This is a genomic window from Agromyces fucosus, from assembly GCF_004134865.1.
In the GTDB taxonomy this organism is placed as follows: domain Bacteria; phylum Actinomycetota; class Actinomycetes; order Actinomycetales; family Microbacteriaceae; genus Agromyces; species Agromyces fucosus.
This window is the reverse complement of record NZ_SDPO01000001.1, coordinates 339,546-395,990: the sequence shown is the minus strand read 5'-3', so window position 1 is coordinate 395,990 and position 56,445 is coordinate 339,546. Positions and strand designations below refer to the sequence as shown.

Below are 56,445 nucleotides of genomic sequence, written 5' to 3'. Positions count from 1 at the left end.
AGTGACCGGGCGGCGCCTGGTGGCCTGGCCGTTCGAGGCGCTCGGCAGCGGGCAACGGGTGCGGTGGCGTGTGCGCGCCGCCGCGCCCGAGGCCGGCTGGTCGGAGTGGAGCGAGTTCGAGTCGGGCCTCTTGGACGCGGATTGGTCGGCGTCGTGGGTCTCGCCGGTGGAGCCGGCACTCGGCTCGGCTGAGGACGCCGGGTACGGGAAGCGCGCGGCGCACGTGCTCGCCGGTCGGTTCACGATCGACGCGGACCCCGTCTCGGCCCGCCTGTACAGCACCGCACTCGGCGTCTACACGGCGGCCCTCAACGGCGAACGCGTCGGCACGATCGAGCTCGCTCCGGGCTCGACGTCGTACGACCGGACCCTCTACGCGCAGGCATCCGATGCGACGGGAGCGCTGCGCGTGGGGGAGAACCGGATCGAGATCGTCCTCTCCGACGGCTGGTACCGCGGGCAGGTCGGCGCGTTCCGGTTGCCCGCCGGGTGGGGGATGGTGATCGGAGCCCGCGCGGAACTGCACCTCGAGTTCGCCGATGGCTCCCGCCGGGTCGTCTGCAGCGATGCGAGCTGGACGAGCGCTCGTTCGGTCATCACGAGCGCCGACCTGATGGGCGGGCAGACCCTCGACCTCTCGGCGCCCGTGGGCGACGCGGCGCCGGTCCTGGTCGATGTCGTGGCGGCGCCGGCCATCGACTGGTCGCCCTCGCCGCCGGTCCGGGTCATCGAGACGCTGACCCCGCGAGAACTCCGGCACCTTCCGAGCGGAGCATGGATCGCGGACTTCGGCCAGAACGCCTCCGGGTGGATCAGACTGAGCGATCTCGGTTCGCCGGGAACGCGCACCGTGATCGAATTCGGCGAGGCCCTCGACCGTGACGGCGACCTCTCGACCAGTCACCTGGATTCGGAGCGCCCAGGCGAGGCGCCGCTCGCCTTCGTCCAGCGCGATGAGGTCGTGGCCGGCGAGTCCGGTGGTGCGGATACTGCGTTCGAGCCCCGCCACACCGTGCACGGGTTCCGCTACGCCCGGATCACCCGATCGGACGACGGCCCGCTCGCCCCGGAGTCGATCGAGATGCGGATCGTCCACACCGATCTCGAGCGCACGGGCACCTTCGCGTGCAGCGACGACGAGCTCAACCGCCTGCACGAGATCGCCGACTGGAGCTTCCGCGGCAATGCCGTCGACGTGCCCACTGATTGCCCGACCCGTGAGCGGCTGGCCTGGACCGGCGACTATCAGGTCTTCGCCCCCACCGCGACGCGTCTCTACGACGTGCACGGCTTCAGTCGCAAGTGGCTGCGCTCGGTGCGCGACGATCAACTGGACGACGGCCGCATCGCGAACTTCTCGCCCGACGGGCGCCGCATCAAGCACCACCTCGACGACCAGTTCGCGATGATGACCGGTTCATCGGGGTGGGGCGACGCGATCGTCGCCGTGCCCTGGGAGCTGTACCTGTCGTACGGCGACGAGCAGGTGCTCGCCGAGAACGTCGACGCGATGGTCCGCTGGGTCGAGTGGGCCCTCGAGCAGGCGCGCTCGACCCGTCACCACGCCCGCGTGCAGGCGTCGCCAGAGCCTGAGCCGTTCGAGCAGTACCTCTGGGATGGCACGTTCCACTGGGGCGAATGGACCGAACCCCGGGAACGCGCGGCCGACGGCACCCGCATCGACCCGATCAAGCACAACCCGATGGCGTGGTTCATGGCCGACAAAGGCGAGGTCGGCACGGCCTACCTGTATCGCTCGACCGCGGCCCTCGCGCGGATCGCCGAGATCCTCGGCCGCACCGACGACGCCACTACCTACGCCGTCGCGGCCGATCGCGTCGCCGACGCGTGGCGTCGGGCGTACCTGCACCCCGACGGCACCACGTCGATCGACACCCAGGCGTCCTACGTCCGGGCCCTCGCCTTCGGACTCATCCCGGAAGACCGCCGCGAACGCGCGCTCGACCGGCTCGTCGAGCTGATCCGTGATGCCGGCACCCACCTCGGCACCGGCTTCCTCGCGACCGGCGACCTGCTCCCGGTGCTCGCCGACGGAGGCCGAGCGGATGTCGCGTACGAGCTTCTGCAGCAGCGCACCGCTCCGTCGTGGCGGTACATGCTCGACCGCGGCGCCACCACGGTCTGGGAGGATTGGGAGGGCATCGACGAGCACGGCGACGCCCATGAGTCCCTGAACCACTACAGCAAGGGCGCAGCGATTCGGTTCCTGCACACCCACACGCTCGGCCTCCGACAGGAGGAGGGCTCGATCGCGTGGGAGCAGCTCGTCATCGCTCCCGTTCCGGGCGGCGGTGTCACCTGGGCTCGCGGCACGCACGAGAGTCCGCAGGGGTCGATCGCCGTCGAGTGGCGCATCGAAGGCGAGCGGATGCATCTGAGCACCGAGATCCCGTCGGGAACGACCGCTCGCGTGGTCCTGCCCGACGGCACCGAGCACCGCATCGGCGCCGGGCGATTCGAGGCATCCGCTCTGCTGTCCATCACCCAGGCCGTGCCGATCGCCGGCTGAAGACGTGAACTTCCGACTTCCAATCTCAACGAACGAGAGGACCGATCCCATGACCGCCTTCCCCGATGGATTCCTCTGGGGTGCCGCGACCGCGGGCCACCAGATCGAGGGCAACAACGTGAACAGCGACTGGTGGGCGCGTGAGCAGATGATGCCCGGAATGGAGCTGTCCGGCGACGCCGTCGACAGCTACCACCGCTACCGCGAGGACATCCAGCTGCTCGCCGACGCCGGCCTCACGTCGTACCGGTTCAGCCTGGAGTGGTCGCGGATCGAACCGGTGCGCGGGCACTTCTCGAAGGCGGAGCTCGCGCACTACCGCCGGATGATCGAGTTCTGCCTCGAGCTCGGCGTGACACCGGTCGTGACGCTGCAGCACTTCACCACGCCGCAGTGGTTCGCAGCGCTCGGCGGATGGGACTCGCCGGAGGCGGAAGAGCTGTTCTGCGCATTCACGGAGCAGGCGTGCACGATCCTCGACGGCGTCGAGTGGGTCGTGACGATGAACGAGCCGAACATGCAGGCCGCGATCATGACGGCGATGCGGCACCTCGCGGCATCCGGCGGAAGCTGGACCAGCCCCACGGTCGAGGCCGAGGGCGACCAGGAGCAGAAGCAGTCGCACAGCGACTTCCTGACGTACGCCGACCCCGAGATCGGTCGCATGTTCACCCGCATCCACCACGCGGCACGGGAGATCGTCCGCGCACGCACCGGTGCCAAGGTCGGCTGGACGATCGCGGCCGGCGCACTCACCGCGGCGCCGGGCGGCGAGGAGAAGCTCCTGCAGATCCGGTACGGCAAGGAGGACGTCTACTGGGAGGGCAGCCGCGGCGACGACTTCGTCGGCGTGCAGGCGTACTCGAGCCAGCAGGTCGATGCGAACGGCCTTGTGCCGCACCCGCCGCACCCCGACAACACGCTCGTCGGCACCTCCTACCGTCCGGATTCGCTCGCCATGGCGGTGCGCCATGCATGGGAGGTCAGCGAGCACACCCCGATCGTGATCACCGAGAACGGCATCGCGACCGCCGATGACACCCAGCGCATCCGCTACACCGACGAGGCGTTGCGGGGACTCGCCGGCACCATCGCCGACGGCATCGACGTGCGCGGCTACCTGCACTGGTCGCTGCTCGACAACTTCGAGTGGGGTCACTGGGAGCCCACCTTCGGACTTATCGCGGTCGATCGCGACACCTTCGCACGTACGCCGAAGCCGAGCCTCGCCTGGCTCGGGCAGGTTGCTCAGCGCAATGCGCTCGAGGCGACGGAGGCAGCGGCATGACCGGGGCGTTCGCGGATGTCTCCGCCGTCGCACTCGCCGACCTCCTCTCGCTCCACGGCCGCCGCGCCGTCGTGACGGGCGGTGCGCAGGGCCTCGGCCTCGCGATCGCCGGACGACTGGCCGAGGCCGGCGCCCAGGTCGCGATCGCGGATCTCGACCTGGACCGCGCTGTCTCCGCGGCGACCGGCATCGCCGAAGCTCGCGGAGCGTCGACCATCGGCGTGCAGATGGATGTGTCCGACTCCGCGTCGGTCGAGGCGGCCACGTCGCGGATCATGGCCGAATTCGGCGGCGTCGACATCTGGGTCAACAACGCGGGGGTGTTCCCGAGCGCGTCGGTGCTCGACATGAGCGATGAGCAGTGGGACCACGTGTTCGCGGTCAATACCCGCGGCGTCAGGAACGGCGCCCGGGAGGCGGCCCGCCGCATGGTCGACGGCGGCGTCATCGTCAACGTCATCTCGACGGCCGGCTTCCGGGGGACCGCTCCGGGTCTCGCGGCGTACGTCGGCTCGAAGCACGCCGTGCGCGGCATGACGAAGCAGATGGCGCTCGAACTCGCGCCGCGCGGCATCCGCGTGCTCGGCGTCGCACCCACCTTCGTGCCGACCGAGGGCAACATGGCTGCCGCTGCGGCCGCTCTTGCGGCCATGGGCGACGCCGGCATCGACGCGTCGAACATGCCCTCGGCGATGTCGCAGAGCCTGATCGGGCGCGTCGGAACTCCCGACGACATCGCCCGCGTGGTGCTCTTCGCGGCGAGCGACCTGGCGACGATCATGACCGGCAGCACCCTCCTCGCCGACGCCGGCGAGACGATCTGATGATGGCGCAGGCCATCGCACCCGCCGCGCTCGTCGGCGTGCAGCTGTACTCCGTGCGCACTGAACTCGCAGATCTCGATGCCGCGGTTCGGCGGCTCGCGGCGGCCGGCGCCGACGCGATCGAGCCGTTCTCCGCCTACGACCGGCCGGCCGAGCTCTCGGCCGCAGCGGCGGCGAACGGGCTCGCGATCCCGACGGTGCACGCGCCACTGCTCTCCGACGAGATGCACTACGGCGGCCGGGCAGTGCCGGTGCCTCCTGCCACGGCGGCATTCGCCGCGGCAGGGGCACTCGGCGCATCGCTCGTGATCGATCCGATGGTGGCAGCCGAGCGCTGGCGCACCGCCGACGACATCGCCCGCACCGCCGATCGCATGAACGCGGTCGTCGAAGCGGCGGCCGCGGAGGGACTCCGCGTCGGCTACCACAACCACTCGTTCGAGTTCCATCACCGCATCGGCGACCTGACGGCGTACGAGTACTTCGTCTCGCTCCTCGACGAACGCGCCGCCCTCGAAGTCGACGTGTACTGGGCGGCGGCAGCGGGGGAGGATGTCCCGGCCCTCGTCGGGCGGCTCGGGTCGCGCGTGCATGCGCTGCACCTGAAGGACGCGGCGCGGGCAGTCGACGTCTTCGCCGGTGCCGGCGACTACGACCCCGCCGTGCTCGGCCAGTGCGCGCTCGGCAGCGGGAACCTCGAGATCGACGCGATACTCGCGGCCGCACCCGGCGACTGCCTCCCGGTGGTCGAGTTCGACCATGTGGACGGTGACGTCTTCGAGGCGATCGCCCAGTCGATCGTGCACCTGCGGGCGACCCTGTCGCAGGCCGACTGAAAGAAGCCCGATGACCCGCGTCGTCTGCAACCCGCTCGATCTCGCCTACCGCTATCAGGACGTGCGGACACCGTTCGCCGGCCGTAGCGTGCACCGTGAGGCGGCCGATCCCACGGTCGTCTTCTACCGCGACCGGTACTACCTGTTCGCCTCGATGACGCGCGGCTTCTGGTATTCCGACGACCTCGTCGAGTGGACGCTCCGGCCGAGCGAGAAGATCCCCGCGGTCGACTACGCGCCCGACGTCCGCGAGGTCGACGGCGCGCTGCTCTTCACGGCGTCCCGTCGTTCGAACGGCCGGTTCTTCCGCAGTGTCGACCCCATGGCCGATGACTTCGAGGAGATCGCGCCGAGCGACATCGCGTTCTGGGATCCCGACACGTTCCAAGACGACGACGGCCGCCTCTACCTCTACTGGGGATGCTCGCACAAGGAACCGATCCAGGGGGTGGAGCTCGATCGGCAGACCTACCAGCGGATCGGCGACCCGGTGCCGCTCATCGCCGCGGACACGTCGAACCGCGGCTGGGAGCGCACCGGCGACGATTACGTGCCCGTGGTTCGCCGCGGCCTCATGGGCAAGGTCATGGACGCCTACATCGGGGACGCCCCCTTCATCGAGGGCGCCTACGTGAACCGGGTCGATGACCGCTACTACCTGCAGTACGCCGGGCCGGGCACGCAGTTCAACACCTACGCCGACGGCACCTACGTCGGCGACGGCCCGCTCGGTCCCTTCGACTACGACCCGCACAGCCCGTTCTCGTCGAAGCCCGGGGGATTCATCACGGGTGCCGGTCATGGCAGCACCTTCCAGGACCGGCACGGCAACTGGTGGCACGTCGCCACCATGCGCGTCTCGGTCAATGCGGACTTCGAGCGGAGGATCGGGCTGTTCCCGGCCGGGTTCGACGACGACGGCGTGCTGTTCTGCAACCAGAACTTCGCCGACTTCCCGATGAACGTGCCCGATCGCGCGTTCGACCCGTGGACCGAGGCATCCGCCGGCTCGATGCTGCTGTCCTACCGGGCTGCGGCCACAGCTTCGTCATCGCTGGTGGGCCATGCGCCCGCCCTCGCGACGGACGAATCGGTGCGCACCTGGTGGGTCGCGGAGAGCGACCGGCCGGGGGAGTGGCTGCGGCTCGACCTGGGTGCCGAGGCAGACGTGCACGCCCTGCAGGTGAACCTCGCGGACCACGACGTCGCCGCGCGTGCCCCGAAGCGTCGGGACCTTGCGAAGGCCACGTTCGGCAGGCGCGCCGTGTTCCCGGACTCGCAAGCGACCGGGATCCGCGTGGAGCTCTCGCTCGACGGAGTCGAGTGGAGCGTCGTGCACGACACGATCGGCGCCGGCACGGATGCGCCGCACGCCTTCATCACCCTCCCGGAGGTGCAGCGAGCACGGTTCGTCCGCGTGACGGCCGGTGAGATGCCGTTCGGCGGGCCGTTCACGGTGAGCGGTCTGCGAGTCTTCGGCGTCGGTGACGTGCCGCTGCCCGGTGTCACCGACGTCCGGGGCGAACGGCGCGACGCGCGCACCGCCTCGCTGCGTTGGGACGCCGCATCCGGCGCCGTCGGCTACAACGTGCGTTACGGGATCTCGCCGGAGAAGCTCTATCACTCATGGCTCGTGTACGACCGCACCGACCTCGAGATCGGATCCCTGAACGCAGGTCACTCGTACTGGTTCGCCGTCGACGGCTTCAACGAAGCGGGCGTCACGCCCGGCATCGTCAATCGGCTCGACTGACCCGCGTCCGCGTTCGAACCGATGCTCCGCGATGACCCTCGTCGCGGAGCAGATCAGCGACCTTTGCCGTCGTCCTTGCCCGGCGTGCACCGCGTGCCGAATACCTGCTGGATCCGCTGTTCTCGTTCTACTGGCGGATCGCAGTGCTTGCCTAGTGTTGCCCTCGGCTCATGAGGTGGCCGACGGAACGACCGTCGGCCACCGGAGCGGAATCCGAAGGAGCAAACGCAATGGCGCGTAACCCGAAGCAGACGGCCAGCGAGGCAGACGGCGTGTCCTACCGCCGTGCCCGAACCTGGGAGATCGCGCTCTCCCAGATGAACAACGGCTCGGCGATGATCTTCTACACGCTGGTCGGCCTCATGAGCTACGTGCAGAACGCGGGCTACGGCATCGCGGTGGCGGCGGCGGGCATCGTCCTCACGGTCACGCGCGTCTTCGACGGCCTGATCGACCCGGTGCTCGCGCTCATCATCGAGCGGGTGACCTTCCCGTTCGGCAAGCTCCGCTTCTTCATGCTCGGCGGCTGGCTGATCCGATCGCTCGCGATCCTCATGCTGTTCGTCTGGGCCCCAGACACCGGGCTCGGCGCGGTGTTCTTCATCGCGATCTACCTCGTGTACATCGTCGGCTCATCGATGAACGACATCGCCGGCCAGATGACCGGACCGGTGCTCACGAACGACCCCCGACAGCGACCGACCGTGCAGGTCTGGTCCACGGTCTACGCGTACTTCGTCCCCGCGATCTTCTCCATCGTGTCGACGGTCGTGTTCCTCCCGAGGCACGGCAACCGGTTCACCGTGGAGATGCTCAGCGAGACCGCGATCACCTTCGTGGCGTGCTCGCTGGTGTTCCAGATCCTCGCCTGCATCGGCGTGACCCGGATCGACAAGCCCGAGAACTTCGCACACCTCACCGATGCGCGCGCGAAGGCCGACGTCTCGATGCGCGACATGTGGAACCTCCTGACGAAGAACGGGCCGTTCCAGCGCTACCTCATCAGCGGGGCATCCGACAAGCTCGCCCAGGTCGTGAAATCGCAGGCGGTGATCGCCACGCTCATGTGGGGCATCCTGCTCGGCAACATGCAGCTCGGCTCGGTTCTCGGCCTGATCGCGATCCTCCCGGGCATCGTGTTCGCGATCTTCGGCGCCCGGTACACCGGGAAGTACGGCTCGAAAGCCGCGACCGTGACCTGGACCTGGATCTGCCTCGTGCTGGCCGTCGTCCTGACCGTGTTCTGCCTGTCAGTCGACATGGGGTCGATCCTCGCCAGCCTCCCGCTCACGATCGCCTTCTTCCTCGTCTACCTGCTGCTGAACGGGGCATCGATGGTGGTCACCGTCGCGTCGGGCACGATGCGTGCGGACGTCATCGACTACGAACTGGACCGCACCGGCAAGTACCTGCCGGCAACGGTGACCGCCACGTACAACATCGTCGACCAGATCATCTCGTCGCTCGGAGCGACGCTCGCGCTTGGAGCCGTTGCGCTGATCGGATTCACCACGGCCATGCCCCAGCCGACGGACAGCCCGACCACTCCCATCCTGGTGATGAGCCTGGTGCTGTTCTTCGGCCTTCCGATCCTCGGCTGGGCGTGCACCCTGGTCGCGATGCGCGGCTACAAGCTCACCCGTACCGAGATGATCGACGTGCAGAAGCGCGTTGCGGAGCGCAAGGGATCGCTCGCGTCCACGGAACTCGCGGACGTCGCCGTCTGACCTCGCCGCTCACCGGGGTCGCGGGAGCGAGAACCGCGGCCCCGGGGATCACGCGCCGCAGTCTCGGCCCGCGCGTCATTCGGCGTGAGCGCCGCGATAGGCCGACGGGGTCATGCCGTGCGCGGCACGGAACACCTTGACGAAGTAGTTCGGGTCGTCGTAGCCCACGAAGAGCGCGATCTCGCGAACGCTCTGCGAGGTCGTGGCGAGCAGCCTTGCTGCACGCTCGGCTCGAGCGTGGGCGGTGTAGGCGGCGACGGTGAGCCCCGTCTCGGTCTTGAATCGCCGTGCGAGAGTGGATGCCGATACCCCGAGACGCTCCGCGAGATCCGTCGTCGAGACATGATGGCTGAGATGCAGGTCGATCTCGTCGGTCACCTGCCGAACCAGCTGGGAATAGCTGCGCTGCCGGTGGCGGCGCACATGCCGGCAGAAATCGGTGACCATCTGCGCGGTGAAGCCGACGGTGCGTCGCGCATCGACGGAATGGCCGATCCGGTGCAGGCGCTGCGCGTACTCCTGGGAGATCGCGTCGATGGTGGCCGGTGGCAGGCCGCCGCGCTGAGCCGCGACCCGTGCCATGATCCGCAGGATCGTCGTGCCGAGGAACGGGGTGTTCAGGTAACTGATCGTCTGCGGCATGCCGGCGAGTCGTTGCAGGGCGGCGAGCGCCTGTTCTGCGTCGCCGACGGCGACCGCGTCCATGAAATCGCGCTCCAGCCGGTACCGTTCCTCGATCACCGTGAACGACGCGGACTGCGGTGCCTCCCCGTGCCCCGGGGCGATCGTCCCACCCTCCGCCTCGACCTGATGGAGGCCGCCCAGCAGATCTTCGCTCCCGGCTGCGTGCAGCAACGCTGCGGCTGCTCGGTGCGCGTGCTCAGCGTCCACGATCGCGTACCGGGTGCGGTAGAGCTTGTACACGGGCAGGTGTGCACTGGGGATGCCGAGCCGGCTCATCGCCTCCTCCGCCACTCCGGGATGCATCGGTTCGTGCGTGTACGGGCCGATGAGCAGCAACCGGTCATCCCAGCGCACCATGACCATGGCCATCCCGAGCGGTTCGAGGATCTCATGGACGATCTGCGGAGCCATGTCCCGCACGAACCCCCGGAGCGTCGTGGCGGTGAAGGCCGGCTGGATGCCGGGGTCGAGGCAGTGCGCGGCCTCGAAGGCTTCGAGGGTGGCTGCGATATCGGTCGTGACGACCACGGGGCAACTGAGCACTTCGGCGAGCACGCCGCTGATCGCCTCGAGCGACCTCTCGGCCTCGGTCTCCGACGTCGTCGTCATGTGTTGGACCCTTCGTCGAGCCGTGCAACCGGCGCCGAATCGGTGCTGAACATGCGTGATCGATTCTATCTCTCCCCGCGGGGGTATTCGTACCGTAGTGGTGCCCCCGGCGCGCGCCGGTGCCATCTCGCCGAAGGAGATCCCCATGACGTCGACTGCCGCTCCCGCCTCCCGACGGGTGGAGCCGCTCCTCACCGGATGGGCGTTCGCGCCTGTCGAGCTCCCGTCGACCGCGGGGTGGGAGGACGTCGCCGCGGCGGGGGAGCAGGTCGCCCTGCCCCACACCTGGAACGCGGTCGACGGGCAGGCCGGCGGCGAGTATCGTCGCGGGCGGTCGACGTACGCGCGACTCGTCAGCGCCGAAACGGGCGACGTCGAGACTTGGGTGGAGTTCGCGGGCGTGAACTCGTCCGCCGAGATCTACCTGGGCGGGCTACTGCTCGCCCGACACGACGGCGGCTACTCGACCTTCCGGGTGAATCTGACCGAGGGGCTCGCCGACGGCGCGGCGACCCTGCTCGTGATCGTGGACAACGCCGCGAACGACCGGGTGTATCCGCAGCAGGCGGACTTCACGTTCTACGGCGGCATCTACCGCGACGTTCACCTCATCACCGTCGGTCGCGAGCACTTCACGCTCTCCGAGCACGGCGGCCCTGGCCTGACCATCACCCCGAAGCTCGACGGCGACCGGGCTGAGGTGGCGCTCCGCGCCGGTGTGGCGGGCCCGGCCACCGGTGTCGCCACGGGTGTGCGCTTCACCGTCGACGGGGAGGCCGACCTCATCGTCCCCGTCGTCGACGGCGAGGCGAACGCCAGCGTCTCCATCGAGCATGTGCGCCGCTGGCACGGTCTTCGGGACCCGCACCTCTACACCGCTCGTGCCGAGCTGCTCGCGGGCGGCACGGTGCTCGACGCGGTCGAACTGCGTTTCGGCTGCCGGGAGTTCGCGGTGGACCCGCAGCGGGGCTTCCTCCTGAATGGCGAGGAGTACCCGCTGCGCGGCGTCTCGCGTCACCAGGATCGCGAGGGCGTCGGCAATGTGATCACCGAGGAGATGAAACAGGAGGACCTGGGGCTGCTGAAGGAGCTCGGTGCGACGACCGTGCGGCTCGCGCACTACCAGCACGATCAGCGGTTCTACGACCTGTGCGACGAGGCAGGGCTGGTGGTCTGGGCTGAGATCCCGCAGATCACCGTCTTCCTCCCCGGCGCGACCGAGAACGCCCGTGACCAGCTCACCGAGCTGATCGTGCAGAACCGCCACCACGCGAGCATCATCAGCTGGGGCCTCTCGAACGAGATCACCCTCGCCGGATCGGGCGAGGACGTGCTCGCCGCGCACCGTGAGCTCAACGACCTCGCCCACGAGCTCGACCCCACCCGGTTGACCGCGATGGCGAACCTCTTCCTGCTCGAGACCGATCACCCGCTGGTCGGGCTCCCCGACGTCATGTCGTACAACCTCTACTTCGGCTGGTACGTGGGTGAGGTCGGCGACAACGACACCTGGCTCGACGATTTCCATGCGGCCTTCCCAGAGATCGCGATCGGCCTCGCCGAGTACGGAGCGGACGCGAACGTGCAGTTCCAGTCGGCCGCGCCAGAGAAGGGCGACTACACCGAGGGATACCAGGCGCTGTATCACGAGCACATGCTCGCGATGATCGACGAGCGGCCGTGGCTGTGGGCCACCCACGTCTGGAACCTCGCGGACTTCGGATCCGCCGGCCGTGATGAGGGAGGGCAGGCCGGACGGAACCAGAAGGGGCTGGTGTCCTTCGACCGCACGGTGAGGAAGGACGCCTTCTACCTCTACAAGGCTGCTTGGTCGAGCGAGCCCTTCGTGCACATCGCCGGTCGACGGCGGGCCGAACGAGCTGAGGACGCGACCGAGGTGATCGTGTACTCCAACCAGGGCGAGGTCGCACTGTCGGTGGACGGCGTCGAAGTCGGCACCGTCTCGGGCATCCGGGCGTTCCGCTTCAACGTGCCCTTGTCGGGCGAGCACGAGATCACCGCGAGGTCGGGCGGGCTCTCCGACACCATCGCGCTGCGCAAGGTGGACGAGGTCTCCGCGGCGAGCGTCATGCCCACCACGACCATCGCCAACTGGTTCGACGAGGCCGAACTGCCGAGCCCTGCCGGCTACTTCTCCGTCCGCGATTCGCTCGCCGACATCAAGCAGTCCGAGGACGGTGCCCGCGTCATCGCCTCGGTACTCGAGGCGGTGTCGACCAGCCGCGGCGAGGTCGGCCAGGGCGTCGAGATCCCGCCGGCGATGCAGGCGATCGTCGACCGGATGAGCGTGGAGAACCTCATCCGCCAGGCAGGCGGCGTGCCCATCGAGGCGGTGGCGGCGTTGAACTCCCGGCTGAACCTCATCGCCAAGTGATCCAGGTGCACCGGGACTCCGCACGCCTGCTGCCGGTCGAGCCGTCGACGCGGGCGATCGCGCTCGACCTGTACGAACGCGTCGCTGATGCACCGATCATCTCCCCGCACGGGCACGTGCCGCCGTCGCTGCTGCTCCGCGACGAGCCGTACATCGACCCGGTGGCGCTGCTCGTCACCGGCGACCACTACGTGACCCGCCTGCTGCACGCCGCGGGCGTCGATCTGGCCGATCTCGTCGTCGAAGCGTCGGCCGGGCGTGACGCACGCACGGTCTGGCGCACGCTCGCCGCGCACTGGCACCGCTTCGCGGGCACCGCATCGGGGTACTGGATCGAGGAGGAGCTCGACGGCGTCTTCGGCATCACCACACCGCTCGGCCCCGACTCGGCCGATGCGATCTTCGATGAGATCGCGGCCGCGTTGTCACGCCCCGGGTTCCGCCCGCGGGCGCTGTTCGAGCGGTTCGCGATCGAATTCCTCGCGACGACGGATGACCCGCTGGATGAACTCCAGGCGCATGCCGCCCTTGCGGCTTCGACCCTGAAGGGCCGGGTGGCCCCGACGTTCCGGCCCGATCGATATCTCGATCCTGACGTGATCGGGTTCGCGGGCAATGTCGAGCGGCTCCTCTCCTCGACCGGTCGACCAGGCGATTTCGCCGGCTACCTCGGCGCACTCGAGGAGCGGCGCGCGCACTTCATCCGGCACGGCGCAGTCTCGGCCGATCACGGCGTCGAGGAACTGTTCACGCTCGACCTCGACCTGGGGGAGGCGGAGCGACTGTTCCAAGCCGTCATCGCGGGCACCGCGGACGCTGCTGAACGGCGTGCGTTCCGCGGCCACATGCTCGTGCAGATGGCGCGGATGAGCGTCGACGACGGCCTCGTCATGACGATTCATCCAGGCGTCGCCCGAAACCATTCGTCGGCGACCCTCGACCGGTTCGGACCGGACACCGGACATGACATCCCGGTCGCGACGGAGTTCACCCGCGGCATCCGACCGCTGCTGGAGAAGTACGGCCTGGAACGGGACTTCCACCTCGTGCTGTTCGCCGTCGACGAGACCGCGTATTCGCGCGAACTCGCCCCGCTGGCCGGGTTCTACCCCTCGGTCTACCTCGGGGCGCCGTGGTGGTTCCTCGACGCGCCGGACGCGATCGCGCGCCACCGGTCGGCAGTGACCGAGACGGCAGGGTTCTATCGCGGCAGCGGGTTCATCGACGACACCCGCGCGCTGCTCTCGATCCCCGCGCGTCACGACACCGCCAGACGTGTCGACGCCGGCTTCTTGGCCGGGCTCGTCGCGGATGGCCGGGTGCGACTCGACGCCGCGCAGCGCATCATGGACGACCTCGTCGGCGCGATCCCACGTGAGGTCTTCAAACTGTGAGCGGCGCAGCCAACGAGCTCAGCCCGGCCGGAACCGAACGGACCGCAGTCCGGCTGTCCCGGGCAGCGGCGCACCTGCCGACACCTCCGGAGCGGATCGTGCACCTCGGCCTCGGCGCGTTCCACCGCGCGCACGAGGCCTGGTACACCGCGCGTGCCTCCGACGCAGATCGGTGGGGCATCGTCGCATTCACCGGGCGCAGCCGCGACCTGGCCGAGCGGCTCGACCCGCAGGACGGTCTGTACACACTCGTGGAGCGCGGCGCCGATGCCGACCGGTTCGAGGTCGTGCCGAGCATCGTCCGGGTTGAGGCGGGCGACGACGTCGCCGCGTTCGTCGCGGCGGTCGCCGACCCGCAGATCGCCATCCTCACGCTCACGATCACCGAGGCCGGATACCGGCTCGCCGCGGACGGCACCCCGGACCTGGCCGATCCAGACGTGGCATCCGACCTCGAGCTCCTTCGGGTCGCGCTCGCGGCGGGCCCTTCGGACGGCTCGGATGCGGTCACCGCGAACGCAGCGCCGGTGACCGCGCTCGGCCGAATCCTGCTCGCCCTCGATGCACGCCGCAGAGCCGGTGCAGGCCCGATCGCGCTCGTCTCGTGCGACAACCTCCCCGACAACGGCGGACTCCTGCAGCGCGCCGTGGCCGATCTCGCGGGGCGGGCCTCACCCGACCTGGCGGCCTGGCTCGCCCAGTCGGTGTCCGTCGTGTCGACCTCGGTCGATCGGATCACCCCTGCGATCGACGTCGACGCCGAATCCGCCAACGTGCGTGAGGCGACCGGATGGCGCGACGCCGCGCCGGTCGTCACCGAGCCGTTCGCCGACTGGGTGCTCTCCGGGCGGTTCCCGGCGGGCCGCCCCGACTGGGAGTCGGCCGGGGCGCGCTTCGTGGACGACCTCGAGCCGTGGGAGAACCGCAAGCTCTGGATGCTGAACGGTGCACATACCGTGCTCGCCGCAGTTGGGCAGACGCGAGGGCATGCGCTCGTCAGCAGCGCGATCGACGATCCGGTCTGCATTCGGATCGTGGAGGCACTCTGGGACGACGACGCTCGGCAGTTGCCCGGCCTCGATCTCGCCCCCTACCGGGCCTCGCTGCTCGAGCGGTTCCGCAATCCGCGGATTGAGCATCGCCTGGCGCAGATCGCGCAGGACTCGACGACGAAGGTACGACTCCGCATCGTTCCCGTCGCGCTCGATGAGCGGGATGCCGGCCGCACCGCCGATGGTTGCGCGACTGCTCTCGCAGCATGGATGCTCGGCGTCGGTCGCGGCGTCGTCCCGGCCCCGGTCGGCATCGACCCGACGGCAGTGGGATCGCTCGACGCATCCGCTCGCCGTGCCCTGCTCTGCGCTCTCGACGAACGGCTGGCCGCCGACGAGCTGTTCGCGACACGTGTCGCGGCCGCAATCAGCGCGCTCGGTGCATCCGGCACTCCCGCATCCCTTCCCCTGCTGAACCACGAAACCCACGGAACGAGCCCAACATGATCATCGACAAGGCCGAGGTCGTCGTCACCAGTCCCGACCGCAACTTCGTCACCCTCAAGCTCACGACCGACGACGGGCTGACCGGCCTCGGCGATGCCACGCTGAACGGCCGCGAACTCGCCGTGGTCGCCTACCTGACCGAGCACGTCGTGCCGCTGCTCATCGGATCGGATGCGTCGAGGATCGAGGACACCTGGCAGTTCCTCTACCGGTCGGCGTACTGGCGGCGCGGACCCGTCACCATGGCCGCGATCGCGGCGGTCGACATGGCGCTCTGGGACATCAAGGGCAAGGCCGCCGGAATGCCGGTGTACCAGTTGCTCGGCGGTGCGTCGCGCAACGGACTCATGGCGTACGGGCACGCCTCCGGCAAGGAACTCCCCGAACTGTTCGACTCCATCCGCTCGCACCAGGAGCAGGGCTATCGCGCGATCCGGGTGCAGACCGGCGTGCCGACGCTGAAGGCGATCTACGGCATCGCCGCGCAGGGCGCCGATGTCGGCGACGCGACCGTGCGCTACGACCACGAACCAGCGCGCCGCGGAGCCAAGCCGGTCGAGGAGGACTGGGACACCCGTGCCTACCTGAACCACCTGCCCGGCGTGTTCGAGGCGGTCCGGAACGAGTTCGGTCCGGACATCCCGCTGCTGCACGACGGTCATCACCGCATGACGCCGATCCAGGCCGCCCGACTCGGCAAGGACCTCGAACCGTACGACCTGTTCTGGCTCGAGGACTGCACCCCGGCGGAGAACCAGGAGGCGCTTCGACTCGTGCGCCAGCACACCACGACGCCCCTCGCGATCGGCGAGATCTTCAACACGGTGTGGGACTTCAAGGACATCATCCGCGACCAGCTCATCGACTACGTGCGCGGTGCCGTCACCCACATGGGCGGCATCTCGCCGCTCAAGAAGACGCTCGACTATGCGGCGATGTACCAGATCAAGTCGGGCATGCACGGCCCGACCGACATCTCCCCGGTCGGCATGGCGGCGGCGATGCACCTCGGCCTGTCGATCCACAACTTCGGCATCCAGGAGTACATGCGGCACGGCTCGAAGACCGACCAGGTCTTCGAGCAGTCCTTCACGTGGAACGACGGCTACCTGCATCCCGGCGACAAGCCGGGCCTCGGCGTCGAACTCGACGTGGACGAAGCGGGGAAGTACCCGTACGCGCAGGCCTACCTGCCGTACAACCGCCTCCTCGACGGCACCGTCCACGACTGGTGACCATGGCGACGCTGCACGGCGAACAGGTCGCCATCGTGGTGATGGGAGTGGCCGGTTCGGGGAAGTCGACCCTCGCCGCCGCTCTCGCCGAACGACTCGGTGCGGTCTTCATCGAAGCCGACCACCTGCACTCGCCCGATGCCAAGGCGCGGATGGCTTCCGGCGTCCCGCTCACCGACGACGACCGTCGGCCGTGGCTCGCCCGGGTCGCGGCGAGCATCAGAGAACAGGATGCTGCGGGCCACGCGGTCGTCGTCGCGTGCTCGGCGCTACGACGCTCCTACCGCGATGCACTGCGCCGGGACAGCGGCACGGACCTCGCGTTCGTGCACCTGCACGGCAGCGAGGCACGGCTCGCCGAACGGATCGGGCAACGGGCCGGGCACTTCATGCCGGCCACGATGCTCGCTTCGCAACTTGCCACGCTCGAGTGTCTCGAGGCTGACGAGGGAGGCCACGTCGTGTCGATCGAGCTCCCGATCGGCGAGGCCGCCGACCTCGCGGTGACCCTCATCAGCCGCCCCTGGACGAACGAGTGAGCGACGAATCGGCGTCGGATCAGTCCGTTCGCGGGGTCAGCTGGAGGACCGGGATCCGGCGATCGGTCTTCTCGAGGTAGTCGCCGAACTGCGATTCCTCGGCCACGATCGCGTTGTATGCCTCGTGCCACTGGTCGGCCGGGATCTCTGTCGCGGTGACCGGCACCGTCACGACCTCGCCGTCGACGAGGGCCTCGATGTCGAACGAGGGATTCGCCCGAAGGTTGTGGTACCAGGCGGGGTTCTCCGGCGTGCCGCCCTTCGACGCCACCACGCGCCATCCGTTCGCGTTGCGGAAGCCGACGACGGGATTCAGGTGCGTCTCGCCCGACTTCGCTCCGATCGAATGCAGAATGATCAGCTTCGGACCCCAGTAGTTCTCGGTGCCCTTGCTGCTGCGGAACTTCTCGATGACATCGTCATTCCAACCCATGTCACCGACAACATGCCTGCCGTCCGGAATCTTCCCGCGAACCGGGAACTGGTCCGCTCCGAGGACGCGGGTCGTGGCCGGCGGAACCTGGGAGTGCGGCAGTGAACCGGAAAGCACCAACAGACCGGGCGGCCGTGTCCGGTACTGCCACATCCTGCTGAGGGTAGGCTTGCCTCATTCCCACCCCCTGGCTGTCCGGAGGCGTCTGCCGTGCCCACGACTCTCGCCGTACCCCGGCTCATGCTCCGCGGCGGTGCCGATGACGACACCGCACTGGTCGCCGATGGAGCCGCCCTCAGCTACGGCGAGCTCGAACGTCTCGTCGCGGAGCGCCGGCGGATGCTCGGCGACACACGTCGCCTGATCATGCTGCAGGCTTCCAACGACGTCGACTCGGTGGTGACCTACCTGGCCGCGCTCGAGGGCGGGCATCCGATCCTTCTGGTCGCTCCGGGTGACGACGAGGCATCCGTTCGCCATCGTGCGTCGCTGGCGGAGCGGTTCGATCCCGACGTGATCGCTGCCGGGCGGGGGAACGGCGCCGTGCTGCACGAGATCCGCATCGGCACCGCGCACGAGTTCAGCCCCGACCTCGCGCTTCTCGTCAGCACCTCGGGATCGACCGGATCCCCGAAGCTGGTGCGGCTCTCCCACGAGAACCTCGAGAGCAACGCGCGCGCCATCGCGGAGTACCTGCACCTCAGTCCGGCCGACCGGGCCGCCACGACCCTCCCCATGCACTACTGCTACGGCCTCTCGGTCATCAACAGCCACCTCGTGGCGGGTGCGAGCATCGTCCTCACCAGTCGGTCGGTGACCGAGCCGGCGTTCTGGGACGAGGCGCACTCGAGCCGGATCACGTCGTTCGCCGGGGTCCCGTACACGTTCGAACTGCTCGAGACGACGGGGGCCGTCCACCGGATGCCGCCCAGCATCCGGTACCTGACGCAGGCCGGAGGCCGTCTCGCACCCGAGGCCGTGCGTCGCTTCGCGAGGCTCGGCGAGCGCCGTGGCTACGAGTTCTTCGCCATGTACGGGCAGACCGAGGCGACCGCCCGCATGTCCTATGTGCCCGCCGAGTTGGCGGAGCAGGCGGCGGGGACCATCGGCCGGCCGATCCCCTCGGGACGGCTCCGCATCGATGCGGAGCCGGGGGCCGAGATCGGCGAACTCGTCTACGAGGGGCCGAACGTCATGCTCGGCTACGCCGAGCGCCCGGAGGACTTCGCCCTCGGACGGACGGTGCACGAGCTGCGCACGGGCGACCTGGCGCGGCAACGAGCTGACGGGCTCTTCGAGATCGTCGGCCGGATGAATCGCTTCGTGAAGGTGTACGGCCTGCGGGTCGATCTCGATGCGGTTCAGCGGTTACTGGCCGAAGCGGGCATCGAGACCCGGACGGCGAGTGCCGGGGAGCGACTGCTCGTCTTCGTCCGCGCGGAACGCGAGGTCGCAGCCGCGCGCGATCGTGCCGCTGCCCTGCTCGGCATCCCCGTGCACGCCGTGCGCGTCCACCCGATCGCCGAGTTCCCGTGCACCTCGAGCGGCAAGCCGGACTTCAGGGCGCTCGTGCGATACGCGGCCCAGATCGACGAGCCGCTCGCCTCCCCGCGCCATGACGACGGTGCGGTGACCGCCGAGACCGTTCGCGACGTGTTCGTCGAACTGCTGGGATGCCCCGCGGCCACGATCGACGACAGCTTCGCGGGTCTCGGCGGCGATTCGCTGAGCTACGTCGAGGTCTCGCTGCGACTCGAGGGCCTGCTCGGCCGGCTCCCCGCGGACTGGCCGTCGCGACCTGCGCGCGACCTCGCCGCGGCCGTGGTCCCCGCGACCGGAGCCGTCGCCGTTCCGCACGGGAGCGATCCCGCCGTAGGGGGAACCCGGCACCGGAGCATCCGTCGGCCGAACTTCCCCCGTATCGAGACGCCCGCCGTGCTGCGCGCCCTGGCGATCGTGCTCATCGTCGCCACTCACGCCGACCTGATCAACCTGAAGGGCGGCGCGCACCTCCTGCTCGCCGTGGCCGGGTACAACCTCGCGCGGTTCCAGCTGGCCGACGTGCCGGGCGCGACCAGGGTGCGACGACTGCTGCGGAGCGCCGGGCAGGTCGCGATCCCGGCCGTCCTCTGGATCGCAGCCGTGGCCGTGATCAGCGGCAAGTACACCTGGACGACCGCGCTCCTCGCGAACAATCTCGTTCCCGGCGACGGAACGTGGAACGAGCAGTGGCAGTTCTGGTTCCTCGAGGCGGCGGTCTGGGCGATGGCGGCGCTCGCGCTCCTGTTCGCGATCCGCCCGATCGACCGCTTCGAGCGTCGCCATCCGTGGTCGTTCGCCGTCGCACTGCTGGCCGTCACGCTCGCAGCCCGCCTCGCGGTCACTGGCATCGAGGCGGAGCGCATCGACCGCTATTCGGCGGTGCTCGTGCTGTGGTGCCTCGCGCTCGGCTGGGTCATCGCACGGGCGAACTCGACGTGGAAGCGTGCCGCGGTCTCAGCCGCGGTCGTCGTCGCGACGTTCGGCTTCTTCGGCGAACCGGTCCGCGAAGCGGTCATCGTGGTCGGACTGCTGGTGCTGATCTGGGCTCCGCAGCTTCGGCTGCCCCGTCCGATGGTGCCGGTCGTCCGCCTGCTCGCGGGCGCATCGCTGTTCATCTACCTGACCCACTGGGTGGTCTACCCGGCATGGGAGCAGACGGCACCCTGGCTCGGCACCGTGCTGTCACTGCTGGTCGGCATCGCCGCCTGGTACGGCTACCGCGTCATCGAGAGATCGATCGCCGCGTTCCGAGGCCGCCGTCAGCGCGTGCCCGCCCGATCGGATGTCGCGGCCGCCGCGTAGAGCACCACGCCGCCGTCCACCCGCACCGAGACCGCGCAGCCTGCGGGGAAGCGGTGCCCGTCGTACAGCGGCACCCGATGCGTGAGGGCGAATCCGTCGTGCAGCGAGAGGTCGAGCTCGACGGTGCTGCCATTCTGCCGCGCCGCCGTCACTCGGGCGTCGCCCTCGCCGGTCGGCCCGCCGACGTGCAGCTGCGACGGGCGGAGCATCGCTCGCACGGCCTGGCCGCCGTTGCTCAGATCATGGCGGACGTCCAGCTCGCCGAACGCGCAGACCGCCTGGCCGGAACCGGTCGTGCGTGCGGGCAGGAACAGTGCGGCACCGAGGAACTCGGCGACCTCGGCGCTGAGCGGTGCGTCGAAGACCTCCGACGGTGGGCCGGCCTGCACCAGGCGGCCGCCGGAGATCACGGCGAGCTGGTGCCCGAACGACAGCGCCTCCTCCTGGTCGTGCGTGACGAGGATGGTGGTCACGCCACTGCGCTCCAACGCCGCGACCATCGCCTCACGCGTGTGCGCGCGCAAGCCGGTGTCGAGCGCCGAGAACGGCTCGTCGAGGAGGATCACCGTCGGCGCAGGCGCGAGCGCCCGGGCGAGGGCGACTCGCTGCTGCTGTCCACCCGAGAGCTGGTGCGGGTACCGCTCGAGGAGCTCGGGATCGAGGGAGGTGAGTTCCATCACCTCGTGGACCCGCTTCTCCCGGGAAGGGGATCGACGCAGCCCGAACGCGATGTTGCCTCGCACGGTGAGATGGGGGAACAGCGCGCCGTCCTGGGCCACGTAGCCGATGCCGCGGCGATGTGCGCCGACGTTCGTGGTCGAGTCGGCGAGGCGACGGCCCTCGAGGCCGACCGACCCCGTCGTCGGCTCCTCGAAGCCCGCGATGATCCTGAGCAGCGTGCTCTTGCCGCTCCCGGATGCTCCGACGATCGCCAGCCGTGTTCCGCGTTCGACCTCGAAGCCGACGGCTTCGAGCACGGTCGTCGCGCCGAACGATTTCGACACGTCGCTCAATTGCAGCGTCATCCGCTCCTCCGGGCCTTGACTTGGGCGAACATGAGCACGACGGCCGGGACCGACAGCAGGACGAGCGTGAGCGCGTACGGTGCCGCCGCGGCGTATTCGATCGCCGAGGCCGCGGCCCAGAACCCGGTCGCGACCGTGCGGGTGCCGGTCGGCGCGAGCAGGAGTGTGGCGGTGAGTTCGTTCGCGGCACCGAGCGCGACCAGCGCAGCACCGGCCGCGAGGGACGGGACGAGCAGGGGCATCGTGACCCGCCCTTTCGCGACGAGCGGCGAGACGCCCAGCGAGCGCGCGACCTCCTCGAGGTTCTCGGGGATCTGCGCGATGCCGGCCCGGACCGACACGAGCGCTCGGGGCAGGAAGATGAGCACGTAGGCGGCGACGACCGTGGCCACGGTCTGGTACATCACCGGGATGACGCGAAGCGTGAACGTCACGAGGGCGAGCGCCACGATGATCGCCGGGAGACTGCTCGCCACGTAGTAGGTTCCTTCGAGCGCCCGAGCCGTGCGCCCGGGGTAACGGGCGGAGATCCACGCGATCGGCAGTGCCACGACGATCGCGGCCAGAGCGCCCGCGACCGAGAGGAGCACGGTCTGCCAGGTGGCGCCCAGCAGGGGCTGCCAGTCCGCGGCGTCGGTGGCGAACAACCATCGGGCGACGTTGGTCAACGGTACGGCCGCTGCAGCGCCGACGAGCACCACGAGGGCGGCGACGACGAACGGGGTGGCACGGCCCAGCGCGACCCGGGATGCCGGGTGCGGCGTGCCGCTGCCGACCCTGGCGTATCGAAGGCGCCCGCGCGCAGCGGCTTCGATGACCAGCACCACGAAGCACAGACCGGCGAGCACCACGCCGAGCGCTGCTGCGTTCGGGCCGGCGAACGTCGCTTGGTACGCGACGACGATGGCCGTCGTGAACGTCTCGAACCGAAGGAAGGCGAACGCCCCGTATTCGGCGAGGAGGTGCAGCGCGACCACGAGGCCGCCGCCGAGCATCGCCAGTCGCAACTGGGGCAGGACGACGCGGATGAAGACCCGCCATCCGTTCATGCCGAGCGAACGAGCGGACTCCTCGAGTGCGGGGTCGAGCCCGCGGAGGGTGGCGAGCGCCGGCAGGTACACGAGCGGGTAGTACGCGAGCGTCGCCACGAGCAGGCCGCCGCCGAGTCCGTGGATCGACGGAATCGCACTCGCCCAGCCGTAGCTCGCGACGAACGCGGGAATCGTCAGCGGCACGACGAGCAGCACCGCGAACACGCGCCGAGCGGGCAGGTCCGTGCGCTCGACGAGCCAGGCGCCCCCGACCCCGAGGATCACCGTGAACGGGACGCCGAGCAGCACCAGCAGCACCGTGTTGGTCAGCAGTTCGCCCACGCGAGGGCGGAACACCAGTTCGGCGAACTGCGCCCACCCCATGTCGAAGGCCGCCAGCATCACGTATCCCAGCGGGATCAGCGCGGCAGCCGCGAACAACATGGCGAACACGACGAGGCCGACGGGGGGACGCTTGCGGTCTCGTGCGCCCGTCGGCTTCGGTGTCGTGGTCAGGCTCAGAGCAGGCCGGCTTCGGTCATCAGTTCGACCACGTCGGGGCCGTTCAGCGTCGAGGGGTCGACGACGGGTGCGTCGAGCGTATCGAGCGCGGGAAGGGGGTCCCGAGCCGGGATGCCGGTGCTGACGGGGTACTCGAAGCTGTACCCCTCGCCGAGGATCGTCTGGCCCGCGGTGCCGGCGAGCCAGGCGAGGAACTGCTGGGCCTCGTCGATGCGAGTGCTCGACTTCAGGACTCCGCCGCCCGACACGCTGACGAACGCGCCCGGGTCCTGGTTTCCGAAGTAGTGCAGCTTCGTGTTGCCGCTGTTCTCCGCGGTGCCGTCCTGGTCGCGATACCAGTAGTAGTGGTAGATCACGCCGACCGGCACCTCGCCGGCGTTCACGGCCTTCATGGTGGCGATGTTGTTGTTGTATACGGTCGCGTTCTCGTGCATCCCGTCGAGCCATGCGCCGGTCGCGTCGTCGCCCTCGATGGCGAGCATGGCCGAGACGATCGCCTGGAAGTCCGCACCGCTCGGCGCTGCGCCCCAGAGGCCCTTCCACTTCGGGTCCTGCAGGTCCATCAACGATGCGGGAAGTTCCGCCTCGGTGATCATCGACGGGTTGTACACGAGCACCGTGGAGCGCGCGGCGATGCCGGTCCACGCGCCCGACGACGGGCGGTACTGCTCGGGAACGAGTTCGAGCGTCGAGGGGTCCATCGGCGCGAACAGGCCGGCGTCCTCGACGAGCGACATCGCGGGGGAGTTCTCCGTGAGGAACACGTCGGCGGGGGAGGCGGCGCCCTCTGTGACGATCTGGTTCGACAGCTCGCTGTCGCCGCCGTTGCGGAGCGACACCTCGATGCCCGTCTCCTCGGTGAACGCGGCGGTCCACTCCTCGGTCAGCTGCTCGTGCTGGGCGTTGTAGATCACGAGGGCGTCGGTCGTGGCGTCGGCGGCAGGCCCCTCGTCGGCGGCGGCGCAGCCAGTGAGCAGCAATGAGGCCATCGCGACGGGTGCGACGGCAGCTCGAATCAGTCGGTTTCGCATGCAGGGGAGTCCTTTTCGAGCGGGGAGGTGAGGCTATCCTAACCGAGCCGGTGCGCGTCGACGGGTCGGCGGCCGATCCGCTGCGAGAGTCGCACGACCCGATCGAGCATCGACGGCGCGAGGAGCCGCATGCCGGAGCGCGTCCGCGTCCGCGCGACACGGAATCCGCCGCGAACGGGTGATCACGGGCGTGGATCGGCGAACTCGCCCAGGGTCCGGGCACGCCGAACCGCGTCCGTGCGGGAACTCGCGCCGAGCTTCGCGAAGATGTGCGTGTTGTGCCGCTTCACCGTTCCGATGGAGATCGAGAGTCGCTGGCCGATCATCTGGTTCGAGAGTCCGTCGCTGATCAGCTTCAGCACCTCGCGCTCGCGATGCGAGAGCACCGAGCGTGGCGGCGTAGGCGGGACTGAGCCGCTGCGAGCGATGCCTCCTGCGGCGCTGCGGACGGCGTCGACCAGTTCCGAGGAGGTCGCCGACTTCGAGATGAATCCGCTCGCCCCCGCGGCGAGCAGGTGCCCGGCGAGCACCCGGTCGCGGTGCATCGTGACGATGACGATGCGGGTTCCCGGCGATTCAGCGCGAACACGGGCGATCGTCGACAAGACCGGCACGCCGGGCATCTCCACATCGAGCAGCAGCACGTCGGGACGCGTCTCCACGGTCGTTGCGAGTGCACCGTCTCCGTCGGACGCTTCCCCGACGACGACGATCCCTCCGCCGATCGAGAGCATGGCACGCATGCCGTCGCGAAAGAGGTCGTGGTCGTCGGCGATGACGATGCGGATCCGAGTCTCGCCGCTCATGCGCCGCGCGATGCCACGAAGGGGAGCGCGAGCTTCAGGCCCGTGGCGCCGGGGGCGGTGAGGAACTCGACCGAGGCGCCGAGAAGCGAGGCGCGTTCGGCGATGCCCCGGAGGCCGAGCGATGTGGCCTGCGTCGCCCCCGCGTCGTAGCCGTCTCCGTCATCGGTCACGGTGATCGTCACCTCGGTCGGCGACCAGGCGAGTCGGACCGAGACGGCCGTCGCATTCCCCGAGTGCGCTCGGGCGTTGCGCGTCGCCTCCATGACGATCGTGAACAGCTCCTCCTTCGCGAGGATCGTGAGCGGCCGCGGCGTTCCTGCTTCACGGGCATGGACGGGAAGCGATCCGTTGCCACCCGTCGCATACGCGTACTCGTCGATGGCGTCGAGGAGCGGGCGCTCTCCGACGAGCGACCGCAGGTCGAGGGCGAGGTCCTGGGTGTCGGCGAGGGCGACGTGCAGGATCCGCATGGCCGCGGTGACCGATGCATCCGGCCTGGTGGAGTTCGCGATCTCGAGACGCTGGAGCCCGGCCGCGATGCCGTGGGCGATCCGGTCGTGGAGTTCGCGGGAGATCCGCTGCCTGGTGTCGTACTGCGCCTGTTGCAGCCTGTCGCGGAGCACTTCGACGTACGCGATCGCGCCCGGCGGGAATCGACGCCAGATCGCGTGGTGCAGCGCCCCCGCGATGTCGAGTTCACGTCCGCGATGAGCGACGTCCACCCGCGCGACGATCACCGGCAGGGCGATGGCGAACAGCAGTTCCGCGGCCATCAGCGGCTCTGCCGGGTCCATCTCCATCGCGGCGGATCGCCGACCGTGCGAACTGAGCTCGGACAGGTCGTGGTACTCCACGGAGACCTCGGGCTGCTCGGCCGCACCATCGAGCACGGCGAGTGTCTCAGCGACGATGGCCCGCACCTGGAACTCGAGGCCGCCGTCGACCGAGCGTTCGTTCGCGAGCGAGCTGCCTCGAGCGAGGAGACGGCTCCGGAGCTCCTCGAGGATCTCGTCGGGAATCGTCAGCAGCTCGTCGGGTCGTGTCGTCGCGATCACTCGGCCTCCTCTGCACCTCGCTCAACGGTAACGGCATGCGATGAGCTCGAACGATGCGACGGCCGACGCCTGCAGAAGATCCCACCAAAGGGGTACCTGGAACGGGTGCACGCTGCCCCTGCAGGGAATGCGACTTTCGGCCTATCGAGCCGGAGGCAGCGCTCTTCTATCGTCGGCAGGGCACAGGACATGCGCCGGACGATCGATCCGAGCGGGACGTCCGCCGCATCGACGAGGTGGAGGGCAGCGATGAGTGGGCAACAAGGCGTCGGGACCACGACGACGGCGGACGCGGGGGAGCTCGGATTCACGCTCTGGGTCGACTACTTCGTGCTGAACCGATCTCGCCATCCGGCGATGGAATCCGAAATCCGAGGGGAAGCTCCGTGCCGCCTGCCCGATGCCACCCGACGGGCCTTCATCCGTTCGTTCCAGCGATTCCACCTCGGGGAAGGCGGCGATGGCGTGCATCTCCTCGCGCGTGCAGAGCGTGCCGGCGATCCCGCCTACACCCGCGCCCTCGCACTGCTGGTCGAGGAGGAGCAGAAGCACTCGCGACTCTTCGCACGCGGACTCGACCACCTGAACGGGTCGACGCTGTCGAGCCACTGGTCGGACGCCGTCTTCACTTGGTTCCGCCGAATGCTCGGGCTGCGCACGGAGATCGCGCTGTTCCTGATCGCGGAGGCGACGGCGATGGAGTACTTCCGCGCGTTGGCGACGTCGGCTCCCGACCCGGTGCTCCGTGGCATCGGGCGGCGCATCAGCACCGACGAGGTCGAGCACCTGCGGTTCCAGGTGGACCGGCTCGGCGCGGGGTTCGCCGGGACCTCCGCGATCGGACGGGTGTTCCTGGGACTCGCATGGGGCGTCGTCGCCGCCGGCGCGTCGACGGTGCTCGCCGTCGACCATCGCGGAGCACTGCTGGCGTGCGGACTGAGACCCGCGACGTACTGGGCGCGCGCGATGCGTCAGTTCCGGCGATCCGCGACGGACGCACTCGGAGCGTCGGGGAGTGCGATCCGGGGTCCGAGCGTCAGGCTCTGACGGGCGTCAGATGAATGACGGCCATGAGATGAAGCGGAACAGGTCGACGCCGAACCAGAGCAGCGTCTCATGCACGCTCCCGACGAGCACGTAGAGCCCGAGCACGGTGCCGAACGCGATCTCTCGAACGGACCCGGTGTCGCCGAGCACCGGCAACGCCACGAAGCCGTTCGATCGCCAGATGCTGCTGATGATCGGCGCCCTCCGCAGCAGTCTCGGCGGCCGTGGCCTGATCGGCCAGAGCAGGCCGGGCAGGCCGCCGGTCGTCAGGAGGTCGCCCGCGAGGTGGGCGACGAAGCCGACGACGACGGCGAGCGGGAACCATGCGATGCTGCTCGGCGCGAGCGTCACGAGCAGCACGCCGAACAGCGCCCCGAGCACCCAGGCGGTCAGCCACGACTCGACCATGTCCCGGGCCTTCAGTGCGAAGCACATGAGCGCCGCGGCGCCGATCACCGTGCCGAGCGAGAACGTGCCGAGCCGCTCGGTCGTGAGGGTCACGAGCGTCAGCCCCCAGGCGCTGACGCCGACGATCGCCGCCGCGATCAGCGAGTGCGCGCCGTGCCGATGTCCGCCGGAGACCGAGTTGACGGCGCCGGCGGTGAGACGGCCGAGGATCGGGACCGATCGCGCGATGGTGGCACTGTGATGGTCGGCATCGGGCAGCAGGGCCGCACCGGCGCAGACGAAGGATCCCGCGATGACGCCGACCGGGTCGAGGGGGTAGGCGCCGCTCGTGAGGTACGGCATGGCTCCGGTCGCGGCGATCCACGCGGCGGCCCCGCTGGTGGCATGGTTGACGCCCATCATCGTGCTGGGGTGGTCCTCTCGGTGGGCGTGCATCGTCACCCGATGCGGGTAGTCGACGTGCGCGCACCGCTCGTCACCTCACGACCTCGAGCCGTGCCGTCCGACCGTATCGCGGAGCGCTGACACCGGCGGTCGCTCCCGGCTGTGGGAGCGCGGATCAGGCGTTCGTCGCCGAGCCGACGATCAGCGAGCGGAGCTCGTCCGCGAATCGCTCGGCGGGCCCGTCGACGATGAGGCCGGGCGCGACGGTCGTGATCGGGAGGACGGCCACCGGGGACGGCGCCATGCCGACTTCTGTTCGCCACTGGACGATCTGCGCCGCTGACGCCGCGTAGACGATGCGCCCGAGGCCGACCCATGCGTGCGCGGCCGAGCACATCGGGCAGTGCTCGCCCGACGTGTACACGGTGGATCGGGCCCGTTCGGTCGTCGTCAGGTTGGCCGCAGCCCAGCGCGCGATCTCGAACTCGGGATGCCTGGTCTCGTCGCCGAGGGTGGTCTCGCGATTGCGGTCGGCGAAGCGCTCGACGCCGGCGGCGTCGACGAGCACGGAGCCGAACGCTCCGTCACCGTCGGCGGCCGCCTCACGTGCGAGTGCGACGGCGCGATCGAGGAACGCCAGGTCTTCGTCGGTGATGCCCACAGAGCGAGTCTGCCGCGCTTCGTGCCGGCACGGAACCATGACTTCGCATTCGATGTGAATGCGTCGTCGGATGCCGCGGCCCCACGTAGGCTCGGACCGTGGACATCAGAGACATCGCCCTCACGACCATCGACGGCGCACCGACCTCACTCGCCGAGTACGCCGATCAGGTCGTCATGATCGTCAACGTCGCCTCGAAATGCGGCCTCACGCCCCAGTACGAGAAGCTCGAGGCGCTGCAGCGCGAATACGGCGATCGCGGGTTCACGGTGCTCGGCTTCCCGTGCAACCAGTTCGCCGGGCAGGAGCCGGGTGACAGCGATGACATCAAGGAGTTCTGCTCGATGACGTACGGCGTCAGCTTCCCGTTGATGGAGAAGGTGAAGGTCAACGGGCGCCACCGGCATCCGCTGTACGCCGAGCTGACCACGGTTGCAGACGGCAACGGCAAGGCCGGCCGAGTGAAGTGGAACTTCGAGAAGTTCGTCGTGCAGCCCGGCGGCGAGGTGCAGCGGTTCCGCCCGACGACGCAGCCCGACGATCCTGCGGTCATCGCCGCGATCGAGGCGGGACTCGCCGAGGCGAAGGCCGCCTGAACTCGGAGCCGACCGGCTTCCGAGGCGAGCCGCGCGGCACCTTGACCCTTCGGCGCACCCGGCCCACAATTGGGGGGTTGATCCGAATGCCTAGGGGAGCGGAGCACGAATGTCCGACGCGTACACACGTCCGATCGACGACGGGGCGGCGACGACCACTGCCCTGCCGAACTTCGCACCGCCGCCGGCAGGTGAGCCGACCACGTCGTCGGCTCCTGCGGCGAAGGATCCTGCCGAGCGCCGCAAGTGGAGCAGCGACCTGCGGTTCATGCTCGTGGTGCTCGCGGCGATCGTCGCGCTCTTCCTCGCGTTCGCGCTTCTCATCGCCTTCAGCCCCACCGGAGCGGCGATCAGCGCGCTCGCGATCATCGCGGCGCCGATCGCCACCATGGTCGCCGCGTACTACGGCATCTCCCTCGCGCTCCGGCAGGTGAAGGATGCGCGCGACACTGCAGCGGCGAGCGAGGCCCGCGCCCGCGCCGCCGAGCAGACGGCTCGGGAGTCCGACGCGTGGGCAGCCCAGATGGAGTCCGGCCTGCGCGTCGCGGTCGCGAAGCTCAAGGCCGGAGCCCAGGACACCCGTGACGTCGAGCGCGCCGCCGGCACCCCCGACGACTTCTTCTGATCCCAGCGGAGCACGCAGCTCCACGAGCGAGGCGCCTGCCCCGCACGGATGTCAGAGTTCGGCCATCACGGAGACCGGGCGCTCGATGCATCGCGCCACGAACGTGAGGAACGCCGCGGCCTCGGCGCCATCGCAGACCCGGTGATCGAACGACAGCGTGAGCTCCGTCACCGTGCGCACGGTCAGGGCGCCGTCGACCACCCACGGGCGCTCGATGAAGCGGCCGACGCCGAGCATCGCCGCCTCGGGGTGGTTGATGATCGCCGCAGAGCCGTCGACGCCGAGCGTGCCGTAGTTGTTGAGCGTGAAGGTGCCCCCAGTCAATGCCGACGGCGGGAACACGCCGGTGGCCGCTTCCTCGGTGCGGGCCGTGATCGCATCGCGCAGCGTGCGCAGCGGCATCCGCTCGGCGCCGTGCACGACGGGTACGAGCAGGCCTCGCGGGGTCTGCGCGGCGAGGCCGAGGTTCACGGCCGAGTGATAGACGAGCTCCTCGCGTTCCGCGTCGAAGCTGGAGTTGAGGGCGGGGTGCTTCGCGAGCCCCGCGATCACGAATCGCGCGATGAGCGCGGTGATGCCGAACCGCTCGCCGGTCGCCTCCCGCAACTGCCCTCGCGCGGCCAGGAGGCCCGTCGCGTCGACGTCCATCCAGACGGTCGCCTCGGGGATCTCACGGCGGGAACGCGAGAAGTGCGCGGCGGCGGCGCGGCCCATGCGGTCGAGCGGCACGCGCCGGTCGCCCTCGCGGTCGGCCGCGAGGGAAGCGACGGCTTCGGGCGTCGTCGGCAGCGTCGTCGCAGATCCAGCGGATGCCTCGCCGACGTCGGCGGCCGTCGGTGACTCCTGCTCGGCGATGAACGACTCCACGTCGCGTCGCATCACGAGATGGTCGTGACCGGACCCGAGCAACTGGCTCGCGTCGAAGCCGTGTTCACGGGCGAGACGTCGCACGATGGGTGAGACGACGGGGGAGCGACGGGCGGCATCGAGCCGTGCCGCACCGTTCGAGCGGGGGCCGGTCGACCCCGCCCCGCCGGCACCTGGTGCGGAGACGCCGCCGCCGGTGCGACGCCCGAAGCGTGCCGGCGCCGAGGCCGCCCGCTTCGTCACGGTCGACTGCCGGGTGCCGTAGCCGATCAGCACGGCGCCCGATTCCTCGGCGAGCGCGGTCTCGCTCGTCACGATGCCGGGTTCGGCGGGCTCGGCGACATCCGGAACCTCAGCGTCACTGCGCAGCGTCAGCAGGACGGTGCCGGCATGCAGCACTTCGCCCACCTCGCCGCCGAGCGACTCGACGACGCCCGCGAACGGCGTCGGCAGCTGCACGACGGACTTCGCCGACTCGAGCTCGACGACGACCTGGTCGATCGTCACCTCGTCGCCCGGCGCGACGAGCCAGGCGACGATCTCGGCCTCGGTGAGCCCTTCACCGAGGTCGGGCAGGATGAATTCGCGGCTCATGCGTCCCACTCCCAGGTGTCGAGGGCGGCGAGCACCCGGTCGGCGGTCGGCAGGTGGTATTCCTCGAGCTTCGGCGAGGGGAACGGGATGTCGAAGCCCGCGATGCGCAGCACCGGCGCGGCGAGGTGGTGGAAGTTGCGCTCGGTGACCCGTGCGGCGACCTCGGCGCCGTAGCCGCCGAACTGCGCGGCCTCGTGGATCACGGCGGCGCGCGAGGTCTTGCGAACCGAGGCGCTCACGGTGGCGTCGTCGAAGGGGGAGAGGCTCCGGAGGTCGACGACCTCGATCGAGAGGCCCTCGGCTGCGGCGGCGTCGGCGGCCTCGAGCGCGGTGCGCACCGTCGGGCCGTAGCCGATGAGCGTGACGTCGGTGCCTTCGCGCACGACCTCGGCGCGGTCCATCGGCGCCGTCGTGACGGGCAGTGCAAGAGGGGCCTTCGACCAGTACCGGCTCTTGGGTTCCATGAAGACGACGGGGTCGTCGCTCTCGATCGCCTCGCGCAGCATCGAGTACGCGTCGGCGGGGTTCGACGGCATGACGACGGTGAGGCCGGGCGTCGACGCCCAGTACGACTCGGAGGAGTCGGAGTGGTGCTCGACGCCGCCGATGGCGCCGGCGCACGGAATACGCACGACCATGGGCAGCGTCACCCGACCCTTCGTGCGGTTCCGCATCTTCGCGACGTGCGAGACCATCTGCTCGAAGGCGGGGTAGCTGAACGCGTCGAACTGCATCTCGACGACGGGGCGCATGCCGTACATGGCCATGCCGACGGCGGTGCCGATGATGCCCGACTCGGCGAGCGGCGAGTCCCAGATGCGGTGGTCGCCGAACTCCGCCTGCAAGCCGTCGGTGACGCGGAACACGCCGCCGAGCGGCCCTACGTCTTCGCCGTAGACGATGACGCGGTCGTCGGCCGCCATGGCGTCGCGAAGCGCGGCGTTCAGCGCGCCCGCCATCGTCAGCTGCGTCGGGGCGGAGGCCTCGGCGGCCGGGGAGCTCGTCGCGGTCGCGGTCATCGTGCGGCTCCCTCGTGGCTCGCGAAGGCGCCGGCGGCGATCTCGGCCTCGAGTGCGGCGCGCTGTTCGACGAGTGCGGCGCGCTCCCGCCCGTAGACGTGGTCGAAGAGCTCGAGCGGATCGAGCTCGGCCTCGGTCGTCATGACGTCGCGCGTGCGCGCGGCGAGGGCCTCGGCGGCATCCGTGATCTCGGTGCGCATGGCCTCGGTGAGCGCGCCCTCGGAGACCAGGAACTTCTCGAGTCGCTCGATCGGGTCGCGGCGCTTCCAGTGCTCGACATCGCGCGCGGCGCGGTAGCGGGTCGGGTCGTCGGAGTTCGTGTGGGCCTCGATGCGGTACGTCACGCCCTCGATGAGGGTGGGGCCGCCGCCGCTGCGGGCGCGCTCGACGGCGGCGCTCGTCACGGCGTACATCGCCGCGATGTCGTTGCCGTCGACGTGATAGCCGGGCATGCCGTACCCGACGGCCTTGTCGGCGAGGGTCGCGGCGCGGGTCTGCCGCTCGAGGGGCACACTGATCGCGAACTGGTTGTTCTGCACGACGAAGACGGTGGGCGTCTGCCAGACCGCCGCGAAGTTGAAGGCCTCGTGGGCGTCGCCCTCGCTCGTGGCGCCGTCGCCGAGGAAGGTCAGCGCGACGATCGAGTCGTGGCGCAGGCGTGCCGCGTGCGAGAGGCCGACGGCGTGCAGCGCCTGCGTCGCGAGCGGGGTGGCCTGTGCGGCGGTGCGGTGAGCGTTTTGGTCGTAGCCGTTGTGCCAGTCACCCCGGAAGGACTGCAGGATGTCGGCGGGCTCGATGCCGCGGGTGAGCAGGGCGATGCTGTCGCGATAGGTCGGGAAGAGCCAGTCCTGCGCGGTGAGCGCCGCCGTCGCGCCGATCTCGCAGGCCTCCTGGCCGTACGCCGAGGGATAGGTTGCCAGGCGACCCTGCTTCGTGAGCGCGGTGACCTGCACGTCGAAGCGCCGGGCGACGACCATCTTGCGGTAGAGCTCGAGCAGGGTCTCGGTGTTCGGCAGGCCGAACCCGCCGGTCGCCGCACCGGTCACCGCGTGACCGGCATTGTCGAGGAGGCGCAGTGGCTTCTCACTCGGCAGGGTGCGGACGGATGCATGCTCGACATTGAGGCTCATGACCTCATCGTCGGACACTCTCGCGCGCCGCGACGGCGGTCTCGAACAACCGTGAACGAACGGCTCCGCGGGCCCGAAAGCGCGGCCGTTCGTCCGCGATGGAGGGCGTCAGGTGCGCCAGATGTCCAGGGTCTGCGCGGGCGGGTGACCCTCGATCTCGGCGAGGATCAGGTGCGACCGAGTCGACACGACGCCCGGCATGTCGTGGATGTCGCGGAGGATCGCCTGGCTCAGCTGTTCGTGATCGGGCGCGCTCACCGTGAGGATGATGTCGATGTCGCCCGAGACCGCCTGCACCTTCTCGACGAACGGCAACGTCGCGAGCTTTGCCGCGATCTCCTCCCACGAGACCTCGCCGATGCGCACCACGACGAGCGCTGAGATGTTCAGGCCGATCGCCTTGCGGTCGATGTGAGCGCCGAAGCCCGTGATGACGCCGCGCTGCTGCAATTGCTGCACGCGGTTGTGCGCCGCGGTGCGGGAGATGTGCACGCGCTCCGCGAGGGTCCGCACCGAGAGACGACCGTCGCGGCTCAGCTCGGCGACGATGCTGCGGTCGATACTGTCGAGCGCATCGTTGCGGTGCGGTACTGACTGGGTCATCTTCGTCCTCGTTGCTCGGTTCCAGCGTACCGGCTGCGACGCTTCGCGCGGCGAAGGGATGCCCGCAGCGGGGCGTGCCTGATGACGCGGGGGAGCAACGGCCAGACCACGGCGATGGCGCCCAGCCATCCGTTCGCGACTCGTTCGACGCGCGGTGTCCACTGGAACCCGTAGGCGGCCCGGACCGGAGCGGGCAGCAGTGCCGCCGTCATGAGTCGCACGAGCGGCAGCAGCAGGCCGGCGCCGAACGGCAGAGCGGATGTCCCGGTCAGCAGGCTCCTCGCGACCGACCTGGCGTCGTCGCCCACCTCGAGGGCGCCGAGTTGCGCCGTCCACCAGGCGTCGAACTCGGCCCTGGTCTCGGGCCAGCCTTCCCCGGCGGCCTGGAGCCGCATGCCGAGCGGAGCGTAGCCCCGCACGATGACGTCGGCCGTCGCCTCGGGCAAGGGGCCCTCGAGGCGCTCGTGCAGCTCGAGCGCGACCGCGAGCAGCGTCGACGCGACCCAGCGCTGGGCGTCGGCGTCGAACGCGTTGTACGCCGGCTGCCCGCCCTCGGCGTCACCACGCACGGGCGCATGGCGGCGGTTCACGGCGCGCACCGCCTCGGCGGCGACCTCCTCGTCGCCGAAGCCGATCGCGTAGACGTAGTCGAGGGTGCCGATCAGTCGATCGAGCGGGCGATCGCGGAACCCGCTGTGCCGGGCCACGCCGCGCGCGACGCGGGGATCGGCGAGCTGGAGCAGGATCGCGGCGCCGCCGCCGAGGAGCAGCACGCCTTCGGCGCCGTGGCGTCGGAAGACCGCGAGTTCGTCGTCGTTCGTGTCGGCATGCATCAGTACCAGTTGTACCGCTAGTACCAGTTGAACCGCTCCGAGTGGGCCCACGCACCGCACGGGGCGCCGTAGCGGTCGGCGATGTACGAGAGGCCCCACTCGATCTGCGTGGCGGCATTGGTGCGCCAGTCTGCGCCCGCGCTGGCCATCTTGCTGCCCGGCAGCGACTGCGGGATCCCGTAGGCGCCGCTCGAGGCGTTGTAGGCGTCGGCGCGCCAGCTCGACTCGCGGGTCCACAGCTTCAGGAGGCACTGGTACTCGCCCGAGCCCCAGCCGTAGCGTGCGACGGCGGACGCTGCGTAGGCCTTCGCCCCGGCGACGTCGACGACGACGCCGGGCGGCGGAGCGCCGCCGACGTCGACCGTGTCGCCGCTCGCTGCTTCGGCGGCGAGTCGGCGGGCCTCCTCGGCCTGCCGGAGCTCTTCGCCGGCGCGGTACTGCCGTTCGAGCACCGCGGTGCTGTCGCGCAGGCTCGCGAGTTGCGCGTAGAGCGTGTCGACGACGACACGCTGCGCGGCGAGTTCGGCCTCGGCGGCCGCATGCGCCGACTCGGCTGCTTCTGCGGCGTCCGCGGCGGCCTCCGCGAGGCGCGCTCGCTCCTGCTCGGCGACGTCGGCCTGTGCCGAGAGCGAGGCGGACTCGGCCTTCGCGGCCTCGGCCCGGTCGGCGACCCCGCCGTAGATGTTCGCGAGCTGTGCCGCACGCGAGAGCCCCTGCAGCAGGTCGGTCGACGTGTCGTCGGCGAGGAGGAGCCGCAGCGTGACATCCGCTCCGCCCGATCGTGCCAGCATCGCGCCGACCCGCCCGAGTCGTTCACCCGATGCCGTGGCCTCGGCGTCCGCTGCGGTCGCCTGGCCGTCGAGGGTCGCGGCCCGCTGTTCGGCCGCTGCATGTGCCGCTGCAGCGGCAGCCGACTCGCCCGCTGCCGCGACGGCGGCGTCGCCGAGCGCGGCGGCGGTCGTCTCGAGCGAGGCGACGAGGCCGCTGATGCGCGTCGCCTCGGCTTCGCGCGCCGTGACGTCCTGCTTGGCGGCGGCGACCTCCTCCCAGCTGGGATAGTCCTCGCCGAAGGCCGCTGCAGGGGGCAGCACCAGCGTCGCGGCCACGAGTGCCGCCGCGATTACCGCGTACCTCGGTCCAGCTCGCACGAGACCCCCTTCGAGGCGGTGAGTCTACCCACGACGACTCTCGGCGCTCGTTCGGACACGCACCGTAGAGTCGTTCGAATGCGCGCCACCCGAACTGCACGACTGCCGCTCGTCATGACGGCGGTGCTGGTCGCGCTGACGGCGTGCGCCGGGCCTCCCGCCGGCGACGGCCCCTCGAGGCCGACCGACCAGACGCGGACGCCCGGCCCGACGGCAGCCCCGATCGACCCGATCGCCGCGTGGGTCGACGAGCGGATGTCGCAGCTCACGACGGAGCAGAAGGCCGCGGCGCTCCTCATGGTGCATGCGCCCGGTACCGACCCCGCGCCGTTGCGGGCCTACGTCGACGCGGGCGTCTCAGGACTCATCCTGATGGGCGACAACGTGCCGGCGGGCCCGGCAGAGCTCGGAGCGCTCACCGCCGCCGTGCAGGCCGACCCCGAGGCCCCCGTGCTGATCGGCATCGACGAGGAGGGCGGGGAGGTGCAGCGGCTGCCCTGGGATGGAGCGCCCGGCGCCGAGGACCTGCGTGCCGATCCGCCGGCCGCTGCGAACGCGGCCTACGCCGCCCGCGCGGGAACGCTCGCCACGAGCGGCGTCAACGTGAACTTCGGGATCGTCGCCGATGTCACCGCCGACCCGGATTCCTTCATCTTCGGCCGCGTGCTCGGCACCGACCCGGCCAGCTCGGCGGAACGGGTCGCGGGCTCGGTGGCGGGGGAGCAGGGGCTCGTCGCGAGCACGCTCAAGCACTTCCCCGGCCACGGGGCGGCGCCGGGAGACTCCCACTCGAGCGTGCCGTCTGCGCCGCTGACCATCGACGAATGGCGGGCCGGCCCCGCGTTGCCGTTCGCGAGCGGCATCGACGCGGGGGCCGAACTCGTGATGACGGGTCATCTCAGCTACCCCGCCGTCGACCCGGCTCCGGCCTCGCTCTCACCCGAGTGGCACCGCCTCCTCCGCGACGAACTCGGATTCGACGGCGTCGTCGTGACCGACGACATGCTCATGCTGCAGCACAACGGACTGGCCGAGTTCGCCGATCCGGGCGAGAACGCCGTGCGTGCGGTGGCCGCCGGCGCCGACCTCCTGCTCTACGTGCTCCCCGCTGATCCCGCGTCGATGGGCATCTCGATCGACGGCCTCGTGGGCGCGATCGCCGGCGGGGTGCAGTCGGGGCGCATCACTGCGGAACAACTCGATGACGCCGTCGAACGGGTCCTGACCTTGCGACGCACGCTCGCGAGCTGAACCGGAGAACTTCCTGAGACATTTCCACCCGACGGGAATATGCCGACTCTCCATGCGTTTGCATAGTCGTGGCCGAACGGCCGCCACGACACCGAACACGGGAGACCGCCCAACATGACGACGACTGCACCGACGATCGAGATCCCCGGCTACCGCGCTGGCACCTGGAACATCGACCCCACTCACAGCGAAGTCGGCTTCAGCATCCGCCACATCATGATCAGCAAGGTCAAGGGCAAGTTCGAGCGCTTCAACGCCACGTTCATCACCGCCGAGAACCCGCTCGACTCGAGCGTCACCGCATCCGCAGAGGTCGCCTCGGTCACCACGAACGAGCCGAACCGCGACGCCCACCTGCGCACCGGCGACTTCTTCGAGGCCGAGACCTACCCGACCATCGACTTCGTCTCCACAGGCGTGCGCGTCGAGAAGGGCGACTTCAAGGTCGACGGCGATCTCACGATCCGCGGCATCACGAAGCCGGTCACCTTCGACTTCGAGTTCGGCGGCTTCGGCGGCGACCCCTACGGCAACTACAAGGGCGGCGCCACGGCGAAGACCGTCATCAACCGCGAGGACTTCGGCCTGCAGTACAACGCAGCGCTCGAGACCGGCGGCGTGCTCCTCGGCGACCAGGTCACGATCACCCTCGAGCTCCAGGCCGCGCTCGAGCAGTAAGCGTCGAGCGAAAGCTCACGAAGGGTCGGATGCCTCGGCACCCGGCCCTTCGTCGTCGGTTCACCCGGTCGTGATCTCACCGAGTTCGGTCGACCAGAATGCGGCCCAGCGCGTGAACGCCGGTCGGAATCCGCTCACCGCGGGCCGGCCACGGAACCGCTTCACTTCGATGGACGTCGTGCCTCGGCGTTCGGGTGCGCGGCGCCACGTGCCGACGACCTCGCCATCCGCGACGAGGATCGGCAGGAACAGGCCGTTCTTGCCGGGTACGACGCGCAGGGCGTCGACGTCGGAGCAGAACGCCGTGCGGTCGCCGTAGCCGAGGAAGTACTCATCGAACGAAGCGAGTACGTGGCGGCCCGTCGGCTCGACAGGCGCCCCCGCCGTCGGTGCCGAGGGGGCGTCGGCGGCGACGAAGCGCTCGGCGTCGAACGGGATCACCGCGTCGCCGGCCGCGGCTTGCGCGACGCGCGCCAGCGTCAGCGTGAGCCCGGTCCACCAGGCGAAGTCGCGCACCGTGACCGGACCGTGGCCGCGTGCGTACGCTGCGAAGAGGCGTCCGAGGATCTCGTCGGCGTCTTCGGGTTCGTCCGACCGGCGTGGCGACCACTCGTCGAGCAGCACGAATCGCTGTCTCGCGCGGGTCTCGACCGGGCCACAGCAGAGCAGCCCTTCGTTCGCGAGGCGCCAGATGAGGTGGTATCCGCGCTGGCCGGTGGTGTCGATGCCCGCTGCAGTCCAGGCGGCCTGCAGTTCGTCTCGCGTCGCGGCGCGCCCGCCTTCGAGCTCGTGCACCGCGACCCGGCGGGCGACGGCGTGCACCTCGTCGTCGATGCCCTCGTCACGGTGGGTCTTCGCCGCCCGCTGCATGAGTCGCGCCGCTGTGAGGCTGAGGATCGGCCGGAGCATCTCGGGTGCGACGAAGTGCAGGGTGCCGCGCATCGGCCATGAGCGCAGCAGCTCTCGCTCGTCGATGGCCGTGTCGATCGTCGCCTCGGTCGTGCCGGCGACCCGGGCCCCGAGCACCCACTTCGCGGCGGCGAGGTCTTGTGCCTGCAGGCAGACCAGGCGTTCGACCGCCGAGGCTGGGGAGTCGAAGCCGTCGTCGAGACCTTGGGCGGCCAGCCGGGCCGCGCGCACCGCCGAGATCGAAGCGCCCGAGGCATCCATCGTCATGCTGCGAGTCTGCCGGATGCCTGTGACATCCCGCCCGATGAAGGCCGACGACGTTCGCCACCCCGCCCAGCGGGATAGACTGGGAGGCTGTGCCGCTCGGCACGCCATCCCACCCCGTCCGTTTCGGAGGAACCCCCGTGCTCGCCGTTCATGATCTCGAGATCCGCATCGGTGCGCGCGTGCTGATGGAGCACGTCGACTTCCGCGTCTCCGACGGTGACAAGATCGGCCTCGTCGGCCGCAACGGCGCCGGCAAGACCACCCTCACGAAGACGCTCGCGGGCGAGACGCTGCCGACCGGCGGTCGCATCGATCGCAGCGGGGAGATCGGGTACCTCCCGCAGGACCCGCGTTCGGGCGACCCCGAGATGCTCGCCCGCACCCGCATCCTCGACGCGCGCGGGCTCGGCCAGATCGCACTCGGCATGCACGAGGCGAGCCTGAACATGGGCAGTGACGACCCCGAGGTCGCTGAACGGGCGATGAAGAAGTACGGCAATCTCACCGACCGCTTCAACGCGCTCGGCGGATACGCCGCCGAGGCCGAGGCCGCCTCGATCGCTTCGAACCTGAACCTGCCCGACCGCATCCTCGACCAGCCGTTGAAGACCCTGTCCGGCGGTCAGCGACGCCGCATCGAGCTCGCCCGCATCCTCTTCTCCGACGCCGAGACGATGATCCTCGATGAGCCGACGAACCACCTCGACGCCGACTCCGTCGTCTGGCTCCGCGAGTTCCTGAAGAACTACCGGGGCGGCGTCATCGTGATCTCCCACGATGTCGTGCTCGTCGGCGAGGTCGTGAACCGGGTGTTCTACCTCGACGCGAACCGCTCGGCGATCGACATCTACAACATGGGCTGGAAGCACTACCAGCGTCAGCGTGCCGCTGACGAGGAGCGCCGCAAGAAGGAGCGGATGAACGCCGAGAAGAAGGCGGGAGTCCTGCAGCTGCAGGCCGCGAAGTTCGGTGCCAAGGCCTCGAAGGCCGCCGCGGCGCACCAGATGGTCGCCCGTGCCGAGAAGCTGCTCGCCGGCCTCGAAGAGGTGCGCGCGGTCGACCGCGTGGCGAAGCTCCGCTTCCCGACGCCCGCGCCCTGCGGCCGCACGCCCATCACGGCCTCCGACCTCTCGAAGAGCTACGGCTCGCTCGAGATCTTCACCGCCGTCGACCTCGCGATCGACCGTGGGTCGAAGGTCGTCATCATCGGCTTGAACGGTGCCGGCAAGACCACGCTCCTCCGTATCCTGGCGGGCGTCGACGCGCCCGACACCGGGGTCGTCGAAGCCGGCCACGGCCTGCGCGTCGGCTACTACGCGCAGGAGCACGAGACGATCGACGTCAAGCGCTCGGTGCTCCAGAACATGGTGAGCGCGTCTCCGAACCTCACCGAGACCGAGGCCCGCAAGGTGCTCGGCTCGTTCCTCTTCACCGGCGATGACGTGCACAAGCCCGCCGGCGTGCTCTCGGGCGGCGAGAAGACGCGACTCGCGCTCGCGATGATCGTCGTCTCGGGGGCCAACGTGCTGCTCCTCGACGAACCGACGAACAACCTCGACCCCGCGAGCCGCGCCGAGATCCTCGACGCCCTCGCGCACTACGAGGGCTCGGTCGTGCTCGTCTCGCACGACCCGGGCGCCGTCGAGGCGCTGAACCCCGAGCGCGTGCTGATCATGCCCGACGGCACGGAAGACCACTGGAGCCGCGAGTACCAGGAGCTCATCGAGCTGGCGTAGCTGTACAGCTAACGCCGGTCGAGCACGCCGTCCTCGAGATCGGCGTCGGCGTCGCGCCGCTTCACCTTCGGCTTGCGGGCGGCGCGAGTCGCGGCATCCGTCGAACCGGAGGTCTCGGCGAGCGCCTTGCGCTCCTGGTTCGCCGCCCACGCGAGGCCGACGAAGCCCATGAGCGCGAAGACGTACCACTGCAGCGCATACGAGAGGTGCGGGCCCTCGTCGCGTTCGGGTCGCGCCGCCGCCAGCGGCGGTTCATCGGCGTCGGCGCCCGTCTGCACGAGCACGCCGTATGCGGCGGTGTAGCCCGGTTCGCCGACGCGCTCAGAAAGCTCCTCGAGGTCGATCGTCGCGAACTCGTTCCCCGTCGAGGTGCGACCCTCGATGCGCCCCTCGCCGGCCTTCAGCCGGGCCTCGACCTCGACGTGCCCGCTCGGCGGCGGCGGCACCTCGCTCGGCCGGCCCTCGGAGTTCTGCGCGATCCAGCCGCGATCGACCATGAAGACCGCGCCGTCGTCGAGGAGGAACGGCGTGATGACCTGGAAGCCCGAGCTGCCCTCGAACGGGCGGTTGCGCACGACCACCTCTTCATCGGTCAGGTACTCGCCGGAAAGGGACACGACCTGCCAGCGCTGGTCGATGTCGAAGTCGTCGGGGTCGGGGAGCGCCTCGGCGACGGGCACGGCCGCAGCGTCGTAGTTCGCGTCGATGCGCGCGACCTCGGCGAGCGCTTCGGTGCGACGGTTGAACTGCCAGGCGCCGAGCGCGGCGCAGACGATCGCGAAGACGACGGTGAGCAGCAGGTAGCCGGCCCATCGCCGATGCAACAGGAATCGCCAGTCGTTCACGCGTCGTCTCCGTCTGCGGCGTCGGGCCGCGGCTCGATGAGGTCGGCGAACCCGGCGACCGCGACCGGGAACGAACGCGCCTCGAGGAAGCCGCGCAGGTAGTCGACGTGTTCGTCGCACGCGAGCCAGGTCTTGCCGCGGTCGCCCGTGTGGATGCGCGGGTTGCGCCAGTCGATGCGCCAGGTCGCCGGCTCACGGCATTGCGCGCGCGAGCAGGTGCCGTGGTCGGGCGACGCGCCCAGTCCACCGATCATGCGGCGCCGCGTTCGTCGTGGCGCGTTCCGTCGTCGTGCGGCGCTGGGTGCTCGGAACCGGGGGCACCCGCCGAGGGCGGGGGAGTCGTGGGGGAGGTGCGGCGCATGAGGACGCCGGGGCGGAGCACCGTGCTGCGTCGACCGGAGCCCTGCACGTTCGCGAGCACGACCGCGATGTACGGCAGGAAGATCGCCCCGGCCGCGAACACCGCGAGCCACCAGCCGCGTGCGAAGAGCAGGCCGATGACGCAGAGCACGCGGATCGACATCGCGATCGAGTACTTGATCATGCGCGACCGCCGCTCCGCTTCGGGCGAGAGCGGCAGCGTGGTGATCGACTGCTGCTGCTTCATGGTGTTCGCCGTGGTTCTGCGGCACTCCTCTTGCTTCAAGCCTACGTCCGTCAGCGGGTGACGGATGCCCGGAATACAGGAGCCTCTAAGCTGAAACGGGCCGATCGGCCCGACGCCTGAAGGAGAAATACGCATGACGACGAGCCGCACCGTTCTCGTGACCGGTGGCAACCGGGGAATCGGGTTCGCGATCGCCCGCGAGTTCATCGCCCAGGGCCACCGCGTGGCCGTGACCGCCCGCTCGGGCGAGGGGCCCGAGGGCTCGCTCACCGTCCGCGCCGACGTCACCGACGCGGCATCCGTCGACGCGGCCTTCACCGAGATCGAGGCGGCTCTCGGCCCGGTCGAGGTCGTCGTCGCGAATGCCGGCATCACGCGCGACATGCTGCTGCTCCGCATGAGCGAAGACGACTTCACGAGCGTCATCGACACCAACCTGACGGGCGCCTTCCGGGTCGTGAAGCGCGCCTCGAAGGGCATGCTGAAGGCGCGATTCGGCCGCATCGTGCTCATCTCCAGCGTCGTCGGGCTGTACGGCTCGGCGGGGCAGGTCAACTACTCGGCATCGAAGGCGGGACTCGTGGGCATGGCCCGGTCGCTCACCCGCGAACTCGGGGCGCGCAACATCACCGCGAACGTCGTCGCGCCGGGGTTCATCGAGACCGACATGACCGGTGAGCTGCCCGAGGCGCAGCAGGCCGAATACCAGAAGAGCATCCCCCTCGGTCGTTTCGCCGCCCCCGAAGAGGTCGCGAAGGTCGTGGCCTGGCTCGCCGGCGACGAGGCCGGGTACATCTCCGGTGCCGTCATCCCCGTCGACGGCGGCCTCGGCATGGGGCACTAGGTCCGAATCGACGGGGGTCCAGTGCGCTGAGGCTCGCCGAGCGGTGTACCGGGCTCGCCGCGGTCAGAACGCGCTGCCGAGCCAGAGACCGAGGCCGGCCGCGGCGACCGACGACACGAGCATCAGCACGCCGCTCACGAGCGACGCGGCGACCCGTCGCTGGCGGATGAGCTGCACGGTCTCGTAGCTCGCGGTGCTGAACGTCGTGTAGCCGCCGAGGAAGCCAGTGCCGAGCACGATGGCGAACTCCGGCGCCAGCAGGTTCGCGAGTGTCGCGCCGACGACGAGACCGAGCGCGAACGAGCCGGAGACGTTGATGATCGTCGTCGCCCACGGGAACGCCGTGCGGACTCGCGATCGGATGACGCCGTCGACGACGAAGCGCACGCCGGCACCGAGCCCGCCGGCGACGACGACCAGGAGGAAGAGCGGAAGCGTCATGCCGGCCCGCCGTCTCGAACGGCGCGTCCGTGACCTCTGCCGAGAGCCGTGCCGACGACGATGCCGGCCCAGGTGGCGAGTGCGCCCACCAGCACCGTGCCGAGGGCGTAGACCATCGAGACTCCAACGGCACCGTCGACCGCCAGCACGACGGTGTCGCTCGCGAGTGCACTGTACGTGGTGAAGCCGCCGCAGAACCCGGTTCCGAGCAGCAGTCGGAGTTGCACGGCGGATGCATCGTCGTGACCGCGGTGCGCCAGGGCGGCGTACAGGCAGCCGAGCACGAACGCGCCCACGAGGTTGACGATCGCGATGGCGAGCGGAACCTGCGCGACCGGGGGGATCACGAGTGCGAGCCCGGCGCGGGCGGCCGACCCGGCCATGCCGCCCACCACGACGAGTGCGATGGCGCTCCACCGGAGGTGGGGCGGCCGTTCACCCGTCACGAGGCGGTTCCAGAGCCGCGCTGCGAGTCCATGCGCCGCGCGGGGATGACCACGACCGGTCGCCCCTGGCGGTGCGCCAGCTGCGCGCCCACCGACCGGTTGAAGAACTCGCGCAGGCTCCCGCCGAACGCATGGTCATGGGCGCCGACGACGATCATGGCGGCGTCGAGCGTGTCCCCGAGGTGCGCGAGGGCACCGGCGACGTCGCCGGCGAGCGCGAGCGAGCGCCAGGGCACTGCGGTGTCCACGAGCGCGGCGCGCAGCGATTCGGCGAGGGCCTCGTCGAAGACCGCCTCGCGGTCGTCGGCGAAGTCGGGATCGATCGACGCGCTCTCGACGGACCCATCGGCGGACTCCTCGACCGGGTACCGCGCCGGATTGACGTATGCGCACACGAGCGGGGACTCGAACCGGCTCGCGAACGCCGCGGCCTCCTGCACCACGTGGGCCGGCTGGCCGGGTACCACGCCGACGATCACCGGCCGCGCGGAAGGCGCGCCCCCGACCTCAGCCATGCCGCGATGCTACGCCGCGGCCCTCGGCAGGGTCAACGCGCGACTGACGCGGACTCATCCACGCAGGCCGAGCACGGTGAGCACCGGCGACAGGTCTGGGCGGTCGATCACGAGGTCCGCCTGCGCCCGCACGATCGGCTTCGCGCAGAAGGCGATGCCGAGCGCAGCACGGTCGAGCATCTGCAGGTCGTTCGCGCCGTCGCCGACCGCGACGGTGCGCGAGATCGGGATGCCACTGGCATCCGCCCATTCGGCGAGTGCGGCCGCTTTCGCTGCGGCGTCGACGATCGGGCCGTCGACCCGACCGGTCAGACGGCCGCCTGCGATCTCGAGACGGTTCGCGCGGCAGAAGTCGAGCCCGAGGCGCTCGGCGAGCGGGTCGAGCAGCTCGTGGAAGCCTCCGGAGACGACGCCGATGCGACCTCCTGCGGCGTGCACGCCGTCGATGAGCTGCTGGACGCCCGGGGTCGGGGTCATTCGTTCGCGTGCTGCGGCGAGCACCGTGACCTCGAGGCCCGCGAGGGTCCCGACCCGCTCGCGCAGGCTCTCGGCGAAGTCGAGCTCCCCGCGCATGGCGCGCTCGGTGACCGCCGCGACGTGCTCGAGCGTGCCGGCGGCTTCGGCCAGCAGCTCGATCGCCTCTTCGCGGATGAGGGTGGAGTCGGCGTCGAGCACGAGGAGGGGGCCGCTCGCGCGGCCGGTGGTGCGCGCGCTCACGCGGTGGCCCGGACGCGCGAGCCCTTGCCCACCACGGTGATGCCGCTGTCGGTCACGATGAAGCCTCGAGCGACGTCTTCGGCCCGGTCGACGCCGATGCGTGCCCCCGCCTCGACGATGACCTCCTTGTCGAGGATCGCCCGCTGCACGGTCGCGCGCGCATCGATGCGCGCCCGGTCGAAGAGGATCGAGTCGGAGACGTGCGCGCCCGAGCCGACCTTCGCCCACGGCCCGATGACGCTGCGTTCGACGTGTGCGCCCGAGATGACCGAGCCGAGCGAGACGATGGAGTCGATGACCGTGCCGAGGGTGCCGCGGGCGTCGCGGGTGAACTTCGCCGGCGGCGAGTTCAGCTGCTGGCTGAAGATCGGCCACTCCCGGTTGTAGAGGTTGAAGACCGGCAGCACCGAGATGAGGTCCTGGTGCGCCTCGAAGAACGAGTCGATGGTTCCGACGTCGCGCCAGTAGTAGCGGTCGCGGTCGGTCGACCCGGGCACCTCGTTGCGCTGCAGGTCGTAGACGCCCGCTGCACCCTGGGACACGAACGCCGGGATGATGTCCCCGCCCATGTCGTGGCTCGAGTCCGTGCGTTCGCCGTCGCGCAACACGGCGTCGATGAGGGCGTCGGCGTTGAAGACGTAGTTGCCCATCGAGGCGAGCACCTCACCGGGGGAGTCGGGGAGCCCGACCGGATCGGTGGGCTTCTCGAGGAACCGGTGGATGCGGCCCGGGTTGGCGGCGTCGACCTCGATGACGCCGAACTGGTCGGCGAGCCCGATCGGCTGCCGGATCGCGGCCACGGTGGCGGCAGCGCCGGACTCGATGTGCGCGTCGATCATCTGGCTGAAGTCCATGCGGTACACGTGGTCGGCGCCGACCACGACGATGATGTCGGGCTGCTCGTCGTAGATGAGGTTGAGGCTCTGCAGGATGGCATCGGCCGAACCGGAGAACCAGCGCTTGCCGAGGCGCTGCTGCGCGGGCACCGAGGCCACGTAGGAGTTCAGGAGCCCGCTCATGCGCCAGGTCTGCGACACATGCCGGTCGAGGCTGTGCGACTTGTACTGCGTGAGCACGACGATCTGCCGCAGCCCCGAGTTCAGCAGGTTCGAGAGCGCGAAATCGATCAGGCGGTACTGCCCCCCGAAGGGCACCGCCGGCTTCGCGCGATCTTCTGTCAGGGGCATGAGTCGCTTGCCCTCGCCGCCGGCGAGGACGATGCCGAATACCTTGCGCGTCGCCATGCCACAACCCTAGTCAGCGCGAGCCGTCCGCGGGCCAGTCGAGTCGGAGCGTGACGGATGTCGCTGCGCTACGTTTGCATCATGCGCGTCGACCTGCTCACCCGCGAGTACCCACCCGAGGTCTACGGCGGTGCCGGTGTGCACGCCGCGGAGCTCGTCCGAGCGCTGCGCTCGAGCATCGACGTGCGAGTCCGATGCTTCGGCGCGCCGCGCGACGAGCCCGGCACCTTCGGGTATCCCGTCCCACCCGAGTTCGTGGCGGCCGATCCGGTGCTCAGCACGATGGGCGTCGACCTGCTCATGGCCGGCGACGCGGCCGGGGCCGATCTCGTCCACTCGCACACGTGGTACGCGAACTTCGCCGGATTCACCGCGAAGCGCCTGCACGGGGTGCCGCACGTCGTGACGGCGCACAGCCTCGAGCCGCTACGGCCGTGGAAGGCCGAGCAGCTGGGCGGCGGCTACCGCCTCTCGTCGTGGGTCGAGCGCAGCGCGTTCGAAGACGCCGATGCGGTCATCGCCGTGAGCGAGGGCATGCGCCGCGACATCCTCCGCTCCTATCCCTCCATCGACCCGAGCCGTGTCGAGGTGGTCTACAACGGCATCGACCTCGAAGACTGGGCGCCGCACCACGACCCCGACCTCGTGCGCTCGCTCGGCGTCGACCCCGATCGACCGTCGGTGATCTTCGTCGGCCGCATCACTCGGCAGAAGGGCCTGCCCTACCTGCTCCGGGCTGCACGACTGCTGCCCGACGACGTCCAGCTCGTGCTGTGCGCCGGCGCCCCCGACACCGAGGCGATCATGTCGGAGGTGACGTCGCTCGTCGACGAGCTGCGCACGGAGCGCGATGGTGTGGTGTGGATCGATCGGCACCTGCCGCGCGCGGAGCTCTCAGCACTCCTCACCGCCGCCACCACCTTCGTCTGCCCATCGGTCTACGAGCCGCTCGGCATCGTGAACCTCGAGGCCATGGCGTGCGGTGCGCCGGTCGTCGGCACCGCGACGGGCGGCATCCCCGAGGTCGTCGCCGACGGCGTGACCGGGGTGCTCGTGCCGATCGAGCAGCTCGACGACGGCACCGGCACGCCGGTCGACCCCGACCGGTTCGTCGCCGATCTCGCGGCTGCGCTGACCGCCGTCGTGAGCGACCCGGTTCGCGCGGCCGAGATGGGTGCCGCCGGACGACGCCGCGCAGAGACCGACTTCGGCTGGGCTGCGATCGCCGAACGCACGCTCGAGCTCTACGGGCGCGTGCTCGCCCGGTGAACCGGGTCGACGCGCGTGGCGTGCCTCGGCGTGCCGAGCGACCTCCGCGCTGCCGATAGCATGGGACGTATGGCGAGCACGGTTCTGCAGTTCCACGATGTGTCGGTGGTCCGCGATGGCAACACGATCCTCGACTCGGTCAACTGGAGCGTCGCCTCCGACGAGCGCTGGGTCATCCTCGGTCCGAACGGCGCGGGCAAGACCACGCTGCTGCAGATCGCGGCCGCGGCGATGCATCCGACCTCTGGCAAGGCCGACGTGCTGCAAGAGGCCCTCGGCAAGGTCGACGTCTTCGAGCTGCGCCCCATGATCGGCTTCGCGTCCACTGCGATGGCCCGCAAGATCCCGCGCAACGAGACCGTGATCGACGTCGTGCTCACCGCGGCGTACTCGGTCACCGGCCGCTGGAACGAGGAGTACGAGGCGATCGACCTCCGCCGCGCGCAGCGGGTGCTCTCCGAATGGGGTCTCGACGGCTTCGCCGACCGCCGCTTCGGCAGCCTCTCCGACGGCGAGCAGAAGCGCGTGCAGATCGCCCGCTCGGTCATGACCGACCCCGAACTGCTGCTGCTCGACGAGCCGGCCGCGAGCCTCGACCTCGGCGCGCGTGAAGAGCTCGTCGGGCTGCTCGGCGGCTATGCCGCGTCGTCGGCCTCTCCCGCGATCGTGATGGTCACCCACCACGTCGAAGAGATCCCCGTCGGCTTCACGCACGCCCTGCTGCTGCAGAAGGGCGGCATCGTCACGGCGGGTCCGCTCGCAGAGTCGCTCACCGCCGAGAACCTCTCCAAGACGTTCGACATGAAGATCGAACTGACCGAGACCGACGGTCGATACGCGGCTCGCGCCGTGTGACCGCACCTCGCTGTCGATTCTGCTAAGATCGATAGCTGGCCCGTGGGCCACCTTTCTTCCCTGCGCACGCGCAGGCTTCGTATCCACCGTCCGAATGCTTCACCAGCTGAAATCCAAGGAAGTCTCCATGAAGACCGACATCCACCCCGAGTACAACGCGATCGTCTTCCGCGACCTCGCTTCGGGCGCCACGTTCCTCACCCGCTCGACGGCCAAGAGCGACAAGACGATCGAGCTCGACGGTGAGACCTACCCGGTCATCGACGTCGAGATCTCGTCGGAGTCGCACCCGTTCTACACGGGCAAGCAGCGCATCATGGACTCGGCCGGCCGCGTCGAGAAGTTCAACCAGCGCTTCAAGAACTTCGGCGCGTAAGCACTGTCGTACCACGAAGGCCCCGCCATCGGCGGGGCCTTCGTCGTGCCCGCAGGTCGTGATCGGCTCGGAGGGACGCGAGCTGGTCGTCTCCTCGAGGATCCGCGAACCGGGGGAGTCGAACGCGACTCAGCGCACCGGCCAGGCGCCTGACGTCGTGAACTCGGGCTCGCCGTTCTTGCGGCGCCACGCCTGGTAGCTCTCGGCCTGCTCGCGACTCCAGTCGACCTGCCGGGCGTGCAGCTCGGCGACGGCGGTCGCCGCGAGCTCGGGGAAGGTGCGGGCGATCGCCTGGGCGACGCGGCCTGCTGCCACGGCGTCGGCGCCTGCATCGTGGGCGTCGTCGAGGGTGACGCCGTAGTGCTCGGCGGTCGCGGTGAGCGTGCGCTTGCCGCGTCGGTACTTGTCGACGGCCTTATCGATCACGAGCGGGTCGATGACGGCACCGGGGCCGGGCAGGGGAGCCACGCCGTAGCGGGCGGCTTCGCGGTCGAGGATCGTGAGGTCGTACGCGGCGTTGTACGCCACGATCGGCAGCCCCCGCGACGCGGCATCCGTCAATGCGCCGACGATCTCGGCGACCGCGACCGGAGCCCGCTGACCCTCGAGGCGGGCGCGTTCGGTGCTGACGCCGTGGATGAGCGACGCCGCGGTGGGGATCTCGACTCCCGGATCGACGAGCCACTCGCGCTGCTCGAGCACCTCGCCGGAGGCGCCGATCACGCCGACGTGGGCCGTCACGATGCGGCACGTGTCGACGTCGATGCCCGTCGTCTCGAGGTCGAAGACGGCGAGCGTGTCGGCCCAGTGGCCACCCAGAAGATCCATGTCGTCAGGCTATGGTCGGCCACCGTCATCGGCGTCGCGCGAGGGCGCGTGTCGGCGGCATCGGCGGGCTTCCCGCTCTCCACGGCGATCAGCGGGCACTCCGGGACGAACCATAGAATGGCAGGGATGATCACCTCTCCCTACGCCGAGCAGCTCGCTCGCATCCCCGTGCGAGCGCATCGCGTCGACGTCGACGGCACCGAGACGGCCTGGTGGGAGTACGGCCGAGCGGATGCCCCGGTGCTCGTGCTCGTGCACGGCTTCCGCGGTGACCACCACGGCCTCGAACCCGTCGTCGCCCAGCTGCCCGGATTCCGCATCATCTCGCCCGACCTGCCGGGCTTCGGCGAATCAGCGACCTTCGCAGACCGCCCGCACGACATCGGGGCCTACGCCGCATGGCTCGGCGCGTTCATCGACGCCGTCGGCATCACGGGGCCGTACACCCTGCTCGGCCACTCGTTCGGCTCGATCGTCTCGTCGGCCGCCGTCGCAGGGGGCCTCGCTCCCGAGCGCCTCGTGCTCGTCAACCCGATCGGCGCCCCGGCCCTCGAAGGTCCGCGCGGCGTCATGACCCGGCTGGCGGTCTTCTACTACCGCACCGCGGCGGCGCTGCCCGAGCGTGCCGGCTTCGCCCTGCTCCGAAATGGCGCCATCGTGCGCGTCATGAGCGTCACGATGGCCAAGACCCGTTCGAAGCCGCTCCGCCGCTTCATCCACGACCAGCACGACCAGTACTTCTCGGCGTTCGGCGACCGTGACGCAGTGCTCGAGGCGTTCCAGGCCTCCGTCAGCAACGACGTCAGCCAGTACGCCGCCGACATCCCGGTGCCGACGCTCCTCGTCGCCGCCGAACGCGACGACGTCACGCCGCTCTCGGCGCAGCACCGCCTCCTCACGCTCTTCCCCGACGCGACCCTCGAGGTGATCCCCGAGGTCGGCCACCTCATCCACTACGAGACGCCCGGCGACGCGGCATCCCGCATCCTGACGTTCCTCGGCGCCGGGGCGCGCGCGTGAGGATCGTCGTCGACTGCCGCTACACCCGCATCGGGCAGCACGACGGCATCAGCCGCTTCACCGCGGGCATCGTGACGGAGCTCGGCAAGCGGCATCCGCTCACCATGCTCGTGAGCGATCACCGCCAGCTCGACATGCTCCCGGCGATGCCGTGGCAGCTCGTGAGCTCGCCCACGAGCGTCCGCGAACCGCTCGTCGCCCTGCAGGTCAAGAAGCTGCGCCCCGACGTCGTCTTCACGCCCATGCAGACGATGGGCTCGTGGGGTCGCGACTACAAGCTGCTTCTGACGCTGCACGACCTGATCTACTACGAGAACCGCACGCCGCCGCGCGACCTGCCGGCCCCTGTGCGGCTGCTGTGGCGGCTCTACCACCTCGCCTGGTGGCCGCAGCGCATGCTGCTGAACCGCGCCGACCAGGTCGTGACGGTCTCCGAGACGACCGCCGGCCTCATCCACGAGCACCACCTCACCGACCGTCCCGTCACCGTCGTGCCGAACGCGGCCGACGACCTCGGCGCTCCCGCCCTGCCCCGCACGCGCCCCGAGGGGCATCGTCTCGTGTACATGGGCTCGTACATGCCGTACAAGAACGTCGACACGCTCGTGCGGGCCGTCGCGGCACTGCCCGACCACGAGCTGCACCTGCTCAGCCGCATCAGCGCCGACGAGCGTTCGCGGCTCACTCGCCTGGCACCGCAGGCCAGACTCGTCTTCCACGACGGCGTGACGGACGCCGCGTACGCCGAGCTGCTCTCGAACGCCACCGCACTCGTGCACGCGTCGAAGGCCGAGGGCTTCGGCATCCCGCTCGTCGAGGCGATGCGCCTCGGCACGCCCGTGGTGGTCAGCGACATCCCGATCTTCCGCGAGATCGGCGGCGACGCCGCCGTCTACTTCGACCCCGAGAACCCCGAGTCGCTCGTCGCCGCGCTGTGGTCGCTCGAGCGGGCGGGGGAGTGGGAGCGGCGCTCCGAGGCATCCGTCGTCGTCGCCGCCCGCTACAACTGGGCGGCGTCGGCCGAGCGCCTGCTCGCCCTCATGCAGTCGACGGTCGCCGGCAACGGGCGGCGTCGCCGGCGTCGCGCGGGCTGAGACGTTGCGACACGTCGGTGCCGACGGCGCCGACGAGTCGGTGCCTACGCGTCGGTGCCCGTGAGTGCTTCGGGATCGACGAGCGAGAGCTCGCCGGCATCGAAGCGCACGAGATGCACCGAGCCGTTGGCGACTGCGTAGCCGGCGCCCGGGAGCGTCCAATCGCTCAGATGCAGCATGAGCGAGCGGATCACGTCACCGTGCGTGACGACCACGACGTTGCCGCCGGGGTGAGATGCGGCGATCTCCTCGAGCGCGCCCGTCACCCGCGCGATCGCCGATGAGCGCGGTTCGAGCCCCTCGATCGTCGTGACCTGCGCCTCGACGGCGGCGCGGGCGCTCGCGTGGTCGAGCCCTTCGAGCACCCCGTGCGCGCGCTCGGCCAGTCCCTGGTTGATCGTGGGCGCCGGCAGATCGAGTTCGCGTGCGATGATCTCCGCTGTCTCGGCGGCGCGTGAGAGCTGACTGGCGTAGACCACGTGCCACTCGTCATCGCCGGCGAGCCAGGTCGCCGTGCGCACCGCCTGCGCCCGGCCCGTGTCGTTCAGCGGGATGTCCGTCATGCCCTGGAGGCGTCGCTGGCGGTTCCATTCGGTCTCGCCGTGCCGGACCAGGGCGATGAGCACCGAGTCGGTGCGGGTCTCGTCGGTCGCGGCATCCGTCATGGCGACAACTCTTGCAGAACGACCGCAGCCGTCACGAATCGAGGGCGTCGGCGATCGCCACGAGCGTCTCGCTCGCGCCGGCGTCGACCTTCACCGCGGCTCTGCCGTCGCCCTTCGTGACGCCGCGGTTGACGATGACGATCGGCAGTCGCTTGCGACGAGCCTGCTCGAGGAGCCGCATGCCCGAGTTCACGACGAGCGAGGAGCCCGCGACGAGCAGCACGTCGGCGCCCTGCACGAGGGAGGCCGCGGCCTGGAACCGGTCGCTGGGCACGAATTCGCCGAAGAACACCACGTCGGGTTTCAGGATGCCGCCGCACACGGTGCACGCGGGGATCACCATCGCGTCGACGTCGTCGACCTCGACGTCGCCGTCGGGTGCCGGGCGGATCGCGGTCTCGAGGTCGATCTCGGGGTTCAGTTCCTCGAGCCGTGCCGCGATGGCCTGACGGGCGTAGTGCTGGCCGCAGGTGAGGCACAGCACGCGGTCCATGCTGCCGTGCAGCTCGATGACGTGCCGGTTGCCCGCACGGCGGTGCAGTCCGTCGACGTTCTGCGTGATCACGCCGCCGACGATGCCGCGCGACTCGAGGTCGGCGAGTGCGAGGTGGCCTCGGTTGGGCACGGCGCTGCCGAAGCTGCGCCAGCCGAGGTGGCTGCCCGCCCAGTAGCGCTTGCGGGCCCGTTCGGAGGCGAGGAAGGTCTGCACGGTCATCGGAGTGCGAACAGGGGCGCCTTCGCCGCGATAGTCGGGGATGCCGGAATCCGTGCTGACCCCCGCACCGGTGAGCACCGCGACACGCGCGCCGCGGAGCAGTTCGATCGCTTCGGCGAGGTGTTGTTCGGCTGCGACCGGGGCCTCGATACCAGTGCTCACGCGACTCTCCCTTCAGCGATGACCCGAGTCTAGACGTCTCCGTTTTCCGGAATGTTTCGGGCACTGGCAGGCTGGAGGGTGAAGGAGACCCATGCACATCGAACGAGTCCGCGACGCGGCATCCGATGCGGTGGCCGATTACGCACGGCTCACCGACGTCGCGCTGCGAAGCGCCCACGAGCCCGAACAGGGTCTCTACATCGCCGAGTCTGCGAAGGTGATCCGCCGGGCGATCGCCGCGGGCCACCGACCGCGCTCGGTGCTCATGGAGGAGAAGTGGCTCGCGGGCCTCGAACCGGTGCTCGCTCCATTCGACATCCCGGTGCATCTCGCCGACCCCGACCAGCTCGAGGCGATCACGGGATACCGCGTTCATCGCGGCGCCCTCGCCGCCTTCGAACGGCCCGTGCTCGCCGACCCCGCCGAGCTCCTCGCGAACGCGCGACGGGTCGTCGTGCTGGAAGACATCGTCGACCACACGAACGTCGGAGCCATCTTCCGCAGCGTCGCAGCCCTCGGCGCCGATGCGGTGCTCGTGAGCCCCCGCTGTGCCGACCCGCTCTACCGCCGGAGTGTCCGGGTGAGCATGGGCACGGTCTTCCAGGTGCCGTGGACCCGGCTGCCCGAGTGGCCGGAGGCGGCCGAGCTCCTGCACGCCGGCGGCTTCACGATCGCAGCGCTCGCCCTCGCCGACGACGCGGTCTCGCTGCCCGACCTCGCCGCCGCTGCACCCGAGCGGCTCGCGCTCGTCTTCGGCGCCGAGGGCGACGGGCTCAGCCGCACCGCGCTCGAGTCGGCCGACACCGTCGTGACGATCCCCATGCGACACGGCGTCGACTCCCTGAACGTCGCGGCCGCGGCAGCCGTGGTGCTCTATGCGGTCGCCCTCCCCGAAGGGGATGCATCGTGACCGACGTCGAGGCGAACGCGTCGAAGGCGCGGGTCTACCGCCGTCGCCGCATCGTCGTGTTCAGCGCCCTCGCGGTCGTCATCGCGCTCGTCACGACGGGTGGCGTCTACACGGCGAACGCGCTCGGCGCCGCCGTGCCCGCGGCCGCACCGCAGATCACCGACCCCGAGCCGGTCGCGGCGGCCGCGCAGCCGCTCGCGCTGCCGGGCTTCGGCAGCTATGCCGTCGGGGCCGTCGGCTTCGACGGCCTGATGGCAGCCGGCAACGAGTCCACGCCGATGGCGATGGCGAGCATCACGAAGGTCATCACCGCGCTGACGGTGCTCGCCGAGCATCCGATCCCCGCGGGCGAGGTCGGTCCCGACATCGCCTACACCGATGCCGACGTCGACATCTACTGGGACATGGTCGCCCAGAACGGCTCGGTCGCCCCCGTCGAGGCGGGCGCCACCCTGAGTCTCAAGGAGAGCCTCGAGGCGCTCCTCATCCCGTCGGGCAACAACTACGGCATCTCCATCGCGAACTGGGCCTTCGGCTCGGAGCAGGCGCTCGTCGAGAAGGCCAACGCGTGGCTCGCCGCCAACGGACTCGCGAACACGCACGTCGTCGACTCGAGCGGCATCTCCGACGACAACGTCGGCACCGCGGCCGACATGGTCCTCCTCGGCGAGATCGCGCTCCGCGACCCGACGATCGCGGCCATCGTGGCGTCGAAGAGCGTCGAGATCCCCGAACTCGGCACCCTCGAGAACTCGAACAAGCTGCTCGGCACGCACGGCGTCGACGGCATGAAGACGGGCACGACCGACGATGCGGCGAACCTGCTCTTCACGGCCGACTACGCCGTGGGCTCCTCGACGGTGACCGTCGTCGGCGTGCTGCTCGGCGGCGAGACCCACTCCGTGCTCGACGAGGCCATCGCCGCGCTGCTCGACTCGGTCGCCCCGGGCTTCCACGAGGTCGCGCCGCTCGAGGCGAACCAGGTCTTCGCCGAGTACACGACCCCGTGGGGCGAGACGGCACGGGCGCGCGCGGCCGAGGGTGCCATGCTCGTGGTGTGGAGCGACACGCCCGTCGACGTCGAGGTGCAGGCCGAGCCCGTCACGCTCGCGGAGCGCGGCGACGAGGTCGGCTCGGCGATCGTCCGCGCCGGCTCGCAGGAGATCAGCGTGCCACTCGTGCTCGACGCCGCGATCGTCGACCCGGGCACGTGGTGGCGCCTCTCGAATCCGGGTGCGCTCGGCTGAGCCGGCCCCGCCGATCGGCGTCGCCTACTCGAGGGACTCGTACGGCGCGGCATCCGGTCGCTTGGCGCTGATGAGATCGCCCGACGACTGGTGGCGGATGCGTCGCACCACCCAGGGCACGAGGTACTCCCTCGCCCAGGAGAGGTCTTCGACGCGCGCCTGGCGCCAGGTGCTCGACGGCAGCGGCTCGGGGCGCAGCGGCTCGAGATCGTGCTCGACGTTGAGGGCGTCGATCACCATGCTCGCGACCGTGTGGTGGCCGAGCGAGTTGAGGTGCAGCCGGTCGGGCGCCCACATGCGCTGGTCCTGGATGGCCGTGAGCGCCCACTGGTCGGCGACGATGCAGTCGTACTTCGCCGCGATGGTGCGCAGGTTCTCGTTGTAGATCGCCACCTTGCCGCGGATGCCGCGGAACACGGGGGAGAAGCCGACGTCGACGCCGGTGAAGATGACGATCGTCGCGTGGTCGCGGGAAAGGCGCTCGATCGCGTACTCGAATCGGGCCGCGATCTCGTCGGGGTCGGTGCGCGGACGGATGACGTCGTTGCCGCCGGCCGAGATCGTGATGAGGTCGGGGCGCAGGGCGAGCGCCGGTTCGATCTGCTCGTCGATGATCTGCTGGATGAGCTTGCCCCGCACGGCGAGGTTCGCATAGGCGAAGTCCTCGGTGCCCTGCGCGAGCTGCTCGGCGACGCGGTCGGCCCAGCCGCGGTGCCCGCCGGGAGCGTTGGGCTCGGGGTCGCCGATGCCCTCGGTGAAGGAGTCGCCGAGGGCGACGTAGCGCGACCAGGGATGCTGCGGGGAGACCATTCCTCCATTGTGCCAACTC

At 70.0% G+C, this 56,445-nt stretch carries 54 protein-coding genes (1 of these 54 cut by a window edge); 26 read left to right on the top strand and 28 right to left on the bottom strand.

The window, feature by feature from the left end:
- The 6 genes from ESP57_RS01910 to ESP57_RS01885 all read left to right on the top strand — a co-directional run.
- A protein-coding gene (locus tag ESP57_RS01910; RefSeq protein WP_129230383.1) for a family 78 glycoside hydrolase catalytic domain crosses the window boundary here: on the top strand, positions 1-2,530 show its 3' portion. The gene continues 164 nt to the left of window position 1, outside the view; 2,530 of the gene's 2,694 nt are visible here — the last part of the coding sequence; the start codon falls outside the window, past its left edge; the stop codon is at positions 2,528-2,530.
- 49 nt (positions 2,531-2,579) lie between these two features.
- Entirely contained in the window at positions 2,580-3,818 is a 1,239-nt protein-coding gene (locus tag ESP57_RS01905; RefSeq protein WP_056009010.1) for a glycoside hydrolase family 1 protein, read from the top strand.
- Entirely contained in the window at positions 3,815-4,642 is an 828-nt protein-coding gene (locus ESP57_RS01900; RefSeq protein WP_129230382.1) for an SDR family NAD(P)-dependent oxidoreductase, read from the top strand. The genes ESP57_RS01905 and ESP57_RS01900 overlap by 4 nt, the downstream gene beginning before the upstream one ends.
- 2 nt (positions 4,643-4,644) lie before the next feature.
- Complete coding sequence (locus ESP57_RS01895; RefSeq protein WP_129230381.1) at positions 4,645-5,478, top strand: sugar phosphate isomerase/epimerase family protein; 834 nt, start codon at positions 4,645-4,647, stop codon at positions 5,476-5,478.
- A 10-nt stretch (positions 5,479-5,488) separates the two neighbouring features.
- Positions 5,489-7,231: a family 43 glycosylhydrolase gene (locus tag ESP57_RS01890; protein WP_129230380.1), complete on the top strand. Its 1,743-nt coding sequence runs from the start codon at positions 5,489-5,491 to the stop codon at positions 7,229-7,231.
- Positions 7,232-7,461: 230 nt separating this feature from the next.
- The gene (locus tag ESP57_RS01885; RefSeq protein WP_129230379.1) at positions 7,462-8,958 is read left to right on the top strand and encodes an MFS transporter; all 1,497 of its coding nucleotides are present in this window, start codon (positions 7,462-7,464) and stop codon (positions 8,956-8,958) included.
- Between the two features lie 75 nt (positions 8,959-9,033).
- Here the strand turns inward: ESP57_RS01885 and ESP57_RS01880 are convergent, their stop codons facing one another.
- Positions 9,034-10,251 (bottom strand): helix-turn-helix transcriptional regulator, encoded by a 1,218-nt coding sequence (locus ESP57_RS01880; protein WP_165877354.1) that lies wholly within the window; start codon positions 10,249-10,251, stop codon positions 9,034-9,036.
- A 145-nt stretch (positions 10,252-10,396) separates the two neighbouring features.
- On the opposite strand from ESP57_RS01880, the gene ESP57_RS01875 reads away from it, so the two are divergent.
- From ESP57_RS01875 to ESP57_RS01855, 5 genes are all read left to right on the top strand, one after another.
- Positions 10,397-12,646, top strand: a complete 2,250-nt coding sequence (locus tag ESP57_RS01875; protein WP_129230377.1) for a glycoside hydrolase family 2 protein — start codon at positions 10,397-10,399, stop codon at positions 12,644-12,646.
- Entirely contained in the window at positions 12,643-14,040 is a 1,398-nt protein-coding gene (gene uxaC / locus ESP57_RS01870; RefSeq protein ID WP_129230376.1) for a glucuronate isomerase, read from the top strand. Before ESP57_RS01875 ends, uxaC begins: the two co-directional genes overlap by 4 nt.
- A gap of 98 nt (positions 14,041-14,138) precedes the next feature.
- A complete protein-coding gene (locus tag ESP57_RS01865) occupies positions 14,139-15,539 on the top strand; it encodes a mannitol dehydrogenase family protein (protein ID WP_243648368.1) in 1,401 nt (466 codons plus the stop codon).
- Positions 15,536-16,774 carry a D-mannonate dehydratase ManD gene (gene manD / locus ESP57_RS01860; RefSeq protein ID WP_129230375.1) on the top strand — a complete coding sequence of 413 codons (1,239 nt, stop codon included), beginning with the start codon at positions 15,536-15,538 and terminating at the stop codon, positions 16,772-16,774. The genes ESP57_RS01865 and manD overlap by 4 nt, the downstream gene beginning before the upstream one ends.
- A gap of 2 nt (positions 16,775-16,776) precedes the next feature.
- A complete protein-coding gene (locus ESP57_RS01855; protein ID WP_129230374.1) occupies positions 16,777-17,313 on the top strand; it encodes a gluconokinase in 537 nt (178 codons plus the stop codon).
- 19 nt (positions 17,314-17,332) lie between these two features.
- On the opposite strand, the gene ESP57_RS01850 is transcribed toward ESP57_RS01855, so the two are convergent.
- A complete protein-coding gene (locus tag ESP57_RS01850) occupies positions 17,333-17,746 on the bottom strand; it encodes a nitroreductase/quinone reductase family protein (protein ID WP_115957917.1) in 414 nt (137 codons plus the stop codon).
- A gap of 210 nt (positions 17,747-17,956) precedes the next feature.
- Between ESP57_RS01850 and ESP57_RS01845 the strand changes: the two genes are divergently transcribed.
- Positions 17,957-20,590 carry an AMP-binding protein gene (locus tag ESP57_RS01845; protein WP_129230372.1) on the top strand — a complete coding sequence of 878 codons (2,634 nt, stop codon included), beginning with the start codon at positions 17,957-17,959 and terminating at the stop codon, positions 20,588-20,590.
- Here ESP57_RS01845 and ESP57_RS01840 read toward each other — a convergent pair.
- The 5 genes from ESP57_RS01840 to ESP57_RS01820 form a co-directional block, all read right to left on the bottom strand.
- Positions 20,548-21,615, bottom strand: coding sequence for an ABC transporter ATP-binding protein (locus tag ESP57_RS01840; RefSeq protein WP_129230371.1), 1,068 nt, complete (start codon positions 21,613-21,615; stop codon positions 20,548-20,550). The genes ESP57_RS01845 and ESP57_RS01840 overlap by 43 nt on opposite strands.
- Positions 21,612-23,090 (bottom strand): ABC transporter permease, encoded by a 1,479-nt coding sequence (locus ESP57_RS01835; RefSeq protein WP_129230850.1) that lies wholly within the window; start codon positions 23,088-23,090, stop codon positions 21,612-21,614. Before ESP57_RS01835 ends, ESP57_RS01840 begins: the two co-directional genes overlap by 4 nt.
- Before the next feature lie 74 nt (positions 23,091-23,164).
- Entirely contained in the window at positions 23,165-24,199 is a 1,035-nt protein-coding gene (locus ESP57_RS01830; RefSeq protein WP_129230370.1) for an iron ABC transporter substrate-binding protein, read from the bottom strand.
- A 182-nt stretch (positions 24,200-24,381) separates the two neighbouring features.
- Positions 24,382-25,005 (bottom strand): response regulator, encoded by a 624-nt coding sequence (locus ESP57_RS01825; protein WP_129230369.1) that lies wholly within the window; start codon positions 25,003-25,005, stop codon positions 24,382-24,384.
- The gene (locus ESP57_RS01820; RefSeq protein ID WP_129230368.1) at positions 25,002-26,060 is read right to left on the bottom strand and encodes a sensor histidine kinase; all 1,059 of its coding nucleotides are present in this window, start codon (positions 26,058-26,060) and stop codon (positions 25,002-25,004) included. The genes ESP57_RS01825 and ESP57_RS01820 overlap by 4 nt, the downstream gene beginning before the upstream one ends.
- Before the next feature lie 465 nt (positions 26,061-26,525).
- Here ESP57_RS01820 and ESP57_RS01815 point away from each other — a divergent pair, with 465 nt between their 5' ends.
- Positions 26,526-27,107: a ferritin-like domain-containing protein gene (locus tag ESP57_RS01815; protein WP_129230367.1), complete on the top strand. Its 582-nt coding sequence runs from the start codon at positions 26,526-26,528 to the stop codon at positions 27,105-27,107.
- Between the two features lie 6 nt (positions 27,108-27,113).
- Here ESP57_RS01815 and ESP57_RS01810 read toward each other — a convergent pair whose 3' ends face one another.
- Positions 27,114-27,950, bottom strand: coding sequence for a metal-dependent hydrolase (locus ESP57_RS01810; protein ID WP_147305623.1), 837 nt, complete (start codon positions 27,948-27,950; stop codon positions 27,114-27,116).
- Positions 27,951-28,074: 124 nt separating this feature from the next.
- On the bottom strand, positions 28,075-28,560 hold the full coding sequence (locus ESP57_RS01805) for a nucleoside deaminase (RefSeq protein WP_235507680.1): 486 nt from the start codon (positions 28,558-28,560) through the stop codon (positions 28,075-28,077).
- A 98-nt stretch (positions 28,561-28,658) separates the two neighbouring features.
- Between ESP57_RS01805 and ESP57_RS01800 the strand changes: the two genes are divergently transcribed.
- Positions 28,659-29,156, top strand: coding sequence for a glutathione peroxidase (locus tag ESP57_RS01800; RefSeq protein WP_115957936.1), 498 nt, complete (start codon positions 28,659-28,661; stop codon positions 29,154-29,156).
- A gap of 109 nt (positions 29,157-29,265) precedes the next feature.
- Positions 29,266-29,781 (top strand): hypothetical protein, encoded by a 516-nt coding sequence (locus tag ESP57_RS01795; RefSeq protein ID WP_129230366.1) that lies wholly within the window; start codon positions 29,266-29,268, stop codon positions 29,779-29,781.
- A 51-nt stretch (positions 29,782-29,832) separates the two neighbouring features.
- On the opposite strand, the gene ESP57_RS01790 is transcribed toward ESP57_RS01795, so the two are convergent.
- The 6 genes from ESP57_RS01790 to ESP57_RS01765 all read right to left on the bottom strand — a co-directional run bounded on the left by ESP57_RS01790 (position 29,833) and on the right by ESP57_RS01765 (position 35,933).
- On the bottom strand, positions 29,833-31,242 hold the full coding sequence (locus ESP57_RS01790; protein WP_129230365.1) for a dihydrolipoamide acetyltransferase family protein: 1,410 nt from the start codon (positions 31,240-31,242) through the stop codon (positions 29,833-29,835).
- Positions 31,239-32,261, bottom strand: a complete 1,023-nt coding sequence (locus ESP57_RS01785; protein ID WP_129230364.1) for an alpha-ketoacid dehydrogenase subunit beta — start codon at positions 32,259-32,261, stop codon at positions 31,239-31,241. The genes ESP57_RS01790 and ESP57_RS01785 overlap by 4 nt, the downstream gene beginning before the upstream one ends.
- Positions 32,258-33,391 (bottom strand): pyruvate dehydrogenase (acetyl-transferring) E1 component subunit alpha, encoded by a 1,134-nt coding sequence (pdhA, locus tag ESP57_RS01780; protein WP_129230363.1) that lies wholly within the window; start codon positions 33,389-33,391, stop codon positions 32,258-32,260. The genes ESP57_RS01785 and pdhA overlap by 4 nt, the downstream gene beginning before the upstream one ends.
- A gap of 108 nt (positions 33,392-33,499) precedes the next feature.
- Positions 33,500-33,994 carry an Lrp/AsnC family transcriptional regulator gene (locus ESP57_RS01775; RefSeq protein WP_056008950.1) on the bottom strand — a complete coding sequence of 165 codons (495 nt, stop codon included), beginning with the start codon at positions 33,992-33,994 and terminating at the stop codon, positions 33,500-33,502.
- Entirely contained in the window at positions 33,991-34,827 is an 837-nt protein-coding gene (locus ESP57_RS01770) for an oxygenase MpaB family protein (protein ID WP_115957944.1), read from the bottom strand. The genes ESP57_RS01775 and ESP57_RS01770 overlap by 4 nt, the downstream gene beginning before the upstream one ends.
- A 17-nt stretch (positions 34,828-34,844) precedes the next feature.
- The gene (locus ESP57_RS01765; RefSeq protein WP_056008945.1) at positions 34,845-35,933 is read right to left on the bottom strand and encodes an aggregation-promoting factor C-terminal-like domain-containing protein; all 1,089 of its coding nucleotides are present in this window, start codon (positions 35,931-35,933) and stop codon (positions 34,845-34,847) included.
- Between the two features lie 120 nt (positions 35,934-36,053).
- Here ESP57_RS01765 and ESP57_RS01760 point away from each other — a divergent pair, with 120 nt between their 5' ends.
- Positions 36,054-37,226 (top strand): glycoside hydrolase family 3 N-terminal domain-containing protein, encoded by a 1,173-nt coding sequence (locus ESP57_RS01760; protein ID WP_129230361.1) that lies wholly within the window; start codon positions 36,054-36,056, stop codon positions 37,224-37,226.
- Between the two features lie 114 nt (positions 37,227-37,340).
- Complete coding sequence (locus ESP57_RS01755) at positions 37,341-37,904, top strand: YceI family protein (protein WP_056008935.1); 564 nt, start codon at positions 37,341-37,343, stop codon at positions 37,902-37,904.
- 60 nt (positions 37,905-37,964) lie between these two features.
- Here the strand turns inward: ESP57_RS01755 and ESP57_RS01750 are convergent, their stop codons facing one another.
- Positions 37,965-39,080, bottom strand: coding sequence for a winged helix DNA-binding domain-containing protein (locus ESP57_RS01750; protein ID WP_165877353.1), 1,116 nt, complete (start codon positions 39,078-39,080; stop codon positions 37,965-37,967).
- 137 nt (positions 39,081-39,217) lie between these two features.
- On the opposite strand from ESP57_RS01750, the gene ESP57_RS01745 reads away from it, so the two are divergent.
- The gene (locus tag ESP57_RS01745; protein ID WP_056008929.1) at positions 39,218-40,816 is read left to right on the top strand and encodes an ABC-F family ATP-binding cassette domain-containing protein; all 1,599 of its coding nucleotides are present in this window, start codon (positions 39,218-39,220) and stop codon (positions 40,814-40,816) included.
- Between the two features lie 8 nt (positions 40,817-40,824).
- On the opposite strand, the gene ESP57_RS01740 is transcribed toward ESP57_RS01745, so the two are convergent.
- The 3 genes from ESP57_RS01740 to ESP57_RS01730 are packed head-to-tail and all read right to left on the bottom strand — an operon-like array spanning position 40,825 to position 42,268.
- Entirely contained in the window at positions 40,825-41,661 is an 837-nt protein-coding gene (locus tag ESP57_RS01740; RefSeq protein WP_165877352.1) for an SURF1 family cytochrome oxidase biogenesis protein, read from the bottom strand.
- Positions 41,658-41,915, bottom strand: a complete 258-nt coding sequence (locus ESP57_RS01735) for a hypothetical protein (protein WP_056008923.1) — start codon at positions 41,913-41,915, stop codon at positions 41,658-41,660. The genes ESP57_RS01740 and ESP57_RS01735 overlap by 4 nt, the downstream gene beginning before the upstream one ends.
- Positions 41,912-42,268, bottom strand: coding sequence for a DUF3099 domain-containing protein (locus ESP57_RS01730; RefSeq protein ID WP_082571297.1), 357 nt, complete (start codon positions 42,266-42,268; stop codon positions 41,912-41,914). The genes ESP57_RS01735 and ESP57_RS01730 overlap by 4 nt, the downstream gene beginning before the upstream one ends.
- A gap of 133 nt (positions 42,269-42,401) precedes the next feature.
- Between ESP57_RS01730 and ESP57_RS01725 the strand changes: the two genes are divergently transcribed.
- Positions 42,402-43,112: a beta-ketoacyl-ACP reductase gene (locus ESP57_RS01725; protein WP_115957952.1), complete on the top strand. Its 711-nt coding sequence runs from the start codon at positions 42,402-42,404 to the stop codon at positions 43,110-43,112.
- Between the two features lie 63 nt (positions 43,113-43,175).
- On the opposite strand, the gene crcB is transcribed toward ESP57_RS01725, so the two are convergent.
- Genes crcB through glgC form a run of 5 tightly spaced genes read right to left on the bottom strand, consistent with a single transcriptional unit; the run spans position 43,176 to position 46,475 of the window.
- Positions 43,176-43,553: a fluoride efflux transporter CrcB gene (gene crcB / locus ESP57_RS01720; protein WP_056008917.1), complete on the bottom strand. Its 378-nt coding sequence runs from the start codon at positions 43,551-43,553 to the stop codon at positions 43,176-43,178.
- On the bottom strand, positions 43,550-43,999 hold the full coding sequence (locus ESP57_RS01715) for a fluoride efflux transporter FluC (protein ID WP_243648367.1): 450 nt from the start codon (positions 43,997-43,999) through the stop codon (positions 43,550-43,552). The genes crcB and ESP57_RS01715 overlap by 4 nt, the downstream gene beginning before the upstream one ends.
- Positions 43,996-44,514 carry a universal stress protein gene (locus ESP57_RS01710; RefSeq protein WP_129230358.1) on the bottom strand — a complete coding sequence of 173 codons (519 nt, stop codon included), beginning with the start codon at positions 44,512-44,514 and terminating at the stop codon, positions 43,996-43,998. The genes ESP57_RS01715 and ESP57_RS01710 overlap by 4 nt, the downstream gene beginning before the upstream one ends.
- Positions 44,515-44,568: 54 nt before the next feature.
- Complete coding sequence (gene serB, locus ESP57_RS01705) at positions 44,569-45,231, bottom strand: phosphoserine phosphatase SerB (protein ID WP_243648366.1); 663 nt, start codon at positions 45,229-45,231, stop codon at positions 44,569-44,571.
- Positions 45,228-46,475 carry a glucose-1-phosphate adenylyltransferase gene (gene glgC, locus ESP57_RS01700; protein WP_056008907.1) on the bottom strand — a complete coding sequence of 416 codons (1,248 nt, stop codon included), beginning with the start codon at positions 46,473-46,475 and terminating at the stop codon, positions 45,228-45,230. The genes serB and glgC overlap by 4 nt, the downstream gene beginning before the upstream one ends.
- Before the next feature lie 81 nt (positions 46,476-46,556).
- Between glgC and glgA the strand changes: the two genes are divergently transcribed.
- From glgA to ESP57_RS01685, 3 genes are all read left to right on the top strand, one after another.
- On the top strand, positions 46,557-47,744 hold the full coding sequence (glgA, locus tag ESP57_RS01695) for a glycogen synthase (RefSeq protein ID WP_129230357.1): 1,188 nt from the start codon (positions 46,557-46,559) through the stop codon (positions 47,742-47,744).
- A gap of 69 nt (positions 47,745-47,813) precedes the next feature.
- The gene (locus ESP57_RS01690; RefSeq protein WP_129230356.1) at positions 47,814-48,599 is read left to right on the top strand and encodes an ABC transporter ATP-binding protein; all 786 of its coding nucleotides are present in this window, start codon (positions 47,814-47,816) and stop codon (positions 48,597-48,599) included.
- 127 nt (positions 48,600-48,726) lie between these two features.
- The gene (locus tag ESP57_RS01685) at positions 48,727-48,975 is read left to right on the top strand and encodes a type B 50S ribosomal protein L31 (protein WP_056008902.1); all 249 of its coding nucleotides are present in this window, start codon (positions 48,727-48,729) and stop codon (positions 48,973-48,975) included.
- Positions 48,976-49,104: 129 nt separating this feature from the next.
- Here ESP57_RS01685 and ESP57_RS01680 read toward each other — a convergent pair whose 3' ends face one another.
- Complete coding sequence (locus ESP57_RS01680) at positions 49,105-49,803, bottom strand: exonuclease domain-containing protein (protein ID WP_129230355.1); 699 nt, start codon at positions 49,801-49,803, stop codon at positions 49,105-49,107.
- A gap of 126 nt (positions 49,804-49,929) precedes the next feature.
- Here ESP57_RS01680 and ESP57_RS01675 point away from each other — a divergent pair, with 126 nt between their 5' ends.
- Both ESP57_RS01675 and ESP57_RS01670 read left to right on the top strand, forming a co-directional pair.
- Entirely contained in the window at positions 49,930-50,823 is an 894-nt protein-coding gene (locus ESP57_RS01675; protein WP_129230354.1) for an alpha/beta fold hydrolase, read from the top strand.
- On the top strand, positions 50,820-51,917 hold the full coding sequence (locus ESP57_RS01670; RefSeq protein ID WP_056008890.1) for a glycosyltransferase family 4 protein: 1,098 nt from the start codon (positions 50,820-50,822) through the stop codon (positions 51,915-51,917). The genes ESP57_RS01675 and ESP57_RS01670 overlap by 4 nt, the downstream gene beginning before the upstream one ends.
- Before the next feature lie 44 nt (positions 51,918-51,961).
- Here ESP57_RS01670 and ESP57_RS01665 read toward each other — a convergent pair whose 3' ends face one another.
- Together ESP57_RS01665 and ESP57_RS01660 are read right to left on the bottom strand one after the other, a co-directional pair.
- Positions 51,962-52,582 (bottom strand): histidine phosphatase family protein, encoded by a 621-nt coding sequence (locus ESP57_RS01665; RefSeq protein ID WP_129230353.1) that lies wholly within the window; start codon positions 52,580-52,582, stop codon positions 51,962-51,964.
- Between the two features lie 31 nt (positions 52,583-52,613).
- Positions 52,614-53,459: an NAD-dependent protein deacetylase gene (locus tag ESP57_RS01660; RefSeq protein ID WP_235507678.1), complete on the bottom strand. Its 846-nt coding sequence runs from the start codon at positions 53,457-53,459 to the stop codon at positions 52,614-52,616.
- A gap of 91 nt (positions 53,460-53,550) precedes the next feature.
- On the opposite strand from ESP57_RS01660, the gene ESP57_RS01655 reads away from it, so the two are divergent.
- Positions 53,551-54,369 (top strand): TrmH family RNA methyltransferase, encoded by an 819-nt coding sequence (locus ESP57_RS01655; protein WP_129230352.1) that lies wholly within the window; start codon positions 53,551-53,553, stop codon positions 54,367-54,369.
- Complete coding sequence (locus tag ESP57_RS01650) at positions 54,366-55,616, top strand: D-alanyl-D-alanine carboxypeptidase family protein (RefSeq protein ID WP_129230351.1); 1,251 nt, start codon at positions 54,366-54,368, stop codon at positions 55,614-55,616. Before ESP57_RS01655 ends, ESP57_RS01650 begins: the two co-directional genes overlap by 4 nt.
- Before the next feature lie 24 nt (positions 55,617-55,640).
- Here ESP57_RS01650 and ESP57_RS01645 read toward each other — a convergent pair whose 3' ends face one another.
- A complete protein-coding gene (locus ESP57_RS01645) occupies positions 55,641-56,426 on the bottom strand; it encodes an SGNH/GDSL hydrolase family protein (protein ID WP_056008883.1) in 786 nt (261 codons plus the stop codon).
- Positions 56,427-56,445 lie beyond the last annotated feature (19 nt).

What these genes read in the sequence shown, in the direction of transcription:
- ESP57_RS01905 (WP_056009010.1), top strand. Translation starts at nt 2,580, where the DNA reads ATGACCGCCTTCCCCGATGGATTCCTCTGGGGTGCCGCGACCGCGGGC.
- ESP57_RS01900 (WP_129230382.1), top strand. Translation starts at nt 3,815, where the DNA reads ATGACCGGGGCGTTCGCGGATGTCTCCGCCGTCGCACTCGCCGACCTC.
- ESP57_RS01895 (WP_129230381.1), top strand. Translation starts at nt 4,645, where the DNA reads ATGGCGCAGGCCATCGCACCCGCCGCGCTCGTCGGCGTGCAGCTGTAC.
- ESP57_RS01890 (WP_129230380.1), top strand. Translation starts at nt 5,489, where the DNA reads ATGACCCGCGTCGTCTGCAACCCGCTCGATCTCGCCTACCGCTATCAG.
- ESP57_RS01885 (WP_129230379.1), top strand. Translation starts at nt 7,462, where the DNA reads ATGGCGCGTAACCCGAAGCAGACGGCCAGCGAGGCAGACGGCGTGTCC.
- ESP57_RS01880 (WP_165877354.1), bottom strand. Translation starts at nt 10,251, where the DNA reads ATGACGACGACGTCGGAGACCGAGGCCGAGAGGTCGCTCGAGGCGATC.
- ESP57_RS01875 (WP_129230377.1), top strand. Translation starts at nt 10,397, where the DNA reads ATGACGTCGACTGCCGCTCCCGCCTCCCGACGGGTGGAGCCGCTCCTC.
- manD (WP_129230375.1), top strand. Translation starts at nt 15,536, where the DNA reads ATGATCATCGACAAGGCCGAGGTCGTCGTCACCAGTCCCGACCGCAAC.
- ESP57_RS01855 (WP_129230374.1), top strand. Translation starts at nt 16,777, where the DNA reads ATGGCGACGCTGCACGGCGAACAGGTCGCCATCGTGGTGATGGGAGTG.
- ESP57_RS01850 (WP_115957917.1), bottom strand. Translation starts at nt 17,746, where the DNA reads ATGGGTTGGAATGACGATGTCATCGAGAAGTTCCGCAGCAGCAAGGGC.
- ESP57_RS01840 (WP_129230371.1), bottom strand. Translation starts at nt 21,615, where the DNA reads ATGACGCTGCAATTGAGCGACGTGTCGAAATCGTTCGGCGCGACGACC.
- ESP57_RS01835 (WP_129230850.1), bottom strand. Translation starts at nt 23,090, where the DNA reads ATGTTGTTCGCGGCTGCCGCGCTGATCCCGCTGGGATACGTGATGCTG.
- ESP57_RS01830 (WP_129230370.1), bottom strand. Translation starts at nt 24,199, where the DNA reads ATGCGAAACCGACTGATTCGAGCTGCCGTCGCACCCGTCGCGATGGCC.
- ESP57_RS01825 (WP_129230369.1), bottom strand. Translation starts at nt 25,005, where the DNA reads ATGAGCGGCGAGACTCGGATCCGCATCGTCATCGCCGACGACCACGAC.
- ESP57_RS01810 (WP_147305623.1), bottom strand. Translation starts at nt 27,950, where the DNA reads ATGCACGCCCACCGAGAGGACCACCCCAGCACGATGATGGGCGTCAAC.
- ESP57_RS01795 (WP_129230366.1), top strand. Translation starts at nt 29,266, where the DNA reads ATGTCCGACGCGTACACACGTCCGATCGACGACGGGGCGGCGACGACC.
- ESP57_RS01790 (WP_129230365.1), bottom strand. Translation starts at nt 31,242, where the DNA reads ATGAGCCGCGAATTCATCCTGCCCGACCTCGGTGAAGGGCTCACCGAG.
- ESP57_RS01785 (WP_129230364.1), bottom strand. Translation starts at nt 32,261, where the DNA reads ATGACCGCGACCGCGACGAGCTCCCCGGCCGCCGAGGCCTCCGCCCCG.
- pdhA (WP_129230363.1), bottom strand. Translation starts at nt 33,391, where the DNA reads ATGAGCCTCAATGTCGAGCATGCATCCGTCCGCACCCTGCCGAGTGAG.
- ESP57_RS01775 (WP_056008950.1), bottom strand. Translation starts at nt 33,994, where the DNA reads ATGACCCAGTCAGTACCGCACCGCAACGATGCGCTCGACAGTATCGAC.
- ESP57_RS01770 (WP_115957944.1), bottom strand. Translation starts at nt 34,827, where the DNA reads ATGCATGCCGACACGAACGACGACGAACTCGCGGTCTTCCGACGCCAC.
- ESP57_RS01760 (WP_129230361.1), top strand. Translation starts at nt 36,054, where the DNA reads ATGCGCGCCACCCGAACTGCACGACTGCCGCTCGTCATGACGGCGGTG.
- ESP57_RS01755 (WP_056008935.1), top strand. Translation starts at nt 37,341, where the DNA reads ATGACGACGACTGCACCGACGATCGAGATCCCCGGCTACCGCGCTGGC.
- ESP57_RS01750 (WP_165877353.1), bottom strand. Translation starts at nt 39,080, where the DNA reads ATGACGATGGATGCCTCGGGCGCTTCGATCTCGGCGGTGCGCGCGGCC.
- ESP57_RS01735 (WP_056008923.1), bottom strand. Translation starts at nt 41,915, where the DNA reads ATGATCGGTGGACTGGGCGCGTCGCCCGACCACGGCACCTGCTCGCGC.
- ESP57_RS01730 (WP_082571297.1), bottom strand. Translation starts at nt 42,268, where the DNA reads ATGAAGCAGCAGCAGTCGATCACCACGCTGCCGCTCTCGCCCGAAGCG.
- ESP57_RS01725 (WP_115957952.1), top strand. Translation starts at nt 42,402, where the DNA reads ATGACGACGAGCCGCACCGTTCTCGTGACCGGTGGCAACCGGGGAATC.
- crcB (WP_056008917.1), bottom strand. Translation starts at nt 43,553, where the DNA reads ATGACGCTTCCGCTCTTCCTCCTGGTCGTCGTCGCCGGCGGGCTCGGT.
- ESP57_RS01710 (WP_129230358.1), bottom strand. Translation starts at nt 44,514, where the DNA reads ATGGCTGAGGTCGGGGGCGCGCCTTCCGCGCGGCCGGTGATCGTCGGC.
- glgC (WP_056008907.1), bottom strand. Translation starts at nt 46,475, where the DNA reads ATGGCGACGCGCAAGGTATTCGGCATCGTCCTCGCCGGCGGCGAGGGC.
- glgA (WP_129230357.1), top strand. Translation starts at nt 46,557, where the DNA reads ATGCGCGTCGACCTGCTCACCCGCGAGTACCCACCCGAGGTCTACGGC.
- ESP57_RS01690 (WP_129230356.1), top strand. Translation starts at nt 47,814, where the DNA reads ATGGCGAGCACGGTTCTGCAGTTCCACGATGTGTCGGTGGTCCGCGAT.
- ESP57_RS01685 (WP_056008902.1), top strand. Translation starts at nt 48,727, where the DNA reads ATGAAGACCGACATCCACCCCGAGTACAACGCGATCGTCTTCCGCGAC.
- ESP57_RS01680 (WP_129230355.1), bottom strand. Translation starts at nt 49,803, where the DNA reads ATGGATCTTCTGGGTGGCCACTGGGCCGACACGCTCGCCGTCTTCGAC.
- ESP57_RS01675 (WP_129230354.1), top strand. Translation starts at nt 49,930, where the DNA reads ATGATCACCTCTCCCTACGCCGAGCAGCTCGCTCGCATCCCCGTGCGA.
- ESP57_RS01665 (WP_129230353.1), bottom strand. Translation starts at nt 52,582, where the DNA reads ATGACGGATGCCGCGACCGACGAGACCCGCACCGACTCGGTGCTCATC.
- ESP57_RS01655 (WP_129230352.1), top strand. Translation starts at nt 53,551, where the DNA reads ATGCACATCGAACGAGTCCGCGACGCGGCATCCGATGCGGTGGCCGAT.
- ESP57_RS01645 (WP_056008883.1), bottom strand. Translation starts at nt 56,426, where the DNA reads ATGGTCTCCCCGCAGCATCCCTGGTCGCGCTACGTCGCCCTCGGCGAC.